The 42,663-nt window shown below is 62.8% G+C and carries 37 protein-coding genes and 1 pseudogene; 18 read left to right on the top strand and 20 right to left on the bottom strand.

Annotated features, from left to right (window positions below):
* The 3 genes from A6V37_RS29340 to A6V37_RS29330 form a co-directional block, all read left to right on the top strand.
* On the top strand, nucleotides 1-1,100 hold a 1,100-nt coding region (locus A6V37_RS29340; protein WP_064286596.1), incomplete at its 5' end, for a C45 family autoproteolytic acyltransferase/hydrolase.
* Nucleotides 1,101-1,371: 271 nt separating this feature from the next.
* On the top strand, nucleotides 1,372-1,626 hold the full coding sequence (locus tag A6V37_RS29335) for a hypothetical protein (protein ID WP_064268200.1): 255 nt from the start codon (nucleotides 1,372-1,374) through the stop codon (nucleotides 1,624-1,626).
* 80 nt (nucleotides 1,627-1,706) lie between these two features.
* Nucleotides 1,707-1,937, top strand: coding sequence for a DUF2795 domain-containing protein (locus tag A6V37_RS29330; RefSeq protein ID WP_064268201.1), 231 nt, complete (start codon nucleotides 1,707-1,709; stop codon nucleotides 1,935-1,937).
* 118 nt (nucleotides 1,938-2,055) lie between these two features.
* Here the strand turns inward: A6V37_RS29330 and A6V37_RS29325 are convergent, their stop codons facing one another.
* Nucleotides 2,056-3,117, bottom strand: coding sequence for a LysR family transcriptional regulator (locus A6V37_RS29325; protein ID WP_064268202.1), 1,062 nt, complete (start codon nucleotides 3,115-3,117; stop codon nucleotides 2,056-2,058).
* Nucleotides 3,118-3,379: 262 nt separating this feature from the next.
* Here A6V37_RS29325 and A6V37_RS29320 point away from each other — a divergent pair, with 262 nt between their 5' ends.
* The gene (locus tag A6V37_RS29320; protein ID WP_064268203.1) at nucleotides 3,380-3,592 is read left to right on the top strand and encodes a hypothetical protein; all 213 of its coding nucleotides are present in this window, start codon (nucleotides 3,380-3,382) and stop codon (nucleotides 3,590-3,592) included.
* Between the two features lie 34 nt (nucleotides 3,593-3,626).
* On the opposite strand, the gene A6V37_RS29315 is transcribed toward A6V37_RS29320, so the two are convergent.
* Nucleotides 3,627-4,244 carry a TetR/AcrR family transcriptional regulator gene (locus A6V37_RS29315; protein WP_064268204.1) on the bottom strand — a complete coding sequence of 206 codons (618 nt, stop codon included), beginning with the start codon at nucleotides 4,242-4,244 and terminating at the stop codon, nucleotides 3,627-3,629.
* A gap of 218 nt (nucleotides 4,245-4,462) precedes the next feature.
* On the opposite strand from A6V37_RS29315, the gene A6V37_RS29310 reads away from it, so the two are divergent.
* From A6V37_RS29310 to A6V37_RS29300, 3 genes are read left to right on the top strand one after another with little or no spacing between them, the layout of a single operon-like run.
* Complete coding sequence (locus A6V37_RS29310) at nucleotides 4,463-5,626, top strand: efflux RND transporter periplasmic adaptor subunit (RefSeq protein ID WP_064286594.1); 1,164 nt, start codon at nucleotides 4,463-4,465, stop codon at nucleotides 5,624-5,626.
* The gene (locus A6V37_RS29305; RefSeq protein ID WP_064268206.1) at nucleotides 5,623-8,754 is read left to right on the top strand and encodes an efflux RND transporter permease subunit; all 3,132 of its coding nucleotides are present in this window, start codon (nucleotides 5,623-5,625) and stop codon (nucleotides 8,752-8,754) included. Before A6V37_RS29310 ends, A6V37_RS29305 begins: the two co-directional genes overlap by 4 nt.
* 4 nt (nucleotides 8,755-8,758) lie before the next feature.
* The gene (locus tag A6V37_RS29300; protein ID WP_064268207.1) at nucleotides 8,759-10,297 is read left to right on the top strand and encodes an efflux transporter outer membrane subunit; all 1,539 of its coding nucleotides are present in this window, start codon (nucleotides 8,759-8,761) and stop codon (nucleotides 10,295-10,297) included.
* Nucleotides 10,298-10,753: 456 nt separating this feature from the next.
* Here A6V37_RS29300 and A6V37_RS29295 read toward each other — a convergent pair whose 3' ends face one another.
* A complete protein-coding gene (locus A6V37_RS29295; RefSeq protein ID WP_064268208.1) occupies nucleotides 10,754-11,632 on the bottom strand; it encodes a lipid A biosynthesis lauroyl acyltransferase in 879 nt (292 codons plus the stop codon).
* Nucleotides 11,633-12,000: 368 nt separating this feature from the next.
* The gene (locus A6V37_RS29290; protein WP_064268233.1) at nucleotides 12,001-14,502 is read right to left on the bottom strand and encodes a penicillin-binding protein 1A; all 2,502 of its coding nucleotides are present in this window, start codon (nucleotides 14,500-14,502) and stop codon (nucleotides 12,001-12,003) included.
* Nucleotides 14,503-14,966: 464 nt separating this feature from the next.
* Here A6V37_RS29290 and A6V37_RS29285 point away from each other — a divergent pair, with 464 nt between their 5' ends.
* From A6V37_RS29285 to A6V37_RS29275, 3 genes are all read left to right on the top strand, one after another.
* Complete coding sequence (locus tag A6V37_RS29285; RefSeq protein WP_064268209.1) at nucleotides 14,967-15,590, top strand: hypothetical protein; 624 nt, start codon at nucleotides 14,967-14,969, stop codon at nucleotides 15,588-15,590.
* 556 nt (nucleotides 15,591-16,146) lie between these two features.
* Nucleotides 16,147-16,827: a PspA/IM30 family protein gene (locus A6V37_RS29280; RefSeq protein WP_064268210.1), complete on the top strand. Its 681-nt coding sequence runs from the start codon at nucleotides 16,147-16,149 to the stop codon at nucleotides 16,825-16,827.
* A gap of 90 nt (nucleotides 16,828-16,917) precedes the next feature.
* Entirely contained in the window at nucleotides 16,918-18,114 is a 1,197-nt protein-coding gene (locus A6V37_RS29275) for a tetratricopeptide repeat protein (RefSeq protein ID WP_064286592.1), read from the top strand.
* A gap of 135 nt (nucleotides 18,115-18,249) precedes the next feature.
* Here A6V37_RS29275 and A6V37_RS29270 read toward each other — a convergent pair whose 3' ends face one another.
* The gene (locus A6V37_RS29270; protein WP_064268212.1) at nucleotides 18,250-18,927 is read right to left on the bottom strand and encodes a TetR family transcriptional regulator; all 678 of its coding nucleotides are present in this window, start codon (nucleotides 18,925-18,927) and stop codon (nucleotides 18,250-18,252) included.
* Between the two features lie 155 nt (nucleotides 18,928-19,082).
* On the opposite strand from A6V37_RS29270, the gene A6V37_RS29265 reads away from it, so the two are divergent.
* From A6V37_RS29265 to A6V37_RS29255, 3 genes are all read left to right on the top strand, one after another.
* Nucleotides 19,083-20,573 carry a flavin-containing monooxygenase gene (locus A6V37_RS29265; protein WP_064268213.1) on the top strand — a complete coding sequence of 497 codons (1,491 nt, stop codon included), beginning with the start codon at nucleotides 19,083-19,085 and terminating at the stop codon, nucleotides 20,571-20,573.
* 56 nt (nucleotides 20,574-20,629) lie between these two features.
* A complete protein-coding gene (locus A6V37_RS29260) occupies nucleotides 20,630-21,619 on the top strand; it encodes an alpha/beta fold hydrolase (RefSeq protein ID WP_064268214.1) in 990 nt (329 codons plus the stop codon).
* 421 nt (nucleotides 21,620-22,040) lie between these two features.
* Entirely contained in the window at nucleotides 22,041-23,444 is a 1,404-nt protein-coding gene (locus tag A6V37_RS29255; protein ID WP_064268234.1) for a methyl-accepting chemotaxis protein, read from the top strand.
* Between the two features lie 65 nt (nucleotides 23,445-23,509).
* Here A6V37_RS29255 and tssJ read toward each other — a convergent pair whose 3' ends face one another.
* The 5 genes from tssJ to A6V37_RS40225 are packed head-to-tail and all read right to left on the bottom strand — an operon-like array spanning nucleotide 23,510 to nucleotide 29,421.
* Nucleotides 23,510-24,040 (bottom strand): type VI secretion system lipoprotein TssJ, encoded by a 531-nt coding sequence (gene tssJ, locus A6V37_RS29250; RefSeq protein WP_064268215.1) that lies wholly within the window; start codon nucleotides 24,038-24,040, stop codon nucleotides 23,510-23,512.
* Nucleotides 24,041-24,055: 15 nt separating this feature from the next.
* A complete protein-coding gene (gene tssG, locus A6V37_RS29245) occupies nucleotides 24,056-25,162 on the bottom strand; it encodes a type VI secretion system baseplate subunit TssG (RefSeq protein WP_082902725.1) in 1,107 nt (368 codons plus the stop codon).
* The gene (gene tssF, locus A6V37_RS29240; RefSeq protein WP_064286590.1) at nucleotides 25,159-26,985 is read right to left on the bottom strand and encodes a type VI secretion system baseplate subunit TssF; all 1,827 of its coding nucleotides are present in this window, start codon (nucleotides 26,983-26,985) and stop codon (nucleotides 25,159-25,161) included. The genes tssG and tssF overlap by 4 nt, the downstream gene beginning before the upstream one ends.
* 15 nt (nucleotides 26,986-27,000) lie before the next feature.
* The gene (gene tssA / locus A6V37_RS29235; RefSeq protein WP_064286598.1) at nucleotides 27,001-28,581 is read right to left on the bottom strand and encodes a type VI secretion system protein TssA; all 1,581 of its coding nucleotides are present in this window, start codon (nucleotides 28,579-28,581) and stop codon (nucleotides 27,001-27,003) included.
* Nucleotides 28,582-28,593: 12 nt separating this feature from the next.
* Complete coding sequence (locus tag A6V37_RS40225) at nucleotides 28,594-29,421, bottom strand: type VI secretion IcmF C-terminal domain-containing protein (RefSeq protein ID WP_423213124.1); 828 nt, start codon at nucleotides 29,419-29,421, stop codon at nucleotides 28,594-28,596.
* Nucleotides 29,422-29,490: 69 nt separating this feature from the next.
* On the opposite strand from A6V37_RS40225, the pseudogene tssD reads away from it, so the two are divergent.
* The 3 genes and pseudogenes from tssD to tssE form a co-directional block, all read left to right on the top strand.
* Nucleotides 29,491-29,766: pseudogene (gene tssD / locus A6V37_RS29225) on the top strand (type VI secretion system tube protein TssD); the annotation flags it as partial.
* Nucleotides 29,767-29,915: 149 nt separating this feature from the next.
* Nucleotides 29,916-32,651 carry a type VI secretion system ATPase TssH gene (gene tssH / locus A6V37_RS29220; RefSeq protein ID WP_064268236.1) on the top strand — a complete coding sequence of 912 codons (2,736 nt, stop codon included), beginning with the start codon at nucleotides 29,916-29,918 and terminating at the stop codon, nucleotides 32,649-32,651.
* An 11-nt stretch (nucleotides 32,652-32,662) separates the two neighbouring features.
* A complete protein-coding gene (tssE, locus tag A6V37_RS29215; protein ID WP_064268219.1) occupies nucleotides 32,663-33,085 on the top strand; it encodes a type VI secretion system baseplate subunit TssE in 423 nt (140 codons plus the stop codon).
* Between the two features lie 70 nt (nucleotides 33,086-33,155).
* Here tssE and A6V37_RS29210 read toward each other — a convergent pair whose 3' ends face one another.
* From A6V37_RS29210 to A6V37_RS29190, 5 genes are all read right to left on the bottom strand, one after another.
* Nucleotides 33,156-33,974: an ABC transporter permease subunit gene (locus tag A6V37_RS29210; protein ID WP_064268220.1), complete on the bottom strand. Its 819-nt coding sequence runs from the start codon at nucleotides 33,972-33,974 to the stop codon at nucleotides 33,156-33,158.
* On the bottom strand, nucleotides 33,974-34,903 hold the full coding sequence (locus A6V37_RS29205) for an ABC transporter permease subunit (protein ID WP_064268221.1): 930 nt from the start codon (nucleotides 34,901-34,903) through the stop codon (nucleotides 33,974-33,976). The genes A6V37_RS29210 and A6V37_RS29205 overlap by 1 nt, the downstream gene beginning before the upstream one ends.
* The gene (locus A6V37_RS29200) at nucleotides 34,900-36,066 is read right to left on the bottom strand and encodes an ABC transporter ATP-binding protein (RefSeq protein WP_064268222.1); all 1,167 of its coding nucleotides are present in this window, start codon (nucleotides 36,064-36,066) and stop codon (nucleotides 34,900-34,902) included. Before A6V37_RS29200 ends, A6V37_RS29205 begins: the two co-directional genes overlap by 4 nt.
* 92 nt (nucleotides 36,067-36,158) lie before the next feature.
* The gene (locus A6V37_RS29195; protein ID WP_064268223.1) at nucleotides 36,159-37,259 is read right to left on the bottom strand and encodes a polyamine ABC transporter substrate-binding protein; all 1,101 of its coding nucleotides are present in this window, start codon (nucleotides 37,257-37,259) and stop codon (nucleotides 36,159-36,161) included.
* 305 nt (nucleotides 37,260-37,564) lie between these two features.
* Complete coding sequence (locus A6V37_RS29190; RefSeq protein ID WP_157447909.1) at nucleotides 37,565-37,813, bottom strand: hypothetical protein; 249 nt, start codon at nucleotides 37,811-37,813, stop codon at nucleotides 37,565-37,567.
* 78 nt (nucleotides 37,814-37,891) lie between these two features.
* On the opposite strand from A6V37_RS29190, the gene A6V37_RS29185 reads away from it, so the two are divergent.
* Complete coding sequence (locus tag A6V37_RS29185; protein ID WP_064268225.1) at nucleotides 37,892-38,095, top strand: DUF1289 domain-containing protein; 204 nt, start codon at nucleotides 37,892-37,894, stop codon at nucleotides 38,093-38,095.
* 19 nt (nucleotides 38,096-38,114) lie between these two features.
* On the opposite strand, the gene A6V37_RS29180 is transcribed toward A6V37_RS29185, so the two are convergent.
* Nucleotides 38,115-38,771, bottom strand: coding sequence for an OmpW/AlkL family protein (locus tag A6V37_RS29180; protein WP_064268226.1), 657 nt, complete (start codon nucleotides 38,769-38,771; stop codon nucleotides 38,115-38,117).
* Between the two features lie 70 nt (nucleotides 38,772-38,841).
* Complete coding sequence (locus A6V37_RS29175) at nucleotides 38,842-40,032, bottom strand: NAD(P)H-dependent flavin oxidoreductase (RefSeq protein ID WP_064268227.1); 1,191 nt, start codon at nucleotides 40,030-40,032, stop codon at nucleotides 38,842-38,844.
* A 179-nt stretch (nucleotides 40,033-40,211) separates the two neighbouring features.
* Here A6V37_RS29175 and A6V37_RS29170 point away from each other — a divergent pair, with 179 nt between their 5' ends.
* Nucleotides 40,212-40,685: a hypothetical protein gene (locus A6V37_RS29170; protein WP_064268228.1), complete on the top strand. Its 474-nt coding sequence runs from the start codon at nucleotides 40,212-40,214 to the stop codon at nucleotides 40,683-40,685.
* Here the strand turns inward: A6V37_RS29170 and A6V37_RS43245 are convergent.
* From A6V37_RS43245 to A6V37_RS29160, 3 genes are all read right to left on the bottom strand, one after another.
* Entirely contained in the window at nucleotides 40,657-40,746 is a 90-nt protein-coding gene (locus A6V37_RS43245) for a hypothetical protein (RefSeq protein WP_106408239.1), read from the bottom strand. The genes A6V37_RS29170 and A6V37_RS43245 overlap by 29 nt on opposite strands.
* A 23-nt stretch (nucleotides 40,747-40,769) precedes the next feature.
* Nucleotides 40,770-42,362 carry an ABC-F family ATPase gene (locus tag A6V37_RS29165; protein ID WP_064268237.1) on the bottom strand — a complete coding sequence of 531 codons (1,593 nt, stop codon included), beginning with the start codon at nucleotides 42,360-42,362 and terminating at the stop codon, nucleotides 40,770-40,772.
* Between the two features lie 83 nt (nucleotides 42,363-42,445).
* A partial coding sequence (locus A6V37_RS29160; RefSeq protein WP_157447908.1) for an NAD-binding protein occupies nucleotides 42,446-42,663 on the bottom strand: 218 nt, incomplete at its 5' end.

Raw genomic sequence — 42,663 nt, 5'->3', positions numbered from 1 at the left:
ACGAAATCCAGGGAATCGCTGACGGGGCCAAGCTGCCGTTCGCCGAAGTCCTGGCATGGAACGGCTACATGGATCTGTTGCAAAGCTGGTGGCCCACGCACGCGGCGCAGCGGCAACCGGCGCTCGGCGTGAAGCCGTGGCGCGGACGGCGCGGCCACCACTGCAGCGCGTTCGTCGCCACCGGCCGCGCGACCCGCGACGGCCGCATCGTGATGGCGCACAACTCGTGGGACCGCTACGCCGCGGGCGACGCGTTCAACGTCGTGTTCGATATCGTGCCGGACCGGGGCAACCGCATCCTCATGCAGGGCTTGCCCGGCTGCATTTCCAGCCTCACGGATTTCTGGGTCACCGCCGCCGGGCTGATGGTGACCGAAACCACCATTTCCAACTTCGCCGGCTACGACGCGGCCGGCGCCCCCGAGTTCTACCGCTCACGGCGCGCGTCGCAGTACGCCAACAGCATCGCCGAGTGGTGCGAAATGTTCGCGGTCGCCAACAACGGCGGCTATGCGAATAGCTGGCTGCTCGGCGACGCCAAAACCGGCGAGATCGCGCGCTATGAACTGGGCTTGCACTACTCCGGTTTCGAGAGCACCAAGGACGGTTTCTACAGCGGCTACAACACCGCCACCGACCTGAAGATCCGCAATCAGGAATGCATCGGCGAAGGCGAGGACTATACGGACGTGCGCAAGAACGGCGCACGTCGCCTGCGCTTCATGCAGCTAGAAGAAATGCATCGCGGCAAGATCGACGTGGATCTCGCCAAGGAGATGATCGCCGACCATCACGATGTCTACCTCGACCGCAACGACAACCCGTGCTCGCGGACGATCTGCGGGCATCTGGAACTGGACGACGCGCGCTTTGGCGGCACCGATCACGGGCCGTTCAACCCGTGGGGCGCCAACGACGGCAAGGTGGTCGACAGCGAAATGGCGCGTTCGATGGCGTTCAGCGCACGCTGGGGCCATCCGTGCGGACGGCCGTTCGACGCCCAGGCGTTCATGAAGCGCCATCCGCAATGGAACTGGCTGAACGGCTACATGCGCGACCGCCCGTCGTGGCCCTGGACGCGTTTCGAGGTGCTGCGTTAGGCAGCATCAGGCTTGACGTTTGCCGCGGCGCAGCATCCGTTCGGCACGACCGTAAGCGACACAGTTGCTGCGGGGTTGCCCCGTTTCTGCCATCATCTGAAATCTACAATAGCGTTTTGCCGTAAACGCGCGCACGCTGAGGGATCCTCCCCTCTAAGATTGAAAGTGCGCGCACGGCAAAGCCGTGTATGGCATGCGCCGTCCTTTCGACGCGGGGACGGCACAGCGTTTGCTCACCTGTCAGCGCCGCATGAGCTTAGGAGGTCGGGCGATGAAAACCTCGACACTGTTGACCATGGTGACGCTGTCAGCCTCGTGTTTTGCGGCGCCGGTTCATACCGCGCTGGACGGCACGAACGCCAATACCCTTGCCGAACGCGCCAACGCGGCGCCGGTCGCTCCCCCGGCGCCGGACGTCGCCGCCACCGACGACACTAGTCCCCAGCAATGGCAGCATATTGCGCTGCCGAAATCGCGGCATCTCGATCGGAGCTTCGTGGGGCAGAACGAGCACTTGCAGACCTGAATTCTTCGCGTTCACACGCCGGCGCGTGGCGTGCGCGCCTGGCGGCCAATTGGCGGCAAGACATCGAGAGGAGCGTTGACATGACCGCATCGGCCATCCCGGGCGAATCGATTGATCTGCAGATCAGCGATCTGCTGAGCGCGGTCAAATTTCCGACCTATAAAGACGCCCTCGTCGACGCCGCGCGCGAAGCCGGCGCGAGCAACGAGGTGCTGTCGATGCTCGACGGCTTGCCGGAACAGGACTATGCCGACGTCGCATCCGTCACTTGCCTGATTGGCGGCAACTACGGCCCGGGTCTAGGCGCCTGAGCGAGGCACCGGGGCTGTCGCCCCGTGCCTGGGTGTTCCCGCTTGCGCTACCCTTTCCTGAATGACCGGCGCTGAACGTCCAGCCCGATGTCGTACGTGCATGCCCGCGCGCCCTTGATCAGAACGACGCCGCCACGACCCGCTCGCGCGCCGCTTTGTGCACAGGACGCGCCGTATCGGCGGACAAGTCCGGCACCGGCAAATCGTCTTCTACGTCATCGTGCCCGGCGACTTGCGTGATGGCCTTGGAAAGTGCCACCGCGGTAGCGCGCGGATCACGCGCCTGACGGTCGGTCTGCTCGAAATGGGCGACGAGATGATCGATGAAGGTGCGCACCTTCGCCGGCAGATGCAGGCGGCTCGCATAGGCGATGGTGATTTCGATCGGCGGCAAATGGTAATCGCCGAGCAAAGGCACGAGCCGCCCGGCCGCCAGATCGCGGCCGATCAGGTAGCTCGGCAGGATCGCCACGCCCATGCCCAGCAGCGCGAACTGCCTCAGCATCTCCGTATTGTTCGCGACGATCGCATTGGTGGGCCGCACCCGGACTTCGCCGTCCGGCCCGGTGAATACGCGCTCCTCGCCGCCCTGCTCGGCCGGCCGGCTCAGGCACGGATGCGTCAGCAGATCTTCCGGGCGCCTCGGCGTGCCGTGCTGCGCCAGATACGCGGGCGTCGCGCAGACCGTCATGTAGCCCGTGGTCAGCCGCCGCGTGACGATGCTCGCGCTACGCATGGGCCGCGCCACGAGAATCCCGACGTCGAACCCCTCGTCCACCAGATCGGCCTGGCGATCCGCGAGCGTCACGTCGGGCACGACATTCGGATAGCGCGCGGCATACGATTGCACCACGGGCGCGAGGCTGTGCAGCCCGAACACCACCGGCGCGACGATGCGCAGGGTGCCGACCGGTTCATGATTGCGCGCCACCACCATCTGCTCCACGCCGTCGAGGTCGTCGAGAATATGGCGCACGCGCTCCAGATAGGTCATGCCGGATTCGGTCAGCGAGAGCCGGCGGGTGGTGCGATTGAGCAGGCGTGTGCTCAGACGCGCCTCGAGATCGGCAACGTGCCTCGTCACGACTGCGGTGGACAGATCCAGCGCACCGGCCGCACCCACGAAACTGCCCAAATCGGCCACTTTGACGAATACGCGCATCGACTGCAATTGATTCATGGGACGACTCCTGCCTCGGTAAAGCCGGGCCGGCGCATGCCTGCCGCCTGTGTCGACCCGGCGGAAAGGCGCCCGGGTTAGCCCAACGATTCAATTGTATGAGGCCAACCCTGTCCCAACCCTGACCTGAAGATGACAATCCAGACAGGTTTCCGATGCGCTCACGTCACCATTTCAGCGCTTATTGTGAGTATTGGATAGGTATAAACCCTAGGATACTGGTAACATAGCGACCGACAGGAAATCAATTGCATTAATCGCTATGACCCATCGTTTTCAGCTTCTGGAAAAAATCGCGTTCTCGCTGGTGTGCTGGTCCGCGGCCGCCTGCTCGGCGTTCATTGCTTACGAGCGCTGCCCCGATATCAAAGTCGTGCTGCACGCCGGCGAAGAAGTGCTGCGCTATAGCGGGCAGTATTCGTACGCCTGCGTGAGCCCGGCCGCCGACATCTGCGCGCAAATGCCGACCAACTGATTCGACGCCTCCAAGCGTCGTTCAAGCGCATCACTCAAGCGTCGCGCCCGTACACCACGCGGGCGAAAAACCCGGCCAGCACCCCTTCCGCCACTTCCGCCGACACGTTCTGCGGATCGACCGTGTAGAAAAACTGCACGCCGTCGCACAACCCCATCAAGCCGATCGCCAGCGACTGCGCGGGCAGCAGCAGCGGCGTGCCGACCCGCGCTGAAAACTCGTGGATATACGCACTCAACTGCTCGAGCTTCTCGTGCAGGAACGCATTGAAGCGAATCCGGAAACGGCCGTCGCGCACCGCGAGCAGCTTCGCCTCCACCCACAGCAGGAAGCACTTGTTCTCCCGATGCAGGCTGCTGTAATAGCGCAGCACACGCTCTTCCATTTCCTCGCGCGAGGCCGCGCTTTCGAAAATGGCGTGCAGGCCCGCCTGCATGGCCTCGTGGTCGCGCCGCAATAGCTCGAGAAACAACTCGCTCTTGCTGCGGAAGTTCGAATAGAACGCTCCGCGCGTGTAGCCCGCCGCCCCGGCGATGTCTTCGACACTCGCCGCGACAAAGCCTTTCTTCATAAAAATCGCTTGCGCAGCGTCGAGCAAACGCTCGCGCGTTTGATCTTTGCTCTGCTCGCGTGTTAGTCGTTGCCGTTTCATGGGCGCCAGTCTAGCACCGAAAAGAATTCCGATTCACCTCTACATTCAAATACAGGTGTGTATTAGAATGCAAATCGTCATTGCAAAACAGACGCGTATGCCAATTGCATGATCCGGCATCGTGTTTTCGCTGGCGGGCCGCTGCGGCTTGCCGAGTTCGTTCGCTGTCTCCAGTTGGGGTAATTGTGAAGCGTCCCGGTCCTCCTGCATCGTCAGCGATGCGCCCGCCAACCCGCCGGTCTGCCCGCCCCGCGCGCCTGCGCCGCGCCGCCTCGGTGCTCCTCCTCGCCGGCGTCGTCACGCTGGCCGCCTGCTCGAAGCAAGAAGCGGCGGCGCCCGCGCCGCGCCCCGTGGTCGCCGTCGCGGTCCATGCCGACGGCAGCGCGATGCAGTCCGCGTCGTTGCCCGGCGAAGTGCAGGCGCGCTACTCGACGCCGCTGTCGTTCCGCATTGCCGGCAAGATTCTCGAGCGGCGGGTGCGGCTCGGCGACGTCGTGAAGAGCGGCCAGATCGTCGCCAAGCTCGACCAGGCCGACGCCCAGAAGAATGCCGCGAGCGCGGACGCCCAGCTTGCCGCCGCGCTGCACAGCCTCGTGTACGCGAAGCAGCAGCTCGATCGCGATCAGGCGCAGGCGAAAGAAAACCTGATCGCACCCGCGCAGCTCGAACAGACCACCAATGCGTACGCGTCCGCCCTCGCGCAGCGCGATCAGGCCGCCCAACAGGCGGCGCTTGCGAAAGACCAGTTGCAATACACCACGCTCGCCGCCGATCACGCGGGCGTCATCACCGCAGAACAGGCCGACACCGGCCAGAACGTGTCCGCGGGCCAGGCCGTCTACAACCTCGCCTGGAGCGGTGACGTCGACGCGGTGTGCGACGTGCCGGAAAGCGCACTCGCTTCGCTTTCGGTCGGGCAAACCGCCAACGTGACGCTCGCGGCACTGCCGGGGCGCAAGTTCACCGCGCGCGTGCGCGAACTGTCGCCTGCCGCCGATCCGCAAAGCCGCACCTATCGCGCCAAACTCACGCTCGACAATCCCGGCCCGGATGTGCGCCTCGGCATGACCGCGGATATTGAACTCGCCGCACCAACTTCCACGGCGGCGTCCACGGGGGTGTTCACCGTGCCCGCCACCGCACTGTTCCACGACGGCACGCAACCGGCCGTGTGGATCGTGCGCGCCACGGATAACGCGGCCGGCACCGGCACGCTGGAACTGCGCCGCGTAAGCGTCACGCGCTACAACGAACGCACGATCGTGATTGCCGGGGGGCTCAAGGAGGGCGAGCGCGTCGTGCTGCAAGGGGTCCATACGGTGACTGCCGGCGAAAAAGTTCACGTCATCCCGCCGCTGCATCCCGAGGACTTCGCTTCATGAGCACTACGCATGAAGAAGGACGCTTCAACCTGTCCGCATGGGCGTTGCGCCACCAGGCGCTGGTCGTCTTCCTGATCGCGCTGTCGACCGCCTTCGGCATCCTCGCCTATACCCGGCTGGCGCAATCCGAGGACCCGCCCTTCACGTTCCGCGTCATGGTGATCCGCACGCTCTGGCCCGGCGCCACCGCGCGGCAGGTGCAGGAGGAGGTCACGGACCGCATCGGCCGCAAATTGCAGGAGACACCCGCCATCGATTTCGTGCGCAGCTACTCTCGCCCCGGCGAGTCGCTGATGTTCTTTTCGATGAAAGACTCCGCGCCGGTCAAGGACGTGCCCCAAACCTGGTATCAGGTGCGCAAGAAAGTCGGCGATATCGCGGCGACCTTGCCGCCAGGCATCCAGGGGCCGTTTTTCAACGACGAATTCGGCGACGTCTACACCAACATCTGGACGCTCGAAGGCGACGGCTTCTCCGCCGCGCAACTGCACGATTACGCGGACCAGTTGCGCACCGTGCTGCTGCGGGTGCCGGGCGTCGGCAAGGTCGATTACTTCGGCGACCCGGATCAGCACATCTACATCGAAATCGCCAATACGCAACTCACGCGGCTTGGCATCTCGCCACAGCAACTCGGCCAGGCGATCAATTCGCAGAACAGCGTCGCGCCGGCGGGCACGCTGACCACCACCGACGACCGCGTGTTCGTGCGCCCCACAGGCCAGTTCAAGGACGTCAACGCGCTCGCCGACACGCTGATCCGCATCAACAACCGTTCGTTCCGTCTCGGCGACATCGCCACGATCAAGCGCGGCTACGACGATCCGGTCGTCACGCAAATGCGCGCGGGCGGCAAGGCCGTGCTCGGCATCGGCGTGACGATGCAGCCGGGCGGCGACGTGATCCGTCTCGGCAAGGCGCTCGATCAGCAGATGATCCAGTTGCGCCGGGCGTTGCCGGCAGGGTTGCAACTGGTCGAAGTGTCGAGCATGCCGCACGCGGTCGCGCGATCGGTCGACGACTTTCTCGAAGCCGTCGCCGAAGCCGTCGCGATCGTGCTGGTGGTGAGCCTGGTCTCGCTGGGCGTGCGCACTGGCATGGTGGTCGTGATCTCGATCCCGGTTGTGCTCGCGGTCACTGCGCTGTGCATGTATCTGTTCGATATCGGCCTGCACAAGGTGTCGCTCGGCACGCTGGTGCTCGCCTTGGGGCTGCTCGTCGACGACGCGATCATTGCGGTCGAGATGATGTCGGTGAAACTGGAGCAAGGCTGGAGCCGCACCCGCGCGGCGGCCTTCGCGTACACCAGTACCGCGTTTCCGATGTTGACCGGCACGCTCGTCACCGTCTCCGGTTTTCTGCCGATCGCCCTCGCCAAATCGAGCACCGGCGAATACACGCGCTCGATCTTCGAAGTGTCCGCCATTGCGCTGATCGCTTCGTGGCTCGCGGCAGTCGTGCTGATTCCGCTGCTCGGCTATCACCTGCTGCCCGAGCGCAAACGCGAGGCGCACGAGGCGCATCTGCCGGACGATCACGAACATGACATCTACGACACGCGCTTCTACCAGCGCCTGCGTGGCTGGATCGGCTGGTGCATCGAACGGCGCTTCGTCGTGCTTCTCATTACCGTCGCGCTGTTCGTGCTGGCGCTCGCGGGTTTCACGCTGGTGCCGCAGCAGTTCTTCCCGAGCTCGGATCGTCCCGAGTTGCTGGTGGACGTGCGCCTGCCTGAAGGTGCATCGTTCGAGGCCACCTTGCGCCAGGCGGAGCGGCTCGAGAAAGCGCTGGTCGGCCGGCCGGAAATCGATCATACGGTGGACTTCGTCGGCACCGGCGCGCCGCGCTTCTATCTGCCGCTCGACCAGCAATTGCAGACACCCAATTTCGCGCAGTTCGTAATCACGGCGAAATCGGTGAAGGACCGCGAGAAGCTCGCGCAGTGGCTCGAACCGGAATTGCGCAACCGCTTCCCCGCGATCCGCACGCGCCTGTCGCGCCTCGAGAATGGACCGCCCGTCGGCTATCCGGTGCAGTTCCGCGTAAGCGGCGACGATATCGCCACCGTGCGCTCGATCGCTGAACGCGTCGCGGCGACTATGCGCGCCGACCAGGGCACCCGCAACGTGCAGTTCGACTGGGACGAGCCCGCCGAACGCTCGGTGCGCTTCGAAGTCGACCAGAAGAAAGCGCGCGAACTCGGCGTGAGTTCCGACGACATTTCGAGCTTCCTTGCGATGACCCTCTCCGGCTACACGGTCACGCAGTATCGCGAACGCGACAAGCTCATCAGCGTCGATCTGCGCGCGCCGAAAGCGGAGCGCGTCGACCCCGCGCAACTCGTCACACTGGCCATGCCCACGCCGAACGGTCCCGTGCCGCTCGGCACGCTCGGCCACTTGCGCAACGACCTCGAATACGGCGTGATCTGGGAACGCGACCGCCAGCCGACCATTACCGTGCAGTCCGACGTCGCGCCGGACGCGCAAGGCATCGACGTCACGCATGCCGTGGACAAGGCTTTGGGCCCGATTCGCGCCTCTCTGCCGGTCGGCTACCGGATCGAGATCGGCGGCTCGGTCGAAGAAAGCGGCAAGGGCCAGACGTCGATCAATGCGCAGATGCCGATCATGATCATTGCCGTCCTCACGCTGCTGATGATCCAGCTGCAGAGCTTCGCGCGCGTGCTGATGGTCGTGCTGACCGCCCCGCTCGGCCTGATCGGCGTGGTGCTGACGCTGCTGCTGTTCGGCCAGCCGTTCGGCTTTGTGGCGATGCTCGGCGTGATTGCGATGTTCGGCATCATCATGCGCAACTCAGTGATTCTGGTCGACCAGATCGAGCAGGACATCGCCGCTGGACATAAGCGTTTCGACGCGATTGTCGGCGCGACCGTGCGGCGTTTCCGGCCCATCACGCTGACCGCGGCGGCGGCTGTGCTCGCGCTGATTCCGCTGTTGCGCTCGAACTTCTTCGGCCCGATGGCAACCGCGCTGATGGGCGGTATTACTAGCGCGACCATCCTCACGCTGTTCTATCTGCCCGCGCTGTACGCCGCCTCGTTCAGAGTGCGGGGCGACGAGCGCGAGCCGCCGGCACCGTCCGGTGCGACGCATACGGGGAATTAAGATCATGGCTACTTCGACATTCCCTCGGCATCTGCGCCGCACGCTCCTCGGCGCTGCAACACTGACTCTGGCCGCCACGTTGGGAGCCTGCTCGTTCGGCCCGAACGGCGAACCGCCCGCGATGCCGCAACCGGCCCACTACGGCGCCGAACCGCAGCCGACGCAAACCGTGCCGGCGCAAGGCGTCACGCAGCAGTTCGTGGTCGGCGCGAAGCCGGTGCCTGAGTGGTGGAAGCTGTACCAGTCGGACGCGCTGAATGCGCTGGTCGATGAAGGCTTGCGCAACAGCCCGACACTCGCCGCGACCGACAAAAGTCTCGCCGCCGCACGCGAGCAGTTGCGCGCCCAGATTGGCAGTTCGATGTTGCCCACCATCGACGCGGGCGGCCAGGCAACCCGCAATCGCGCGTTGGCGATCCCCGAGGCCGGTCCGAACACGTTTCTCTACAACGTCTTTGTTGGTCAATTGCAGGCGCACTATACGTTCGACCTGTTCGGCGCCGCGCGGCTGGCCGATGCGGCGCTCGCCGCTCGCGTGAACGTGCAGGCGTATCAGTTCGACGCCGCGCGCCGCGCGCTGGCCGCCAACATCGTGACGGCCGCGATCACGAGTGCCGCGCTGCATGCGCAGATCGAGACGACCGAACGGCTCGTCACGCTCGCCAACGACCAGGCACGCGACACACAGCGGCGCTATGTGCTGGGCGCGGTCTCGCACGCCGATCAGTTGAGTGCGCAACAGAGTGCGGCGAGTCTGTCGGCGAGCCTGCCGGGGCTGAAGCAGCAATGGCTGACGACGCGCCACGCGCTGGCGGTGTTGCTCGGCCGCACCCCGGACACCGCGCCGGATGATCTCGATCTCGCGCAACTGCACCTGCCTGAACAGGTGCCCATTGTGGTGCCTTCGGAACTGCTGCGCTCCCGGCCCGACATTCAGGCCGCCGACGCGGCATTGAAGGCTGCGGCGGCCGACGTCGGCGTGGCCACAGCGCAGATGTTTCCGAGCATCTCGCTGAGCGCGTCGATGGGACAAGGCGGGTTTAGCTGGCCTGTGGCGCTCTCTGGCGCGGGAGCGATCTGGAGCATCGGCGCGTCGCTGTCGCAGCCGCTCTTCCACGGTGGTGCACTGTTTGCCCAGCGCCGCGCGGCAATCGATACCTACGACGCAACGGTGTCGCAGTACAAGCAGACGGTGCTGGCCGCGTTCCAGAACGTGGCCGATACGCTCGCCGCGCTCGAGCACGATTCGCAGGCACTGGATGCGGCGAACATTGCCGCGCGCTCGGCGCAGGGTGTCTTCGACGAAACGTCGGGGCGCTACCGCCTCGGTGCCGTGCCTATCGCGTCGACGCGTTCTAGCGAACAGCAGTTCCGTAACGCACAGCTCGATGAAATCCGCTATACCAGCGCGCGCCTGACGGACACAGCGGCTTTGTTCCAGGCCATGGGCAATCCGCCGCTTGAATCGGGGTCCTCGAATGCCGCGACGGCAGCGGCGACGGCGACTGCGACGCCCGCCGCGAATACTGGCATATCAAACTAAACCTGGGATTCCATACTGAATGCGGAAGACTTATCCCCAGTTTATGTTGATGAGCCTGTTGAAAACTATCTGACAAGCGGGCTAACACATTGAACGCGCAGGGATTTGCGTGCGCGGTGCGGAATGAACCAGAGGTTCCTGAGCGCCTGGCTTTTCACACGATGCAGCACCTGGGATGCCTCAACGTTATCCCCAATTTATGTTGACAGGGTTGTTGATAACTCTGGGGCTACACGCTTAAGTGCTTGAAGCGAATCGGTTTGTCAGGCGCGGTGTGGGTGGATGCAGCAGCGAGGCAGTGCGCGGGCGCGGCCCGGCACACCGATGGGACAACCGCGGCTTATCCACAGATTTTGTTCGCAAGCCTGTTGATAACGCCAGGAGAGACAGCCTAAGTGCTTGAACGCGCAACGAAATCAGGTTCCGGCGCGTTTGCTGACACAGCATCACGACGCATCAATACACCCCCGCCTCGCCCGCCGGCCGGTTCTTGAACCGTTTGTGCACCCAGTAATATTGATCAGGAATCCGTCTTACTTGAGTCTCCAGAAACTCGGTAATCCTGCGCGCGTCAACGGCAACGTCATCCGACGGAAAATCGCTTAGCGGTTTGAAAATGGTCAGCTTGTAGCCGCGATAGTCCGGCAGGACCTCGGTCACGAACGGCACGACCCGCGCATTCCCCGCACGCGCCATCCGCGACACGGACGTCAGCGTGCAGGCCGGCACGCCAAAAAACGGCACGAACACCGAATCCCGCAAACCGAAGTCCATATCGGCGGCCAGCATCACCGGCTTGCCTTCGCGCAACACGCGCAACGCACGCCGTACGCTATCGCTGCGCGGAATCATCTCCGTGCCGAAACGCCCGCGCTGCCGCTTCGCCATTGCGTCGAGCAGCAAATTCGACATCGGCGTGTACAACGACGCCACAGGATGCCGCGTCGAATACATCATGCAACCGGCCTCGATGCCGACGAAATGGAAGCCGACGAAAATCGTCGGGCGGCCTTGCATGTCGGAGAGATCGATTGCGCTTTCCACTTCGACGAGACGTGCCAGCGCCTGCGCATTGCCGAACCATTGCGGCCCGCGCTCCACGTAACTGCGAATCACATGGCAGAAGTGCGCGCGAGCAAGACGTTCGCGTGCCTCGTCGCTCATGTCCGGGAAGCACAGTTTCAGATTGGTATGCACGACGCGCCGGCGTGCGCTCGGAATCCGGTACAGCAATGCGCCGATTCCGGTACCGATACGCGCGACAACGCCGTACGGCAGGATAGCGAAGGCGCGTAGCAGACCCGTCATCAGACAGATGAGAATTCGACTTTTCACAAGGAGGGGACCCGGTGGATGCTAGATGGCAAATGCGTCGACCGCCGCAACCTCAGAGGTGCTAACAGACGATGCGGCAAGCGCGCGCGTCAAACCGGGTCTCGCGCGGCGCGTTCTGAAGACGGACGCCTCGCTCACGGCGAGACGCAGTGGTGCTGGAGGCCGATACCGTTTGGAAATCGGGCGTCCCTGTGGGACCCAACGTGAAGCACCGCAGGCATGATTAAAACACACTGCGGTAGGCGGCTACAAAAACTGCCGCTTCAGCCGAGTGAAAAGCGTTTTGACAGATACGCATGGCAGGTACGTTCCCTGCCCGCTAAAACGGTTGCGTGTGCGGCCTGCACGGCCCGCACACGCTGATTCGATCAAGGCTTGTTCGACTCGAACATATCCATGATCTGCTTCCTCTCGTTCGACGACACGTTCGGCGGCGGCACGGCCGGCGGCGTCATGCCCGCCGGTCCCACCCCGCCTACGGCATCGCTCGCGCCGGCAGTCGGGTTCGACGAATCCAGGCCGATGCTGGCCACGAAGCCATTACCCGGCGTCATGTCGGTATAGAACAGTTCGCCGTCGACCGAGGTCACGCCGTCCGGCTGCTCCGGTTCGCTTTGCGGCACGCCGCGTAGTGCGCGCTGCATGTACTCGACCCAGATCGGCAACGCCAGCTGCGCGCCGAACTCGCGGCTGCCAAGGCTCTTCGGCTGGTCGTAACCCATCCACGCCACCGCCACGAGTGACTGCTGATAGCCGGCAAACCAGCCGTCCTTCGCGTCGTTGGTCGTACCCGTCTTGCCCTGCAAGTCCGAGCGATGCAGCACATTAGTGCCCGCGCCCGTGCCCGCCGTCGCGACCGAATGCAGCAGGCTGTTCATGATGAACGCGTTACGCGGTTCGAGCGTGCGCGGCGCATCGCGTCCGGCCGTCAGCGGCTGCGCTTTCGAGAGCGGCTGGCCGCGCGCATCCGTCACCTCGTTGATCAGATACGGATTGATCCGGTAGCCGCCATTCGCGAACACCGAGTAGGCGCCCGCCGATTGCAACGGCGTCACGAGACCCGCACCGAGCGCCATGGGCAGATACGGCGGCGTCTTGTCGGCGTCGAAACCAAATCGTTGCGTGACGAAGTCTTGCGCGTATTTCGTACCGATGAACGACAGAATGCGGATCGACACCAGGTTCTTCGACTTCTGCAACGCGAGGCGCATCGGCATCGGACCATCCGGCTGGTCGTCGTCCTTCGGCTCCCACGCGTCGCCGCCCGGCGCGCTCGGCGGGAAGTACAGCGGCGCGTCGTTGATGATCGTGGCCGGTCCAAGCCCCTTGTCGAGCGCCGCTGAATAGATGAACGGCTTGAAGCTCGAACCCGGTTGACGCCACGCCTGGGTCACGTGATTGAACTTGTTCTTGTTGAAGTCGAAGCCGCCCACCAGCGCGCGAATCGCGCCGTCCTGCGGCGTGAGCGAAATCAGCGCGCCTTCCACCTGCGGCAGTTGCGTGATCTGCCAGTTGCCCTTGTCATCGGCGACGAGGCGCACGATCGAACCCGGCTTGATCTTCGAGGCCGCTGCCGCGCGCGCGCTCAGCGCGCCGGCCGCGAAACGCAAACCGTCGCCGCTAATCGACACCTGCGTGCCGTCCACCAGCTGCGCCTTCACCTCTTTCGGACTCGCGTCCGTCACCACCGCGGCGATGATCTCGCCGTTGTCGGGGTGGTCGGTAAGCGCGTCGTCGATAGCCTGATCGCGGTCGTCGCCCGGCGCGGGCAGTTGCACGAAGCCTTCCGGTCCGCGATAGCCGTGGCGCCGCTCGTAGTCCATCACGCCCTTGCGCACCGCGCGGTAGGCGGCGTCCTGATCCGCCGAATCGATCGTGGTGGTGACGTTCAGGCCGCGCGTATAGGTTTCGTCCTTGTACTGCGCGTACATCATCTGCCGCACCATTTCGGCGATGTACTCGGCATGCACGCTGTATTCATTACCCGGGTTGCGGGTGTGGATCTCTTCCTTCACCGCCTGGTCGTACTGATCCTGGCTGATGTATTTCAGCTCGAGCATGCGCCGCAGAATGTACTCCTGACGGATCTTCGCGCGCTTCGGATTGACCACCGGGTTGTACGCGGACGGCGCTTTCGGCAAGCCGGCCAGCATCGCCGCTTGCGCCAGCGAGATGTCTTTCAGATCCTTGCCGAAGTACACGCGCGCGGCCGCCGCGAAACCGTAGGCGCGCTCGCCCAGATAAATCTGGTTCATGTACAGTTCGAGAATCTGATCCTTGGTCAACGCGCGCTCGATCTTATAGGCGAGCAGCATTTCGTAGATCTTGCGCGTGTAGGTCTTCTCGCTCGAGAGGAAGAAATTGCGCGCCACCTGCATGGTGATCGTACTCGCGCCCTGCGAGGCGCCGCCGTGCGTGAGGTCGGCGAAACCGGCGCGCAGAATGCCCACGAAGTCGACGCCGCCGTGCTCGTAGAAGCGATAGTCTTCGATCGCGAGCACCGCTTTCTTCATCTGGTCGGGAATGTCCTGAAAGCGCACGAGGCTGCGCCGCTCCTCGCCGAATTCGCCGATCAGCACGTGGTCCGCGGTGTACACCCGCAACGGCACTTTCGGACGATAGTCGGTCAACGCGTCGAGCGACGGCAGTTGCGGCCCCATCACCACCAGCGCATAGCCGAGGATCAGCGCGCCGACCACTGCGACCGTGGCAAGCAGGCCGACGAACCAGAGAAGGATGGCCGCGCCGATGGAACCGCGGCTCGCCTCAGCCTCGCGTGATGCGGCGTTGCGGCCCGGCGTGCGTTGGTAGGAATTCCGGTCGTCACCCGACGGAGAATTGGAAGAAGGCGGTCGTTTGATGATTGGCATGACTGGCATAGTGGGCGCGGAACTGAACGCCTTCCGCACGCGCTCCTGGCGCGCGCATGGATCGTGATCGGGCAACGTGGCCTCAGGCGCGAACCACCGCGCGGCCCCTTGCCCCCGGGCCGGCCGCACGGCACGCCTGGAACCCTGCCCGGCGCAACGTAACAGGGCATTCTAAAGAAATCAAGCGCGGTTCAAGTCAGTTTTTTTGTAAGAATTCCCTTCGCGCGAGTGAATCCGGCCGGTCCCGGCGCTTACGCGAGCACTGTGTACGCATGGCCGCACTTATACACAGAAAATGTTGAAAGGCCTGTGGACAAGCCGCCCGCAAACGCTACAACTCATTGATGTCACGGGATTTTAATGCCGCGCCCGTTCCGCATCGGGGCAACTCGTCATATGATGGACTCGGCGCGCGCCAGATGCGTGCCCCGAACCGCCCATGCCAACAAGTATGCGAGCCGACCATGAACAAGCCCAGCGAACGCATCGTCGTATTCGTCACGACCGCGCAGAAACGCGCGATCACCGCCACCGCCGACAATCTGGGCATTAGCGTCAGCGAACTGATGCGGCGCGCGGTAATGAATTTCGGCGCGACCGGCGAACAGGTGAAAGCGGCTAGCATCGTCGACCGTCTGCGCGCGCCGCGCGCACCGGACGCGCTCGACGCGGCGCTGCAGCGCGTTGCGCGCAGCACGCGGCACGCACGCGAGGCGTTGCCCGCCGCCCTGCAAAAGCGCGGCGGCAGCACGACCGGCGCGCCGGCAGACGATGTCGCCGCGGCGGCTTCAGATTCGGCACCGGGCACCGCCGTGGCGCCGCAGCCAGCCCCCTTGCTGCCGGCGGGTGTCGCAGCCGCCCTCGCCGCTGAAGTCGACGAGCAGGCCGCGGCAACAGCCGAAGCAGTCGCACGCGTGGCGGCGGCCAAAGCGGCGGCAACCGACGGCTCCTCTGCGGGCGCCTCCTCGCAGCAAGCCGATGCAGACGCGCAATTGCGCAGCGTGCTCAAACGCCCTCGCCTCGATAGCGCGCGCGAAGACGACGATCCCCTCGGCGATCCAAGCACCAAAGGCGGCCGCTTCGCGTAGCAGACATGGGCGCGGCCTGTCGCACAATGCGAATCGGCACGCTGTCTGTGCTTGCCCGATACTGATCAACGCCGCGAGCTTTCAGAATTGCAAGCATTGATATATCGGGTACCGCTTGCCACAGCATCGTGCAGATCCAAAAGTCTCGTGACGCATGCATTTCCTCGATTTACAGGACACGTCTGAACGCGCTCGCTTGCATCGACAGTTACTTCAATAACAATGCGTACACACCGCGCCGATTCACGCCGGCGACATTTGCCGCATGCAATGTTAGGCATTTTGTCATCGAACCCTTTAAGCCGGTTTTAAGAGAACCCATGGTGTAATATCCGCGAGCGGCTGAATAACGTGCCGCGCGTTTTAACATTTGAGGCTGCTTGCCAAACGATATTCGAATCGAACAATTCAAGGCGCCGCTATTGCAATTGGCGTGTGCGCCCTGAACTCCGGTTCGAACGTTGCGCAGCTTCGCGCGCAGCGGCGTAAAGTAGCAGTTGAATGCAGTTGGGCGCGCGGGATTATTCAGCGCCGTTTACATTCTTTGGAGGTTTTCATGTCGCTTTTTGACAGCATTTCGCGCACGCTTAAAGGTCTCCTGAACGACGCAGCCGATTCCGTGCAGGACCCGTCGCGCGATTCGCGCCAGATCGTGCGCGAGCTCGATGAGAGCATCGCCAAAGCCGAGAACTCGCTGATCGAGATTCAGGCGCAGGTTGCCACGCAGCAAAGCAAGCGCGATGTTGCCGCGGACAAGGCAAAGAAGTACGAAGACGGCGCCAAACGCGCGCTGCAATCCGGCGACGAAGCGCTCGCACGCGAAGCCCTCGGCGCGCAGGCCACGGCCGAAGCGGAACGCGACGCGCTGGCGAAGGAACTGACTTCGCTGGAGCCGTCGGTCGCGCAACTGAAGAGCCAGATCGACGACATGCGCAGCCGTCGCAACGACCTGAACGCACGCTCGAACATCCTCCAGGCCAAGCAGCAGATCGCGCAGGCCAAAGATGTCGCGGCCACGGCGCTGGGTGGCATCGGCGGCAAGAATCTGTCCGAAGATTTCCAGAAGCTGGAAGACAAGGTGGCATTGTCGAATGCCCGCTCGGACGCTCGCCTGAATTCTGCCGACGTGAAGACCGGCAAGGCGCTCGACGACAAGCTCGCCGACCTGAACCGCGGCCCGTCCGTCGAAGATCGTCTCGAAGCGTTGAAGAAGCAGCTCAACACGCCGGCCCAGTAATCGCGCCGGCGGCAGTGCCCACGGCGGCCGGCAATCCCGCGGCCGCCGGAATCGACTGAAGGAGACGGGCGCATCGCGCCCGGTCCGCACATGAAAAAATTTCTCTCAGCGGTGTTCGCCTCGTTGCTGTTTGTCTCAGCAGCGGCGTTCGCCGTGCCGACGGTTCAGCAGATCGAATCGGCCATGGCGCAAGGCAACTGGCAGCAGGCCGACGCAGGTCTGAGCGAGGTGCTGCAGGCGCATCCCAACAATGCGCGCGCGCACTATCTGTACGCACAGGTGCTCAACCGCGAGGGCCGCTACGGCGACGCACTGGCTCAGGTGCAACAGGCCAAGACGCTCGACCCGCAAATCCGCTTCACCGACCCGACCCGCTTCGCGCAAACCGAAGCGCGCATCCGCAAGGACGCGGAACGCGCCGGCGGCGCAGGCGGCAATACCACAGCACGCGCGGCGAATCCATTCGTGCAGCAGACGGCGCCCGCCGTGCAGCAGCAGTCGGCCATGATGACGCAAGTGCCGCAAAAGCATGGTCCGGGCATCGGCATGTGGGTTGGCATCGCGGTGCTGTTCGGCGTGATCGCGCTGGTGCTGCGCTGGACCTTGCGGCGTGCCCGCACCCAGGGTGACACGCAGGCCGACGACGACCGCCGCGTGCAACTCAAGCGCGCCACCGAGATGCTCAACACCGTGCGTTCACTCAAGCTCGACGTGAAACTCTCCACCGCGCAAGGTCATGAGGCGCTTGAAAAGGAAGTCGAAGCGACTGAAGATCAGTTGCGCGGCCTCGTCGAAACGCTGTCGAACAGCAAGAATCCCGTGCCGCCGTACCAACTCGACGAACTGGAACAGCGTCTCGCGAGCATGCGCGCACGCGCCGACGGCCGGCCCGATCCGTATGCCGCGCCCGCTGCCAGCAGTCAGCAATCGCCGTATGCTCAGGAAGCCGAACGTTTCGGCAATCCGCCGCAAGCGCCCTATCCGCAGCAAGGACCGTATCAGCAGCAGCCGCAGGTCATCGTGCAGCAAGGCGGCGGAGGATTCGGCGGCGGCATGGGCGGTCTGCTGACCGGCGTGTTGCTTGGCGAAGCGTTGAATTCGGGACGTGAACGCGTGGTGGAGCGTGACGTGATCGTCGACGACGACGAACTGCGCCGTCGCCGCAACGACGGCGGCAACGGCGGCGGAGTCGACTTCGGCCAGGGTTCGAACGACTGGAGCGACAACAGCGGCGGCGGAGTCGACATGGGCAATAACGACGACTCCGGCGGCTGGACCGACACCTGAGCGGCGGCCATCGAGGCCATTAATCGAGGCCAATAAGCACGCAGCAATGAAAACAGGCTCCTTCCATGTGAAGCGAGCCTGTTTTTTATGCAGATCCGTTTTCAAACGTCAAATCACGACGTCTCAGGCCCGCGTCTACGCCGGCGCCCTGCCCGGCTCAAGCTGCGCCAGCACCATCGCCCCCGAGAACAGTCTGACGATGAAACGCTCCGCGTACGCAACCAGCGCATCCCGCCGCGCAGCTGATGCGTCGAGATACTCAGCCGACAGATGAAACAGTTGCAGCACGATCTGCGTGCAGACTTCGTCGACGGTTTCGCGCGTGAGCATTGGCATCAGTTTCAGCTGCACCACATCGTCCGCCATTTCCGCCGACACCTCGTGGAGATTTGCGCGCACCGCTTCGCGCAGCGCGGGCGACGTGCCGTGATATTCGGCCAGCGCGCTCAGAAAAGCTTCGCGGTTTTCCTGCGCGAACTCGAAAAACGCCACACAGGCGCGGCGCGGCACGCTGTGCGGCTCGTCGTGTGCGGCGAGCCAGCGCTCGCGCCGCAACATCGGACGCAGGCGCCGGCTGACCGACTCGACCGCCTCGCGCGCCAGATCGTCGAGCGTGTCGAAATGACGGTAGAACGTGTTGGGGTTGAGCCCCGCCTCGCGCGCCAGCTCGCGCAAACCCAGGCTGGCAAAGCTGCGGCCGCCCGCCGTCAGCCGCAATGCAGCCTCGATCAGCTTGCGCTTGCCGGCCGGCAACGCCTGCTCGGCGGCCACGCCGTGACCGGAAGCAGACGCCGATTCGGGTAAGGATGTCATGGGTTTTCAATCATGGCGTGGCGCACGCGTTTAATAGCAGTACTCTAAACGATCTTGACGCCAAGTGTACAGTTGTCTACCCTGCGCGTTATCTCTCGATAGACTGCAATCGACAACTGCATACATCCGACATTCGCCCCCTGCTGGAGAACGCCGTGACGCCCGCCTCACCTGCCACACCCGCCACGCCGCGCATCGCGATTGTTGGAAGCGGCTTTGCCGGCATCGGCATGGCGATACGCCTGCAGCGCATGGGCATCACGTCGTTCACGATTTACGAGGCCGCCGGCGATATCGGCGGCACGTGGCGCGACAACACCTACCCCGGCGCAACCTGCGATGTGCCGTCGCACCTCTATTCGTTTTCGTTCGAGCCCAATCCTGCGTGGTCGCATGCGTTCGGCGGCCAGGCGGAAATCTTCGCCTATCTGAAGCATTGCGCGCGCAAGTATGACGTGGATCGCTATGTGCGTTACAACGCCCGCGTGAGCGCGGCGCGTTTCGACGACACGCGTCAGGTCTGGCACGTCGAACTCGATGTGAACGGCGTGCACGAAAGCATCGAGGCCGATGTCGTGATCGCCGCAAGCGGCCCCTTGTCCCGCCCGGCCATGCCGCGGATCGCCGGGCTCGAGCGCTTCGAAGGCAAGCTGTTTCACTCGGCACGCTGGGACCATGCGTACCCGCTGGAAGGCAAACGCGTCGCGGTGATCGGCACCGGTGCGAGCGCGGTCCAGTTCGTGCCGCAGATCCAGCCGCGCGTCGCGCATCTCGATCTGTTCCAGCGCACCGCGCCTTGGGTGATGCCCAAGCCCAACAAGCCGATCGGTTCGCGCGCGCACTGGTTGTTTCGGAACTTGCCAGCCACCCAGTTCTTCGTGCGCAGTGCGATGTACTGGCAACACGAATCGCGCGCGATCGCATTCGTGGTGAATCCGAAGCTGATGAAGTTTCCGATGAAGTTCAGCCTGAGCTATCTCGAACGACGCGTCAAGGATCCGGCTCTGCGCGCCAAGCTGACGCCGAACTACCGCTTCGGCTGCAAGCGAGTGCTGCTGTCGAGCGATTACTACCCGGCACTCGGCCAGCCGAACGTCGACGTGGTGACGAGCGGCATCCGCGAAATCGTCGCCGACGGCATCGTCACCGAAGACGGCGCGCATCATCGCGCCGATGCGATCATTTGCGGCACGGGCTTCCAGGTCAACGACGTCGGCGCACCGTTCGACGTGACCGGCCTCGATGGTGCCGATCTCGGCGCCCTGTGGTTGCGCGACGGACCGGAAGCTTACTTCGGCGTCAGTGTGGCGAACTTTCCGAATTTCTTCATGATCGCCGGCCCGAATACGGGGCTCGGGCACAACTCGATGATCTACATGATCGAGTCGCAAGTGCAGTACATCGCCGATTGCCTGCGTGTATTGCGCCGGCGCAACGCTCGCACGATGAACTTGCGGGCGGACGTCCAGCGCGATTTCAATGCGCGCCTGCAAGCGGCCATGCAGCACTCGGTGTGGACCAGCGGATGTCATAGCTGGTATCAGACGCGAAGCGGCAAAGTGACTGCGTTGTGGCCGGGATTCACCTTCAGTTTTCGCAAACGCACGCGGCGTGTGCGGCCCCATGACTATCGGTTCGCGCCGTAACGCGGCGGCTGCAATCTGATTCGAGTTCAATCGAATTACAAGGGAGACAATAAAACATGACAGGTTTCGATTCCAACACACGCGCCTCGGCTGCACGCCTGCCGTCGCGCTCGCTCGCCGCGCGACTCGGCATCACTAGCGTGTCGCGCGCCGAATTGCGGCGACGCTATACGCAAAGCGGCTCCAGGTTTGTCGAGATCATGGGCGCCGACGTGCATTACGTCGACGAAGGCAGCGGCGATATCATCGTGATGATTCACGGCTTTGCGTCTTCGCTGCACACATGGGACCGCGTCGCCGATGAACTCAAGCGCGATCATCGCGTGATTCGCCTCGATCTGCCGCCGTTCGGCGTAACCGGGCCGCTGCGCTCCAGCGCCGGCAAAATCGAAACCATGAATCTGCCGACTTACCGGCGTTTCATCGATACCTTCATGCAGGCGCTCGGCATTTCGCGCGCGACGTTCGTGGGCAACTCGCTCGGTGGGCTGATTTCGTGGGACTACGCGGTGCGTCATCGCGACGCTGTCGAACGGCTCGTGTTGATCGATTCGGCCGGCTTCCCAATGAAGCTGCCAATATATATCGGCCTGTTCAATAGCGCGCTGGTGCGCGTCAGTTCGCCCAGGTGGCTGCCCGAGGCCATTATCAAAAGCGCGGTGCGCAATGTGTATGGCGATCCGCGCAAGATCGACGCGGTCACGCTACGCCGCTACGTCGAGTTTTTCCATGGCGAAGGCACGCGCGCCGCCATCGGCAAGATGGTGCCGACGCTCGACTTCAAGGAAGTCGACACCAACGTGCTGAAGACGCTCGATGTGCCGGCGCTGGTGCTATGGGGTGCGAAAGATCGCTGGATTCCGCCGGCGCACGCGGCCGAATTCGCAAGCCGCATTCCGGGCGCGAAGTCGGTCATGTACCCGGGACTCGGCCACATTCCCATGGAAGAAGCGCCCGAGCAGGTCATGGCAGATCTGCGCGCGTTTCTCGGCACGCGCGCAACACCTTTGCTGGCCGACGAAGACTCGAACCGGGCGGCCGTCTGACCTTGATTGCTTCCTCCATCTGATTCATTCAATCGCGGATGCGCGCACATGCCTCGCGCGCATCCCGCTCCCCTCGCGCCGCGCCGCCGGCACTCAGCCACCGCCCAGCAGGCGCAGCAGCCCCCAGAGAAATTTAGCGAGTATCACGATCAGCTCCCATAGGTGGTAGAGCTGCTGCCAGCCCGAAACGCGCGCAAAGGAGTCGAACATAATTGCTGGTAAGAAGCGGAAAGGTCTGTCAATAAGGCAGGCGCAGTAAATGTGCCCGAGAAGGCCAGGTCGGCTTCACATCATAACGACTGCGGGATACCCCCTATCAAGTTGACCGAAAGTCTGCCGTAGACGCTTCAAGGAGACGCTGCATCCGCACTGGATGGCCGCGCGAATTGACTGCGCCAAGCGCGCCATCCAGGAGACAAGCATGACGCGTTTCAGCTTTCGCCGCTCTGCCCGCTCACACACGCTCGTCGGCGATATCGCGGCGCAAGCCGGCAAACTGGGCATCGAGATTTGCGACGTCTCGGGCCACGTCGAGGAAGTGGCCGCGCGCGTGCAGCGCCAGGCGCACGTATGCCGGGCGTTGCGCGAATCCGCGGCGCAAACGCTCGCGGGCAATCATCGCATTGCCGCCGCTGCGCGGAAGATGCGCAACGTTTCCGCTGAAGCTGCGACTGGCGTGCAGGAATCGCAGCAGACGCTGGAAGCGTCGCTCGCCGATATTCACGGCCTGGTGGAAGGCGTGACAATCATCGAAAGCCAGATCAGCGCGCTACGCAGCGCGTTGGCGCATGTGAGCCATGTCTCCGAGGAGATTTCGCTGATTGCCCGCCAGACCCATCTGCTGGCGCTGAACGCCGCCATCGAGGCCGCGCGCGCCGGCGAATCCGGCAGAAGTTTCGCGGTGGTCGCGGCCGAGGTGAAGAACCTGTCGGCCAAGACCGCGCAGGCCACTGGACAGATCGAGACAACGCTCGCGCAACTCACGCAGCAGACCGAACAGTTGATCAGCGAGGGTTCGGTGAATACGGCGCGGGCGCATCGTGTGCGCGAAGGCACGCGCAAGATCGGCGAAGTCGTGCACGCAACGGGCGATGCAATCGCACATCTGAATGACGAGGCCGGGCAGATCGCCGCACTGACCAGCGAGATTGAAACGCAATGCGACGGGCTCGAGGCCCAGGTGTTGGAGATGGCGAGCGGCGTCGAGGATTCGAGCGAAAATTTCGTGCAGGCGAAGGATCGCCTCGGGAATCTGCTCGGCGTGTCCGAGACCTTGATCGAGTTGACCGCCGCGACCGGTGTCGAGACCGCGGACACGCGTTTTATCGAAGCGGTGCAACAGGCCGCGGCAAAAGTGGGCAAGGCATTCGAGACGGCCGTGGCGCGCGGTGAAGTGTCGATCGAGGATCTGTTCGATCAGCACTACGTGCCCGTGGCCGGGAGCAATCCGCCGCAGTTTTTGACTCGCTTTACTGCGCTGACTGACCGCGTGTTGCCGGCGATTCAGGAGCCCCTGCTCGATCTCGATCCGCGCGTGGCGTTCTGCGCGGCGGTCGATGTGCGGGGCTATTTGCCCACTCACAATCTGAAGTTTTCATTGCCGCAGCGCGATGACGTGGTCTGGAACATGGCGAATTGCCGTAATCGCCGGATGTTCGACGATCGTACGGGACTGGCGGCCGCGTCGCATGCCAAGGCGTTTTTGTTGCAGACTTATCGGCGCGATATGGGAGGTGGTGAGTTTGTGCTGATGAAGGATGCGTCCGCGCCGGTTTTCGTTGGTGGTCGGCATTGGGGTGGGGTTCGGATTGGGTATAAGGTTTGAGCCGCTCCTTTCGGCTAACTGGTGTTCATTTCAAAGACTGGTCCCGTTGAGTATCATGATTCTCGTCATTCTGGCCTCGATTTGACGGGATCTGTCGTTGCCACGAGTTCCCGGTCGACCAGTTCCAGCTTCAGTGGCGCATCCGCCGAGAGCCTCTTCTTCTGCACTATTCGACGCCAGGTTCCGTTCGCGTCCGGCTTACGGTAGAACGCGACGATGCCCACATACTCCGCGTCAGGCTGCATCGGCTGCGTCACGCTGGCGGAAGCGCCGGGATTGACGACTGTCGCCATGCTGTCCTGCAGATCCTGCGCGAGCACGGTCTTGTCGTTCTTTAGCAGATCGTCATATGACGCCTTGTCGAAGAGCTTGCGATCCTTGAGCTGGTACACGCGCACGGCAACCGAAGTCGAGCGGTTCGCTTCGTCGGGGTTGAGCGAGGCCCGTGCGGTCAGGTCGACGTTCAGCACCTTCACCTGTTTGTAGAAGACGGCGTGATACGCGCTCGCGGTCGAATCCGACACGGACTGCCACGCGCCGCATGCACTGAGCAGCAGACTGGCGGCAAGAAGGGGCGCGCTTAAACGGACGAACATGGTAGTACTCCAGAATCAGGCAGAAGGTGCAAGGAACGGGTTCGGTCCCGGCGCCGGAAACGCTTCATAAGAACCGAGCGGAATGGTGATCAGACGCTCTTCGTCTGAAGGCAGCACGGTGGTCCAGGCAAGCCGTGGCGCCGGACCTTCGTGCACCACACCGACTTTCGGTGCGGGTGCGATTCGCGACGATACTTCCATGCGCAGGAATACGTCGGCCTTCGTCCCGGCGTACAAGCGGATGAAGGCCGTCAGCTCGCGATGCAGCCATGCGCCCGGCAACAGGTCGTGAGCCTGTTCGGCGGATGCGGGCCGCAACGTCACGCGGGCTGCCCGGCTGCGATAGGTAAGCCGCGTGCCCAGCACGTAGCCACCACCAAGGCCACGGCGCCTGCCTTCACCTCGCGTGTTGTCAACACCGCCTCTGGACGTGAGTGGCTGCGGCTGGCCTGCGCCCTTGAGGGTCGGAAAGAACTCATCGACACGAACCTCGACGCCGGGTGCGGCGAGTGCGACGACACCGGCAAGACCTTCAGGCGTGCGCGTGCGCTGGATCAGCAGGCCCAGCAGCGTAAGCACGCGCGAGTCGGGCAGCCCCACTCGCGCAGGCTTCTCACCCCAGCCGAAACCTGCCAGAGACAGTAGCTTGCGTGAATGCGCATCGGTGCCGCCGGGACGGAAGCCGATCGGATAGCGATATTTTTTCCACGCGCGATACAACAGCGTCACGATCCGATGATTGAACTGGTCGAGGAACGCTTCGAGAGCTTCGTGTCCTTCCGTTCGCAGCACGATGTCGTCGACCATGTACGAGGGCATAGCCGCATCCACGCCGTACAGCCCCATGAACGTCGTGCGCACCGTCGGTGGGGCGTTGGGTCCGTACCTGAGGCCCTCCTCGTCGAACTCCGCTGACGCGATTTCACCCGCCGGAAAGCCGACGCGAGCTCGCGGGCGAAACCTCACGGGTTCATGTTCGGGCGTGTCCCGTGTACCGAAGCCGGGATGTTCAGGCACGCGCACTTCGAGCAGCCGGCACAACTGCATGAAGTTCATCAGCGGCGCCCGGGCGAGCAGCGACGCGACCAGCGGCTCCAGGTTGGGTAGTTCTGCCGGCTTCATAGCGGGGAGCGCTGCGCCTTGCTGCGCGGCCATTCGGTGCGCTGCTGTGACGGCAGGCTGACGATCGCGAGCTTCGTGAACAGGTTGATTTCCGCATACAGCGCGAAGAACCGGTGCAGCAGTTCACCGAACAGCATCACATCGCCTTCGCCCGCGAATGCGTGACTGTCGAGCGTGACCTCGATCAGCACACCCCGCTCGACCGAACCGCCCGACACTTCTTCAAGCAGTTCCTCCGACACGTGCAGGATGCCCGCGAGGCGCCGGCGGTTCAGCTCGTCATTGGTCCAGTCGTAGAGCGCCAATGCGCCACGCAGCACTTCCGCGTCCATCATCGACAGGAAGTTCGGCGCGAGGTGCGACAGCACCCGCCACTGGAAGCGGTCGCCGGTCGGGGGATAAAGCGGCAACGTCGGCGCCGCCAGATTGCGCACGGCCGAAACGTTCGGCGTGCTCTCGCCCAGTTCGTTGATGCTCGCTTCGCGCAGGCCCTTTCTAGGCAGCAGGCCATTGGTGCCGGTCACCTGTAGCGACAGGCTTTCCTCCGGCAGATCTTCGATGTTCTCCCAGGCGTGCCCGCCGAATATGAGCCACGTATCGTGCAAGCCCGTCACCCCTTGACGTACTCGCGTGTGAAAGTACCGTTCCGGTGCTTCGTGTCGAAGCATGCCGCCGCGATGCCGGAACGTGGCGAACGGCACGTACTCGTAGCGATGTGCGCTCGCGTGATCGAACGACGCGACCGCGTCGACCGAGTAGGTCTCCACGTGTTCGCCCTGGTGGCCAGCGGGCACGACCCGGTATTCCGTCTCGTGGTGATTGACCTGAACCTGCTCGGCGTCGAGCGGAAACAGATTGATGACCGGCGTACAGAAAAGCCGCACGTTCTCCGCAGTGAAGCGCTGATCGGACGGATAACTGTGTTTGAGCACGATTTCCAGTTCGAAGCTGAAGGCGTTCGCCGGCAGTTTTGCGAGGTCCAGACCACACAAATCGACGAACAGGAATTTCTCACGGAACGTGAAGTATTCGAGCAGCAGCTGAAAGCCCGAGAAGGCGGCTTCGGACTTCGGCCACAAGCGCTCCTCGGTCGAAAACCCCGCCGCTTCGAGCGTCCCGTCCGGAAGCGGCCGTGCTTCGCCCGCAGCCCGGCCCTCGTGCGCTTCGGGGATACGCCATGCGACCGAATCGACGTGGCGCGTGAGCGCGAGGTGCATCGCGAATGCGGTGGGCAGATCCGCGTTCAGGTACAGGGGCAGTCTCGACAGATCGGTGGCCTCACGTCGCGCCGAGTGGTCGATCGCGAAGTGCAGCCGGATCACTGACCGGCCGTCGTGACGCACGTCCGGTCCCGCATGCGTCAGGCGCACCGGCTGGAGCGCCACGGCCTGAGTCGTGCGATAGATGCACTGCACGGTTTTGGGCATTGTGCCTTCCATGCCTGCCGACGGTGGCGTCACGAGCGGCGCCGAGCGCACCGGCACCCCGGCGGGCACCGTTTCCGTCTTCTGCAACTTCTCCTCGAGCGGAAACAGCTCCACGATCGACAGCGACGGAATCATGCGCAGATAGTGCGGCCACAGCAGACTTACGAGCCCCTCGGTCAGTTCCGGCAGTTCGTCGTCGAGCTTCTGCTGCAAACGCCCCGTCAGGAATGCGAAGCCTTCGTACAGGCGTTCGACGGATGGATCGCGATCGCCAACGCGATCGAGGTTGAGCATGCGTGCGCGGTCGGGATGCGCTCGCGCGAATTCTTTGCCGGACTCCCGCAGATAGCGCATCTCAGCTTCGTAGTAGCGCAGGATTGAATCGTCTTGGTCCATGGAAACTCGTTGTTGTTATAGCGCGAGGGTTCGCGCGGGATCGAGCACGGTCAGCTCACCCTGGAGTTGCTCGATGCGGCGTGCAAGCGTGGGCTTGTCCGCTTCCTTGCGGGTGCTCATCGTCTTGAGCGCCTTGATCAGTTGGTGCTTCACTTCGAAAGCGAGCGCCGGCTCCCAACGCGCGAGCGGTACGGCGTGTGTGGCGGCGTCAAGTTCGGCCAGCAGCGGCAACGCGGCATCGGTGCGGCCGGCGTAATCAGCAAGGCGCGCCATCACAAACCGCTGCAGATAGCGCTGGCGTTCGGTCCTGAGGCCAGGGAGCGTTTCGAGCCACGCGAACGCGGCCTCGAGGCTCTGGCTTGCGGCAAGATCTCTCGCCTGCGCCTCGATCTCGGGCCAGTCGCCGGACGCACCGTTGGCACTGTCGGCCGAGACTGGTAGCGGCGTGACAGTCTCGCCCGCCTCGATGTCGCGTACGACCGCGTGCCGAGCGATCCATTCGAGCGTCGTGTCGTCAGCGAATGCCGTACCGTCGTTGAATGCGAGCCGTTCGATTCCGGGCAGGCGTTCAAGGAATAGCGCGAAGTCCGCCCGCAGGAGTTCGCGCCAGGCGTTATACGGTGCGCCGACATGGTCGAGCGCGACATGCTGGAAATACTGCAGGTCGAACCATAGGTGATTCACGCCTTCCATGAATGCGCCTTCGACACGCTCGAGCAGTTCGTGCCAATGCTTCTGCAATACGAGCCGCGTCATCTGCTGGCGCAATTCGGTGCGTGGCGGGACAAGCCGCGTGCGGAACTGAGCGTCCGCGGGCGGAACCTCATGCAGCGTGTCCCAGCGTACGCTACGCACGAGCCGCGCTGACGGCAGGTAGCCGTTTTCCTGATCGCGCAGCCATGTCGCCATCGTGCGCGCCTGGTCCAGCAGGTCGCGCGTTGAAGACACGGTGCCGGCTGCTTTGCCCGTGGCGCCCTGCGATGTCGGCTGCGGTGAGTCCGCTTCCTGACCGGCACCGTGCGGCGACTTGTCGTTGCGGTCAAAGCGCGTGACGAGCGGTTGCAGATTCGGGCGCGCCGCTTCGGGCCACTCGCTGGTACGCACGACGAGCAGGTTCAGCGCTGCGATCGTGCGCTCGAGGTCTGCCGGCGCGAACTCGCCCCGGCTTCCGAGCAGATCGACCATACGTGTGGTCGCGAGTATTTCGAGCGCACCCTTCTTCGTTTCGGCACGTGCCGGCAGCAGCGCAACACCAAAGCGGTCGACCAGCGCCGCGCACAACTCCACGCCGTCCGCAAAGCCTGCCGGGCCGTCCTGGCGCAATCGCGCGAACGTGTAGTAGCCGGCCACGCGCAGATCCTTGCCGGTCTCCCGGATCAGCTGCTCGCACGAGCGCACGATCAGGGCGTCATCGATGTCCGTGAGCTTCGCGGCTTGGTCCTTCAGCTCGAAGAACGCATCCTCGTAGCCGGGATCGCGCCCGCAGGGAAGTTCGCCGGGAAATGGCACGAGCCACGATGACCAGACGTCGGTTCTTGCAGAGGGCAACGCAGGCGCCGGGTTTGTGCCCAGCAGGTTCTTGACGAAATCAGTAATCACCCGTTGACCTCAATAAGCAAAAGCATCGGCCAGCAGGCGATGGGCACTGGTCAAAGCGGATTCCAGCCGGAATGTCTCGGGTGGTTTCGATTCAGACAGCGGTCGGCCCTCGTTGGGTTCCAGCCACGTTGTCGTCGGTGTCGCCTGGCTTGCCGCAGGCTTCGCGGCGCTTTCCGAGACTTTGGGCGCAACAGGCCGGGGCCGCTTTGGCGCACTGGCCGCTGCTGCATGATCGGCGCCTGCATGCAGGGGGACGCTGTCAGCATTGCCGGTCCGGCTGGCGCCACCTGGCCAGCCGGAGGGAAACGGCACCTCCGCAAGCCTGGCGGATTCCAGCATTGCTGCCGGCAGCGGCGGCGGCCCGCCAAGCGGCTGCGGCTGCGCGCCCCGCGACAACCCGGTCAGGAAAATCCGCTGCGGCAGGGAGAAATGCCGGAGGACGAGCATGTCGAGCGGACCCGCGCCGGCTTCGCTGCGCAGTTGCACCTTCAACGGGATGCCCTGACTCTGGTCCGGCGTCCAGGCAAGCAGATAGCGTGCGTTGTCCTGCGGCGTGACCTTCGCCCGCTCGAGCAGCCGGATCAGTCCGAAGCGGCCCTGTGTATCGAAGGTCGATCGTAGTCCGGCTTCCTCGGTCTGCCATTCGACGCGCGAGATGTTCTCCAGTGTGTCGCCCGGCCAGACGAACGGCGTCCACTCTTCCTTCTGGTTGAAGTAGTGCAGCTCCCGGCTCGACAGCACGAACTTCATGTCGGTGACGCCTGGCGTCGGCACTGCGCGCAGCTCGAAACGCACGCGCGCATCGCCCGATGGAAAGAGCGAGGTCGACACGCGCATGAGTGTGTTCAGCGCAGTGAGGAAGGTTGGGTCGATCGTCAGCGAGTTACGGCCCGTGCCCTGCGCGGGTACCTGTACAAGGCAGTGACGAGCGGTCAGACGCTGAAGTCGATCGAGATCAGGTGGTACAAGATCGACGACGCAGGCAAGGAAAAGGAGTACTTCAACACGAAGCTCGACAATGTGAAGGTCGTCGCGGTCAAGCCGAAGATGCACGACATCAAGAATCCGGCATTTGAGAAGCACAACCACCTCGAAGAGATCGAACTGCGCTACGAGAAGATCACATGGTCCTACAAGGACGGCAACATCATCCACGCCGACAGTTGGAACGAGCGCTCGTAAGGCTCCCGGAGATGCTGGCGCAAGCCTTCTGATCCTCCGCATTTCCGCGTGTGTCAGCGTCCTTTCGCCAGCTCACCCTAGGCGCGCTGGCGCTTTTTATTCATACGCCGGAGCCAGTCCGGCCCCGGGCTCTCTTTTTCGTGACCATCATGACGCTGCGCGACTCCACGCATCTGCTTCGCAAGCTCAACCCGCACTGCGCGAGCGCGCTCGCCAATGCCGCCAGTCTGTGCAACGCCCGCCTGCACGGCGAGATCACGCCAGAACACTGGCTGCTGAAATTGCTTGAACAAGGCGACGGTGATATTCCCGCGATCCTTCGGCATTACGAAATTGACATCGACACGGTGTGGGACGCGCTTCTTGCATCGATCGAGCGGTTGCCGCGTGAACTTCGTGGCAAGCCTGCTCTGTCGCGTTCGCTCGCTGAAATTCTGAAAGGTGCATGGCTTCTTGCATCCGTCGCCGGCAATATGCCGACGATACGCTCGAGTCATGTGTTGCAGGCGCTGGCCGACTCCCCCCATTGCCTGCGCGCCACCGACGCGTGGCCGCTGCTATCCATCAATGCAGCCCAGATCCAACGGCTTGCCGCAGTGATCGACCGGCATTCGGTCGAAGCCAATGACAATACCACTGCTGCGGCAGTTGACAGCGATTCACCCCGCGAGACAACCGGCGCCGAAAACGAAGCGCATCCGGGCACATCGACGAAACCACAGCCCCACACGCGTGCGCGGCAACCAGAGGGCGAGGCCTTGGCCCGCTTCACCATCGATCTGACGGCAAGGGCCCAGCGCGGTGAGATCGATCCGGTGTTCGGGCGCGATCGCGAAATCCAGCAGGTTGTCGACGTCCTCGCGAGGCGCCGAAAGAATAATCCGATCCTCGTTGGCGAGCCCGGCGTGGGCAAAACCGCGCTTGTCGAAGGACTGGCGCTTCGCGTCGCTGAAGGTTCGGTGCCGAATGTGATCCGCGACGTGCGCATCCTGACGCTCGATCTGGGATTGTTGCAAGCCGGTGCCGGTGTGAAGGGCGAATTCGAGCAGCGCCTGAAAAACGTTATCGATGAAGTACAACAGTCGGAAGCACCGGTGCTGCTCTTCATCGATGAGGCGCATACGCTGATCGGCGCGGGCAACGCGACCGGCGGCGCCGATGCGGCAAACCTCCTGAAACCGGCCCTCGCACGCGGCGAACTGCGGACGATCGCCGCGACCACCTGGTCCGAGTACAAGGAGTATTTTGAGCGCGACGCAGCGCTCGAGCGGCGCTTCCAGGTAATCAAGGTCGAAGAACCCGACGACGACACCGCCTGCCTGATGGTGCGTGGATTGGCCAGTCGCTATGCGAGACACCACGGCGTACATATCCTCGATGAGGCCATCACGGCAGCGGTCAACCTGTCACGCCGCTATATCCCGGCCCGCCAGTTGCCGGACAAGGCGGTCGATCTGATCGACACGGCGGCCGCGCGGGTGCGCATGGGACTGGAATCGCCGCCGGCTGAACTTCAGCGGGCGAACGCCGCGGTTGCCGCACTCGAACTGGAGATCAACACACTCGCCGCGGACCAGCGGGCGGGTGCGCAAAGTCTGCAGGAGCGGCATGACGCCCTGCAAACCGCGCTCTCCGATGCCCGTACGGAACGGGATACGCTACATCACCGCTACACACACGAGCTTGAACTGGTCAACGCGGTGCACACGCACCGCAATTCGCATCGCGACGCACCGGACCATGGCAACAACGCGCTTGCCATCGCCAGACAGGCCGTGATCGACGCACAAGGGAAAACGCCGCTCGTCTTTGTCGACGTGGACGCACAGGCCATCGCCCGCGTGGTCGCCGAGTGGACCGGCGTGCCGGTTGGCAATCTGCTCGAAGACGAGCTGACCGGACTGCTCGCGCTCGAATACCATCTCGCCACCCGCGTAGTCGCCCAGAACGACGCACTGACCGCGCTTGCCGAAAGCCTGCGCACAGCGAAAGCAGGCCTGAAAAACGACCATTCGCCACTGGGTGTATTCCTTCTGGCGGGACCATCAGGAGTGGGCAAGACCGAAACGGCGCTCGCGCTTGCGGACCTGCTGTTTGGCGGCGAAGCCGCTCTAACGACAATCAACATGTCGGAGTATCAGGAGGCTCATACCGTTTCGCAACTGAAGGGCTCGCCTCCCGGTTACGTCGGGTACGGACGTGGCGGCGTTCTCACCGAAGCCGTCCGGAAGCGACCCTATAGCGTGGTGCTGCTCGACGAAGTGGAGAAAGCGCATCGGGACGTGCTCGACATGTTCTATCAGGTGTTCGACCGCGGCACGATGCGCGACGGCGAAGGTCGTGAGATCGACTTCCGCAACTGCGTGATCCTGATGACGTCCAATCTCGGCAGCATGCAGATCGACGAAGCCACGGCGGAGAACCCGGCAATCTCGCAGGCCGAATTGCTCGACGCCATCCGTCCGCAGCTTGTCGGGCATTTCCAGCCCGCGCTGCTGGCCCGCTTCCAGACGCTCGTCTACCGCCCGCTCGACGCTACGGCACTCGCGTCGATCGTGCGTCTGAAGGTCGAAAAGGTCGCCGAACGTCTGCGCCGCCGTTACGACGTGGTGCTCACCTGCGATGACGCGTTGACCGGCTCGCTCGCACAGCTTTGCCTCGCACGCGAATCTGGTGCGCGCAACGTCGATGCGTTTCTCAATCAGCGCATTCTTCCTGCCGTATCGCGCGAGCTTCTGGCGCGCATGGCGAAGGACTTGATGCCGGCTGAAATTAGGCTGTCGATGTCCGCTGACGAAAGTCTCGTGATTGATTTCCTGGATCGTCAAGACATCGACTCTCCTCCAAACTCGACCGCCGACGATCTGGTTGCGACCAGTCTGTGAAGGAGCGCGTGATGCCCATTGGCCCTTCCCTGTACGATAAGCTGCTTGGCCAGATCGGTGGTGAGCCGCTAGACGCCTACGACGACAGGACACTCGAGATTCTGAGCGTGCAGCAAAACATACGCCGCATTCTCAATTCACGAGCGGGCGCACTCAAACATCTGCCCGATTATGGACTCCCGGATCTCACGAACATCTACAAGGCGCTACCCGCTTCGGCACATCTGCTCAAGCAGCAGATGGAGGCCACTCTGCTGGTGTATGAGCCGCGCATCCGGTCAATCGACGTGGAGTACCTCGACAATCCCGACCCTGGCGTTCTGGTGAGCTACGAAATGACGTGCCATCTGAAGAAAGCCGGACTTGTGCGCTTCGGCACTTACTTCGAGCCGCCTGGGCGTATGCGCGTGCAGCGGATTCAGGGCGCGCGTTGAATCAGAGGGGCGGGAGAAACGGGTGTGTGGTCCAATACGCTGACCCCAAAGCGCCGTCCAAGGAAAAAACCTAAACCGCCATCACAGCCCTCTTCCTCTCCGCCCGCTGCATAAAATAGTTCGCAGCCACAACCCCAACGGTCACCACAGCAATAAACAACGTAGCCAGCGCGTTCATCTCAGGATTCAACCCAAGCCGGACCCGGGAGAAAACCACGAGCGGCAGCGTTGTCGACCCAGGTCCGGACAAAAACGCCGACAACACCAGATCGTCAATCGACAAGGTGAACGACAACAGCCAACCCGACACAAGCGCCTGCGAGATCAACGGCAAGGTAATGGCAAAAAACACCCGCAGCGGCGTAGCCCCAAGATCCAGAGCAGCTTCCTCGAGCGAAGGATGCAACTCCTTCACCCGCGACTGCACGATAATCGCCACATACGAAATACACAGCATCACGTGCCCGATCCAGATCGTGAAAATGCCACGCCCGGCGGGCCAACCCAGCCATTTGGCCATTTCGATAAACAGCAGCAGCAACGAGATGCCCTGAATCACCTCGGGAATCACCAGCGGCGCGTTAATCATCCCCGTATACAGCGTGAAACCGCGAAACCGCCCCATGCGCGCCAGCACGAAACCAGCCCACGTGCCGATAATCACTGACGCGAACGCCGTCAGCAACGCCACCCGCAACGACAGCCACGCCGCTGCGATCAGCTCGCTATCCTGCAACAGCGCCGCATACCAGCGGGTCGAAAAGCGCGTCCACACCGTGACCAGTTGCGATTCGTTGAACGAATACACGATCAGGCTGACGATCGGCACATACAAAAAGAGAAACCCGATCCCCAGGGCAATGAACTGCAAAATCCGGTTCGGCTTCATTAGCGCTTTTCCTCCATCGCCTTTGCCTGCGAGTACTGGAAAAACGCCATCGGCACCAATAGCAGCAACACCATTGCGCACGTCACGGCGGACGCCATCGGCCAATCGGCATTGTCGAAGAACTCATTCCACATCACGCGGCCGATCATCAACGTGTTCGCGCCGCCCAGCAGTTCGGGAATCACGTACTCGCCTACCGCGGGAATGAACACCAGCAGGCAACCGGCAATGATGCCGTTCTTCGAAAGGGGCAACGTGATCTGCCAGAACGCCTTCCACGGCTTCGCACCCAGGTCGTAGGCGGCTTCCAGCAGCGTCATGTCCATCTTCACCAGATGCGCATACAGCGGCATAACGAGGAACGGCAAATACGAATAGACCATGCCGATGTAGACGGCAGTATTCGTGTGATACAACTCGATCGGCGTGTGAATCAGCCCGATCGACATCAAGAAGTTATTCAGCAGTCCGTTATTCTTCAGAATCCCGATCCACGCATACACGCGAATCAGAAACGACGTCCAGAACGGCAGCATCACGGCCATCATCAGGAGGTTACGCGTGGCCGGATTCGAGCGCGCGATGTAATACGCCATCGGGTAACCGATCAGCAGACACAGCAGCGTCGAAATCGCGGCGACCACCACCGAGTTCACATAGGTCGCGAAATAGAGGCTGTCCGTCAGCAGAAACGCGTAATGCGACAGGTCGAGCGTAATGTGGACCGCGCCTTCCGCAACGGTGGCCAACTCGGTGTACGGCGGAATGCCAAGCTGCAGGTCGGCGAAGCTGATCTTCACGACCAGCAGGAACGGCACGAGGAAAAACAGCAGCAGCCAGATGAACGGCCCGGCCACCACCGCCGTGCGGCCGGTCAGGTTGAAGCGGCGCACCGGCCACATCGCAAAAGAATTGAGCGCGCGCTTCATGACGTCAGCACCACTCCGGCCGATGCGCTCCAGCGCACATACACTTCGTCGCCCCACGTGGGCGGATCGATCTCGGTCAGCGCGAGACTGGTCACGTTCGCGATCACCGTTTTGCCACCGTCGAGCTTCACGTGATAGAGCGAATAGCCGCCCATGTAGGCAATGTTCGTGACGACGCCCTTGCCCCAGTTGTACACGCCCTCCGGCGGCTTGCGCGTGAGCGCGATGCGCTCGGGCCGCACCGAAATGGTCACGGGCATACCGAGCGGCCCGGTAATGCCGTGGCTTACGTAGAGGCGAACCGGCAGATCGGGGGTTTCGACGAACACATGGTCAGGTTCGTCTTCGACGACATTGCCGTCGAACAGATTGGTCGAGCCGATGAATTCCGCCGAGAAGCGGCAATTCGGATATTCGTAGACCTCGTGCGGCGTGCCGAGCTGAACAATCTCGCCTTCGCTCATCACCGCGAGGCGGTTCGCCATCGTCATCGCCTCTTCCTGATCGTGCGTCACCATCATGCAGGTCACGCCGACCTTGTCGAGAATGTTGATGAGTTCGATCTGCGTGCGCTGACGGATCTGCTTGTCGAGCGCGGACATCGGTTCGTCGAGCAGCAGCAGCTTGGGCCGTTTGACGAGCGAGCGCGCCAGCGCCACGCGCTGCTGCTGGCCGCCCGAGAGCTGGTTCGGCTTGCGCTTGGCAAAGCGCCCCATCTGCACGAGTTCGAGCGCGGTCTGCACGCGCTCCTTCAATTCGTTCTTCGGCACGCCTTCCTGTTTCAATCCGAAGGCGACGTTCCCCTCAACCGTCATGTGCGGAAACAGCGCGTACGACTGGAACATCATGTTGACCGGCCGGCGATACGGCGGCAATTGCGCAAGGTCCTCGCCGTCGATCAGGATCTTGCCCGAGGTCACCGTTTCGAGCCCGGCCATCATGCGCAGCAAGGTCGACTTGCCGCAGCCGGAACTACCGAGCAGCGCGAACAGTTCGCCCTTCTTCACCGACAGGTTGACCTCTTTAACCGCCACGGTCTCGCCGAACTTCTTCACCACGTCGACCACCTGGACAAAATTGTCCGTAGCGTCGTTCGTTACGGCGTTCAGGCCAAGGGACGGCGCGACGGCCCCTGCCAACGCACCCGACTGGTCACTACTCATCACAATGCTTTACTCCGGCGTTTGACGAACAAAGCCCCCGGTGGACACCGAGGGCTTCTTGATGATGCTGATCTGCTTACCCAGAGCGCGGGTTAGCGGCCGGACTTGAATTCAGTCCACAACCGCGTTTGCAGCCGCTGGATTTCCGGCGGCAGCGGCTTCAGCAGGAACAGGGTCTTGATGACTTCAGGCGACGGGTACACCGCCGGGTCGTTCGCCACGTCCTTGTCCACGTACTTGCGCGCTTCGAGGTTGGCGCTCGGGTAGTAGACCTCGTTGGTGATCGCGGCGTGCACCTGCGGCGTTTCGATGTAGTTGATCCACTCGAGCGCGGCTTCCTTGTTCTTTGCGTCTTTCGGAATCGCCATCACGTCGAACCACACCGGCGCGCCACCCTTCGGAATGTAATACTCGACCTTGTAGGGCTTCTTCGCTTCGACCGCGCGGTGCTTGGCGATCACGACGTCGCCCGACCAGCCGTACGCGAAGCACACGTCGCCGCCGACCAGGTCATTAATGTAGCCCGACGAGTTGAACTGCGTGATGTACGGGCGGATCTTCTTCATCATGTCGAGCGCGGCGCGGTAGTCGGCCGGGTTCGTGCTCATCGGATCCTTACCGATGTAATGCAGCGCGGCGGCGAACATCTGGTCCGGTGCGTCGAGCACCGATACGCCGCAAGCCTTCAGCTTCGAAATGTTCTCAGGCTTGAAGAGGACGTCCCAGCTGTCGAGCGGCACGTTCTTGCCGAGAACCTGCTGGGCCTTGGTGACGTTGTAGCCGAGCCCGGTCGTGCCGTACGCCCAGGGCACCGTGAATTTGTTGCCCGGATCGGCGCCGGCCACCAGCGCCATCAGCGACGGGTCGAGGTACTTCAGGTTCGGCAGCTTCGATTTGTCGAGCGGCGCAAAGATGCCGGCGGCGATCTGCTTGCCGGCGTAATTGCTGGTCGGCACGACGATGTCGTAGCCGGAATTGCCGGTCAGGAGCTTGGCTTGCAGCGTGTCGTCGCTGTCGTAGTTGTCGTACTTGACAGTGACGCCGGATTGCTTCGTGAAGTTCGGAATGGTGTCCTTGGCGATGTAATCGGACCAGTTATATACGTTCAGCTGCGTGTCTTTCGCAGCGGCCGTCAACCACGGCGTCGCGCACAGCACCAGCGCCGCCACTTGCCCTACCACTCGTCTTTTCATTCCGTTCTCCGATCCTGGCCGGCTCCGGCCAACCGTCATCACCTACGCCGCGGCGCGCTCGCGCACGGCTCCCCTGAAAAACCCGAAAAGTACCATCAATTATTGCGCGCTTCAAAAAAAATGCCAGGCTGTCGCGCAAACGGTACAGCGTATGCCGCACCGCAAGAAAATCCGGCGCAATTTTAGCGGGTTATGGGCGTGTGTCTACCCAAAAATACACCTGTGTGAAGCGGGCTGTTATCTGGTTGTCAAGTTGTTGCCGCGCCGGCTTGCCGGGTGGCGCCCGGTTGCCGTCTTTTTTGATTCTATGCGGTGCGGCTCAGGTTGTAGCGGGCGCCCGCCACACGTCGCCCGGCGATGCACAATCGGGCATGGATGCCGCCTGGTGGCGGGCCGCTCGCGCTGGCGCGGGCATCCGCCGCATTCATTGCCTTGTGCAACGGCGCGTTGTTGTGGCAATTGGCTTTCGGCGGATAAACCCAGGGGCCTTTGAACGAGCTTTGTTGCCAAAGAGGCACGGCGAAACCTGCCAGATACGCGTGACTGACAGCCATGCGGTTGACCTCGGCGAGGCGCAGGCCCCGCATCGGTTAACATAGCGGAACTCTGCTTCTCCGCCCCCAAGGTTTCCGATGGCTTCGACTCTTCACGCTCTTCCTGACAGCCCGTGCATCGGCGTCTGCTCCACGCTTTTCGACGAAGTGTGCAAAGGCTGCGGCCGCACCGCTGCCGAAGTATCCAACTGGGTTTTCCTCAGCGACGAGGAAAAGCGCGCGGTGTGGGTGCGCATCGAGCAGGAAGGCACGGCCATGCGCTTCGCGAACGACAAGCTCTAGCATTGAGCCGACGCGGTCATCAGAACCGCATACCGACACCCAAACCGACCACCACCGGATCGATGCTCAAGCGGCCGAGCGGCTGACCGCCGAGCGATGCATCCGTATGCATCCAGATCTTCTTGATGTCCGCGTTGACGAACAGTGACTTGGTCACCTGCACGTCGACGCCGGCCTGCAGCGCGGGTCCCCAACTGTGGTTGGTGATCGAGATCGGCTGGCCACCCGCGTTCAGCCCGTTGTTATAGAACAGCGTGTAGTTGAGACCCGCACCGACATACGGACGGATACGCCCGGCGTGATTGAAGTGATATTGCAGCAGCAGCGTGGGCGGCAATACGTTCACGCCGCCGAGACCGCCGAGGCTCGATGTCAGTTGATGGCGCGACGTGCCGAGAATCAGCTCGACGCCGAGGTTGTCGCGGATCATGTAAGTCAGATCCAGCTCCGGCACGATGGCGTTGTTCACGCCCACGTTGAGTGCTGTCAGCGACTGGGTGGTGCTCACGTTCGGCATGATGCTGATGGCGCGCAAACGCACCAGCACGTCGCCAGCGTGAATGCCGTTCATGGTGTCGTCGCCGGCGGCATGCGCCTGCGGCGCAAGCGCGCATGACAGGCCGGCTGCAATGGCGGCAGTCCTGAATCTGAATCTGTTCCTGAGCGAGTGCTTCATGTGCTTCCCCGAGTGTTGTTAGGCATGCGGGGATTGTCGAAGCGCTCGCCCTGCGGCACGTTGACCCTTATCAACCCAGCGAAAATGCCTGTCGCCCTGCGACAGCCGGTCGCGTCACACCGGTGAGCAGCAGTTCGAGCAGATCGTGGACACTCCGAATGGCCGTGCCGAATGGCAGAGCCTCGCGGCCGCGGAAGAAGAGACCATTGGCCACGTCACCACGCAATGCCGCGACGAGTCGTGTGTCGATGCAGAAGTGGCCGAACTTTTCGATACCGTCGCGCCAGCCGCAGGCGCTCAGACATTCGAGCGCGGTCGGACATGCGTGTTCGAGCGCGCCGGCTTTCGCGCGGATTTTCGTTTCGTGGCGCAGATAACGGGTCAGCCATGGCGTTTTCACCGCGCGCGCGGGCAAGCCCGTCACGCTGACGAATTCGACGATATCGTCGGGCGTGGCCTCGGCCAGCACACGTTTGAAATTCGGATGCGCGTCACCTTCCTCAGTGACGGCGAACGGCGTGCCGAGTTGCACGCCGCTTGCGCCCGCGTCAAGCAGCGCGCGCACGGCATCGTGACTATTGATGCCGCCCGCGACGATCAGCGGCACGTCCTGGCGATTCAGACCAAGCGAAGCGAAAACCGTGGCGAGTTCTCCGAAAATGCGCGCGAAGTCGAAACGTTGATCATGCAGATCGTCGAGATGGCCGACGCCGAGATGGCCGCCCGCGTGAGCCGGATGTTCGATGATGACCGCGTCGGGCAAACGGCCTTTTTTCATCCACTTCTTCAGCACGATCGCCACGCCGCGGCTATCCGACAGAATGGGAATCAGGGCAACGTCGTGGCCCTGGGTCATGTCCGGCAGGTCGAGCGGCAAACCCGCGCCCATCACGATCGCGTCGGCGCCGTTCTCGCAGGCGACGCGCACGTAGTCGGCTTGCGCGCTGACCGCTTTCATCACGTTGACGGCGATCATGCCGCGCCCTTCGCTGAGTGCCTTGGCCGCGTGGATTTCGCGCGCGAGCGCCGTCAGGTTGGCCTGTTCGAGCGTGGCGCGATCCGGCGACTGGCGGCAGCGCTCGGCGAGGTCGTGATGATGATGCCGCAGATCGATGCTGGCGATGGTGCCCAGCGCGCCTTCGCGGGCGACGCTGCCGGCGAGGCGGTGGGCTGAGATGCCGACGCCCATGCCGCCTTGCACGACAGGAAGCAGCGAGCGGCCGCGAATGACGAGCGGCGGGAACGAGTGAGAGGTGAACATGGCTGGCCCGATGGCGGATTATCGAAGCGCAGATAATCGTCGGTCGGGCCCAGCGTGGTTTGCTTCAGATCAATGAGCCTGCCGGTAGCTCGAGCGCACGTGTTGGCGGGTTGATGCCGGTCATCTGGATGTATGCTCGGGATTGAAAAATACGCGCTCAATCCGCACGGGGGGACAAGATGAACAGGCTCTTTACGCCGTTTTTGATGTTGCTAGTCTGCTTCGTCGGCCGATCATACGCCGACGAAGATGTGCCACGCTTTGATGATTTTCCCGTCAAGGACGTCTTTAAGGGTAAGCCGGCAAAAGTCAAAATCGTCTCGCCGAAAGACCGCGAGTTTTCAACCCGGCTACATGAGCTAAGCGGCCAGAAACCCAATTTCGCGGGGCATTACACCCTCACGAGCTGGGGCTGCGGCTCATCCTGCATTCAGACTGTCGCCATTGATGCCAAAACTGGGAACGTCGTGTGGCTTCCCTTTACGGTGTGCTGCTGGGACGTCGACGTGAACGAACCCATTGAGTTCAAACGCAGTAGCAGTCCGATTGTCGTTCACGGAAGCCGCAACGAGGCGGGTGGAGGTGTGTACTACTACCGCCTGGAAGCGTCGAAATTCATTTTGCTCAAGGCCATCGAAAAGCCGGCGCCATAACCGGCCGGGCGTAAAAAAACGCGCCGATAACAACCGCTATCGGCGCGCCCTTTCTTGTCACCAGGACAGGTACAAATCCAGCGCTTACTGCACGCCCTGGCTCAGCAGGAAGTCTTCATAGTTCCCGCCAAAGTCGTTCAGCGTGCCATTCGTCTTCACTTCGATGACCCGGTTGGCCAGACCGCTCACGAACTCACGGTCGTGCGAGACGAAAATCAGCGTGCCTTCGAACTTGTCGAGCGCAATCTGCAGCGACTCGATCGATTCCATGTCCATGTGGTTGGTCGGCTCGTCCATCAGCAGCACGTTGTGGCGGCCCAGCATCAGCTTGCCCCAGATCATGCGGCCTTTCTCGCCGCCAGAGAGCACCTTGACCGACTTGCGGATGTCGTCGGCATTGAACAGCAGGCGGCCGAGCGTACCACGCACCATCTGCTCGTCGTCGCCTTCCTTGCGGTAGCCGTCGATCCAGTCCATCAGGGTCACGTCGTCCGGAAACTCTTCATACGTATCCTGCGGCATGTAGCCGACATTCGCGTTCTCGGCCCACTTCACCGTGCCGTGATCGAGCGTCAGCTTGCCGAGCAGCGAGCGCAGCAGCGTGGTCTTGCCCGCGCCGTTCTCGCCGATGATCGCGATACGCTCGCCCGGCTGCACGCTGATGCTGAAGTCGTTGAAAATCTGACGCTCGTACTTCTTCGAGATCTTCTCCGCCACCACCGCGATGTTGTGCAGCTTCTTTTCGTACTCGAAGCGGATAAACGGGTTCTGCCGCGACGACGGCTTGAATTCCTCGATCTTGATCTTGTCGATCATCTTCAGACGGCTGGTGGCCTGACGCGCCTTCGACTTGTTCGCCGAGAAGCGGCGCACGAAGTCCTGCAGGTCGGCGACACGCTCCTTCGCCTTCGCGTTGGCGTTCTGCTGACGCTCGCGCGCCTGCGTGCTCGCCAGCATGTAGTCGTCGTAATTGCCCGGATAGACCTTCAGCGTGCCGAAGTCCATATCGGCCATGTGCGTGCAGACCTGGTTCAAAAAGTGACGATCGTGCGAGATGATGATCATCGTCGAGTTGTACTGGTTGAGCACGTCTTCCAGCCAACGGATCGAGTTGATGTCCAGGTTGTTGGTCGGCTCGTCCAGCAGCAGCACGTCCGGCTTCGAGAACAGTGCCTGCGCCAGCAGCACGCGCAGCTTCCACCCCGGCGCCACGTTGCTCATCGGGCCGTTGTGGTCCTCGATCGCGATGCCGATGCCGAGCAGCAGTTCACCCGCGCGCGCTTCTGCGGTATAGCCGTCGTACTCGGCGAACTTCGCTTCGAGTTCGGCCGCGTGCATGTAGTCGTCGTCGGTGGCGTCCGGGTTCGCGTAGATCGCGTCGCGCTCGGTCATGGCGGCCCACATTTCGGTGTGGCCCATCATCACGACGTCGAGCACGCGCACGTCTTCGTACGCGAACTGGTCCTGACGCAGCTTGCCGAGACGCACGTTCGGTTCGAGCATGACATTGCCCGAGCTCGGCTCCAGGTCGCTGCCCAGAATCTTCATGAAGGTGGACTTGCCGCAGCCGTTCGCACCGATCAGGCCATAGCGGTTCCCTTCCCCGAATTTGACCGAGATGTTCTCGAAGAGGGGCTTTGGCCCGAATTGCATGGTGATATTGGCGGTAGACAGCACGGCGCGTCCCTTTGAATGTGATATCGGCGAAAAACCCAATATTTTAGCAGGTTATCGCGAAACCGACCCGCGCGTGCGTCGAGCTACCGGCTTTGCGCGCCACGCGGCGTCTGCAGGACGTCGATGAAGGCCGACAGGTCGGCCTCGGCGAGCCCCATCGCCGCGCCAAGCCGCAGCAATTGCTGAACCGTCGACGCCACCGGCATCGGCGTGCCGGTCTCGTAAGCGGTCGCGGCGACGGTGTCGATATCCTTTTGAAAGGTTCGGAACGCGCCGACCGGCTTGAGGCCACTTTGCGTCA

The sequence above is a fragment of the Paraburkholderia ginsengiterrae genome, assembly GCF_001645125.1.
Taxonomy (GTDB): domain Bacteria; phylum Pseudomonadota; class Gammaproteobacteria; order Burkholderiales; family Burkholderiaceae; genus Paraburkholderia; species Paraburkholderia ginsengiterrae.
The sequence above is the reverse complement of the archived record's forward strand: the minus strand, read 5'-3'. Positions and strand labels throughout refer to the sequence as shown.

What these genes read in the sequence shown, in the direction of transcription:
- A6V37_RS29260 (WP_064268214.1), top strand. Translation starts at nt 20,630, where the DNA reads ATGACAGGTTTCGATTCCAACACACGCGCCTCGGCTGCACGCCTGCCG.
- A6V37_RS29305 (WP_064268206.1), top strand. Translation starts at nt 5,623, where the DNA reads ATGAGCACTACGCATGAAGAAGGACGCTTCAACCTGTCCGCATGGGCG.
- A6V37_RS29300 (WP_064268207.1), top strand. Translation starts at nt 8,759, where the DNA reads ATGGCTACTTCGACATTCCCTCGGCATCTGCGCCGCACGCTCCTCGGC.
- tssJ (WP_064268215.1), bottom strand. Translation starts at nt 24,040, where the DNA reads ATGTTCGTCCGTTTAAGCGCGCCCCTTCTTGCCGCCAGTCTGCTGCTC.
- A6V37_RS29320 (WP_064268203.1), top strand. Translation starts at nt 3,380, where the DNA reads ATGACCCATCGTTTTCAGCTTCTGGAAAAAATCGCGTTCTCGCTGGTG.
- tssG (WP_082902725.1), bottom strand. Translation starts at nt 25,162, where the DNA reads ATGAAGCCGGCAGAACTACCCAACCTGGAGCCGCTGGTCGCGTCGCTG.
- A6V37_RS29285 (WP_064268209.1), top strand. Translation starts at nt 14,967, where the DNA reads ATGAACAAGCCCAGCGAACGCATCGTCGTATTCGTCACGACCGCGCAG.
- A6V37_RS29180 (WP_064268226.1), bottom strand. Translation starts at nt 38,771, where the DNA reads ATGAAGCACTCGCTCAGGAACAGATTCAGATTCAGGACTGCCGCCATT.
- A6V37_RS29280 (WP_064268210.1), top strand. Translation starts at nt 16,147, where the DNA reads ATGTCGCTTTTTGACAGCATTTCGCGCACGCTTAAAGGTCTCCTGAAC.
- A6V37_RS29325 (WP_064268202.1), bottom strand. Translation starts at nt 3,117, where the DNA reads ATGAATCAATTGCAGTCGATGCGCGTATTCGTCAAAGTGGCCGATTTG.
- A6V37_RS29275 (WP_064286592.1), top strand. Translation starts at nt 16,918, where the DNA reads ATGAAAAAATTTCTCTCAGCGGTGTTCGCCTCGTTGCTGTTTGTCTCA.
- A6V37_RS29290 (WP_064268233.1), bottom strand. Translation starts at nt 14,502, where the DNA reads ATGCCAATCATCAAACGACCGCCTTCTTCCAATTCTCCGTCGGGTGAC.
- A6V37_RS29270 (WP_064268212.1), bottom strand. Translation starts at nt 18,927, where the DNA reads ATGACATCCTTACCCGAATCGGCGTCTGCTTCCGGTCACGGCGTGGCC.
- A6V37_RS29310 (WP_064286594.1), top strand. Translation starts at nt 4,463, where the DNA reads ATGCGCCCGCCAACCCGCCGGTCTGCCCGCCCCGCGCGCCTGCGCCGC.
- A6V37_RS29205 (WP_064268221.1), bottom strand. Translation starts at nt 34,903, where the DNA reads ATGAAGCGCGCGCTCAATTCTTTTGCGATGTGGCCGGTGCGCCGCTTC.
- A6V37_RS29190 (WP_157447909.1), bottom strand. Translation starts at nt 37,813, where the DNA reads ATGGCTGTCAGTCACGCGTATCTGGCAGGTTTCGCCGTGCCTCTTTGG.
- A6V37_RS29175 (WP_064268227.1), bottom strand. Translation starts at nt 40,032, where the DNA reads ATGTTCACCTCTCACTCGTTCCCGCCGCTCGTCATTCGCGGCCGCTCG.
- A6V37_RS29170 (WP_064268228.1), top strand. Translation starts at nt 40,212, where the DNA reads ATGAACAGGCTCTTTACGCCGTTTTTGATGTTGCTAGTCTGCTTCGTC.
- A6V37_RS29200 (WP_064268222.1), bottom strand. Translation starts at nt 36,066, where the DNA reads ATGAGTAGTGACCAGTCGGGTGCGTTGGCAGGGGCCGTCGCGCCGTCC.
- A6V37_RS29210 (WP_064268220.1), bottom strand. Translation starts at nt 33,974, where the DNA reads ATGAAGCCGAACCGGATTTTGCAGTTCATTGCCCTGGGGATCGGGTTT.
- A6V37_RS40225 (WP_423213124.1), bottom strand. Translation starts at nt 29,421, where the DNA reads ATGCGCGTGTCGACCTCGCTCTTTCCATCGGGCGATGCGCGCGTGCGT.
- A6V37_RS29315 (WP_064268204.1), bottom strand. Translation starts at nt 4,244, where the DNA reads ATGAAACGGCAACGACTAACACGCGAGCAGAGCAAAGATCAAACGCGC.
- A6V37_RS29185 (WP_064268225.1), top strand. Translation starts at nt 37,892, where the DNA reads ATGGCTTCGACTCTTCACGCTCTTCCTGACAGCCCGTGCATCGGCGTC.
- tssH (WP_064268236.1), top strand. Translation starts at nt 29,916, where the DNA reads ATGACGCTGCGCGACTCCACGCATCTGCTTCGCAAGCTCAACCCGCAC.
- A6V37_RS29195 (WP_064268223.1), bottom strand. Translation starts at nt 37,259, where the DNA reads ATGAAAAGACGAGTGGTAGGGCAAGTGGCGGCGCTGGTGCTGTGCGCG.
- tssF (WP_064286590.1), bottom strand. Translation starts at nt 26,985, where the DNA reads ATGGACCAAGACGATTCAATCCTGCGCTACTACGAAGCTGAGATGCGC.
- tssE (WP_064268219.1), top strand. Translation starts at nt 32,663, where the DNA reads ATGCCCATTGGCCCTTCCCTGTACGATAAGCTGCTTGGCCAGATCGGT.
- A6V37_RS29255 (WP_064268234.1), top strand. Translation starts at nt 22,041, where the DNA reads ATGACGCGTTTCAGCTTTCGCCGCTCTGCCCGCTCACACACGCTCGTC.
- A6V37_RS29335 (WP_064268200.1), top strand. Translation starts at nt 1,372, where the DNA reads ATGAAAACCTCGACACTGTTGACCATGGTGACGCTGTCAGCCTCGTGT.
- A6V37_RS29330 (WP_064268201.1), top strand. Translation starts at nt 1,707, where the DNA reads ATGACCGCATCGGCCATCCCGGGCGAATCGATTGATCTGCAGATCAGC.